The organism is Arthrobacter silviterrae (assembly GCF_011045165.1).
GTDB classification, from domain to species: Bacteria; Actinomycetota; Actinomycetes; order Actinomycetales; family Micrococcaceae; genus Specibacter; species Specibacter silviterrae.
On record NZ_JAAKZI010000021.1, the window covers coordinates 1 to 57,390 of the forward strand.

52 protein-coding genes and 1 tRNA gene (1 of these 53 only partly in view) are annotated in these 57,390 nt (G+C 65.3%); 19 read left to right on the forward strand and 34 right to left on the reverse strand.

Annotation, left to right across the window (positions count from 1 at the left end):
* Positions 1–59: 59 nt before the first annotated feature.
* From tuf to rpsL, 4 genes are all read right to left on the reverse strand, one after another.
* Entirely contained in the window at positions 60–1,250 is a 1,191-nt protein-coding gene (gene tuf / locus G6N77_RS12275) for an elongation factor Tu (protein ID WP_165182459.1), read from the reverse strand.
* A gap of 163 nt (positions 1,251–1,413) precedes the next feature.
* Positions 1,414–3,528 (reverse strand): elongation factor G, encoded by a 2,115-nt coding sequence (gene fusA, locus G6N77_RS12280; protein ID WP_165182460.1) that lies wholly within the window; start codon positions 3,526–3,528, stop codon positions 1,414–1,416.
* Between the two features lie 76 nt (positions 3,529–3,604).
* A complete protein-coding gene (gene rpsG / locus G6N77_RS12285; RefSeq protein ID WP_165182461.1) occupies positions 3,605–4,075 on the reverse strand; it encodes a 30S ribosomal protein S7 in 471 nt (156 codons plus the stop codon).
* A gap of 1 nt (position 4,076) precedes the next feature.
* Positions 4,077–4,451: a 30S ribosomal protein S12 gene (rpsL, locus tag G6N77_RS12290; RefSeq protein ID WP_038464715.1), complete on the reverse strand. Its 375-nt coding sequence runs from the start codon at positions 4,449–4,451 to the stop codon at positions 4,077–4,079.
* 412 nt (positions 4,452–4,863) lie between these two features.
* Between rpsL and G6N77_RS12295 the strand changes: the two genes are divergently transcribed.
* A complete protein-coding gene (locus tag G6N77_RS12295) occupies positions 4,864–5,856 on the forward strand; it encodes a patatin-like phospholipase family protein (RefSeq protein WP_165182462.1) in 993 nt (330 codons plus the stop codon).
* A 72-nt stretch (positions 5,857–5,928) separates the two neighbouring features.
* On the opposite strand, the gene G6N77_RS12300 is transcribed toward G6N77_RS12295, so the two are convergent.
* Positions 5,929–9,831, reverse strand: a complete 3,903-nt coding sequence (locus G6N77_RS12300) for a DNA-directed RNA polymerase subunit beta' (RefSeq protein ID WP_165182463.1) — start codon at positions 9,829–9,831, stop codon at positions 5,929–5,931.
* 106 nt (positions 9,832–9,937) lie between these two features.
* On the reverse strand, positions 9,938–13,456 hold the full coding sequence (rpoB, locus tag G6N77_RS12305) for a DNA-directed RNA polymerase subunit beta (RefSeq protein ID WP_165182464.1): 3,519 nt from the start codon (positions 13,454–13,456) through the stop codon (positions 9,938–9,940).
* Between the two features lie 451 nt (positions 13,457–13,907).
* Here rpoB and G6N77_RS12310 point away from each other — a divergent pair, with 451 nt between their 5' ends.
* Positions 13,908–15,107: an acetyl-CoA C-acetyltransferase gene (locus G6N77_RS12310; protein WP_165182465.1), complete on the forward strand. Its 1,200-nt coding sequence runs from the start codon at positions 13,908–13,910 to the stop codon at positions 15,105–15,107.
* The gene (locus tag G6N77_RS12315; RefSeq protein WP_165182466.1) at positions 15,104–15,583 is read left to right on the forward strand and encodes an aminoacyl-tRNA deacylase; all 480 of its coding nucleotides are present in this window, start codon (positions 15,104–15,106) and stop codon (positions 15,581–15,583) included. Before G6N77_RS12310 ends, G6N77_RS12315 begins: the two co-directional genes overlap by 4 nt.
* A gap of 300 nt (positions 15,584–15,883) precedes the next feature.
* Here G6N77_RS12315 and rplL read toward each other — a convergent pair whose 3' ends face one another.
* The 9 genes from rplL to G6N77_RS12360 form a co-directional block, all read right to left on the reverse strand.
* On the reverse strand, positions 15,884–16,261 hold the full coding sequence (gene rplL, locus G6N77_RS12320; protein WP_165182467.1) for a 50S ribosomal protein L7/L12: 378 nt from the start codon (positions 16,259–16,261) through the stop codon (positions 15,884–15,886).
* A 103-nt stretch (positions 16,262–16,364) separates the two neighbouring features.
* A complete protein-coding gene (rplJ, locus tag G6N77_RS12325) occupies positions 16,365–16,946 on the reverse strand; it encodes a 50S ribosomal protein L10 (RefSeq protein ID WP_165182468.1) in 582 nt (193 codons plus the stop codon).
* Between the two features lie 353 nt (positions 16,947–17,299).
* On the reverse strand, positions 17,300–18,373 hold the full coding sequence (locus G6N77_RS12330) for a GNAT family N-acetyltransferase (protein WP_165182469.1): 1,074 nt from the start codon (positions 18,371–18,373) through the stop codon (positions 17,300–17,302).
* A gap of 24 nt (positions 18,374–18,397) precedes the next feature.
* Entirely contained in the window at positions 18,398–18,943 is a 546-nt protein-coding gene (locus tag G6N77_RS12335; RefSeq protein WP_165182470.1) for a GNAT family N-acetyltransferase, read from the reverse strand.
* Between the two features lie 113 nt (positions 18,944–19,056).
* Positions 19,057–19,764 (reverse strand): 50S ribosomal protein L1, encoded by a 708-nt coding sequence (gene rplA, locus G6N77_RS12340; RefSeq protein ID WP_165182471.1) that lies wholly within the window; start codon positions 19,762–19,764, stop codon positions 19,057–19,059.
* Between the two features lie 165 nt (positions 19,765–19,929).
* Entirely contained in the window at positions 19,930–20,361 is a 432-nt protein-coding gene (rplK, locus tag G6N77_RS12345; protein WP_165182472.1) for a 50S ribosomal protein L11, read from the reverse strand.
* 127 nt (positions 20,362–20,488) lie between these two features.
* Positions 20,489–21,304 carry a transcription termination/antitermination protein NusG gene (gene nusG / locus G6N77_RS12350; RefSeq protein WP_165182473.1) on the reverse strand — a complete coding sequence of 272 codons (816 nt, stop codon included), beginning with the start codon at positions 21,302–21,304 and terminating at the stop codon, positions 20,489–20,491.
* Between the two features lie 89 nt (positions 21,305–21,393).
* A complete protein-coding gene (secE, locus tag G6N77_RS12355; protein WP_165182474.1) occupies positions 21,394–21,687 on the reverse strand; it encodes a preprotein translocase subunit SecE in 294 nt (97 codons plus the stop codon).
* 140 nt (positions 21,688–21,827) lie between these two features.
* Positions 21,828–21,900, reverse strand: a tRNA-Trp gene (locus G6N77_RS12360).
* A 254-nt stretch (positions 21,901–22,154) separates the two neighbouring features.
* Between G6N77_RS12360 and G6N77_RS12365 the strand changes: the two genes are divergently transcribed.
* Complete coding sequence (locus tag G6N77_RS12365) at positions 22,155–23,390, forward strand: pyridoxal phosphate-dependent aminotransferase (protein WP_165182475.1); 1,236 nt, start codon at positions 22,155–22,157, stop codon at positions 23,388–23,390.
* 19 nt (positions 23,391–23,409) lie between these two features.
* Here the strand turns inward: G6N77_RS12365 and G6N77_RS12370 are convergent, their stop codons facing one another.
* Together G6N77_RS12370 and G6N77_RS12375 are read right to left on the reverse strand one after the other, a co-directional pair.
* The gene (locus tag G6N77_RS12370) at positions 23,410–24,066 is read right to left on the reverse strand and encodes a LuxR C-terminal-related transcriptional regulator (protein ID WP_165182476.1); all 657 of its coding nucleotides are present in this window, start codon (positions 24,064–24,066) and stop codon (positions 23,410–23,412) included.
* Positions 24,063–25,406: an ATP-binding protein gene (locus G6N77_RS12375; RefSeq protein ID WP_165182477.1), complete on the reverse strand. Its 1,344-nt coding sequence runs from the start codon at positions 25,404–25,406 to the stop codon at positions 24,063–24,065. The genes G6N77_RS12370 and G6N77_RS12375 overlap by 4 nt, the downstream gene beginning before the upstream one ends.
* A gap of 114 nt (positions 25,407–25,520) precedes the next feature.
* On the opposite strand from G6N77_RS12375, the gene G6N77_RS12380 reads away from it, so the two are divergent.
* The 4 genes from G6N77_RS12380 to G6N77_RS12395 all read left to right on the forward strand — a co-directional run bounded on the left by G6N77_RS12380 (position 25,521) and on the right by G6N77_RS12395 (position 29,290).
* Positions 25,521–26,990: a PspC domain-containing protein gene (locus G6N77_RS12380; RefSeq protein WP_165182478.1), complete on the forward strand. Its 1,470-nt coding sequence runs from the start codon at positions 25,521–25,523 to the stop codon at positions 26,988–26,990.
* A 16-nt stretch (positions 26,991–27,006) separates the two neighbouring features.
* Positions 27,007–27,288 carry an LPXTG cell wall anchor domain-containing protein gene (locus G6N77_RS12385; RefSeq protein ID WP_165182479.1) on the forward strand — a complete coding sequence of 94 codons (282 nt, stop codon included), beginning with the start codon at positions 27,007–27,009 and terminating at the stop codon, positions 27,286–27,288.
* 139 nt (positions 27,289–27,427) lie between these two features.
* Positions 27,428–28,453: a 6-phosphofructokinase gene (locus G6N77_RS12390; protein WP_165182480.1), complete on the forward strand. Its 1,026-nt coding sequence runs from the start codon at positions 27,428–27,430 to the stop codon at positions 28,451–28,453.
* 63 nt (positions 28,454–28,516) lie between these two features.
* A complete protein-coding gene (locus tag G6N77_RS12395) occupies positions 28,517–29,290 on the forward strand; it encodes a GNAT family N-acetyltransferase (protein WP_165182481.1) in 774 nt (257 codons plus the stop codon).
* Here the strand turns inward: G6N77_RS12395 and G6N77_RS12400 are convergent.
* From G6N77_RS12400 to G6N77_RS12420, 5 genes are all read right to left on the reverse strand, one after another.
* The gene (locus G6N77_RS12400) at positions 29,238–30,734 is read right to left on the reverse strand and encodes a DHA2 family efflux MFS transporter permease subunit (RefSeq protein WP_165182482.1); all 1,497 of its coding nucleotides are present in this window, start codon (positions 30,732–30,734) and stop codon (positions 29,238–29,240) included. The genes G6N77_RS12395 and G6N77_RS12400 overlap by 53 nt on opposite strands.
* A gap of 9 nt (positions 30,735–30,743) precedes the next feature.
* Entirely contained in the window at positions 30,744–31,364 is a 621-nt protein-coding gene (locus G6N77_RS12405; RefSeq protein ID WP_165182483.1) for a PadR family transcriptional regulator, read from the reverse strand.
* A gap of 103 nt (positions 31,365–31,467) precedes the next feature.
* On the reverse strand, positions 31,468–32,565 hold the full coding sequence (gene ygfZ / locus G6N77_RS12410) for a CAF17-like 4Fe-4S cluster assembly/insertion protein YgfZ (protein WP_165182484.1): 1,098 nt from the start codon (positions 32,563–32,565) through the stop codon (positions 31,468–31,470).
* 103 nt (positions 32,566–32,668) lie between these two features.
* On the reverse strand, positions 32,669–33,268 hold the full coding sequence (locus G6N77_RS12415) for a nitrobindin family protein (protein WP_165182485.1): 600 nt from the start codon (positions 33,266–33,268) through the stop codon (positions 32,669–32,671).
* Positions 33,269–33,417: 149 nt separating this feature from the next.
* Positions 33,418–34,152 (reverse strand): permease, encoded by a 735-nt coding sequence (locus tag G6N77_RS12420; RefSeq protein ID WP_240902106.1) that lies wholly within the window; start codon positions 34,150–34,152, stop codon positions 33,418–33,420.
* Positions 34,153–34,311: 159 nt separating this feature from the next.
* Here G6N77_RS12420 and G6N77_RS12425 point away from each other — a divergent pair, with 159 nt between their 5' ends.
* From G6N77_RS12425 to asd, 10 genes are all read left to right on the forward strand, one after another.
* Positions 34,312–35,013: a winged helix-turn-helix transcriptional regulator gene (locus G6N77_RS12425; protein ID WP_165182486.1), complete on the forward strand. Its 702-nt coding sequence runs from the start codon at positions 34,312–34,314 to the stop codon at positions 35,011–35,013.
* Between the two features lie 232 nt (positions 35,014–35,245).
* On the forward strand, positions 35,246–36,229 hold the full coding sequence (gene mshD / locus G6N77_RS12430) for a mycothiol synthase (protein WP_165182487.1): 984 nt from the start codon (positions 35,246–35,248) through the stop codon (positions 36,227–36,229).
* Positions 36,230–36,337: 108 nt separating this feature from the next.
* Positions 36,338–38,581, forward strand: coding sequence for an RNA degradosome polyphosphate kinase (locus G6N77_RS12435; RefSeq protein WP_165182488.1), 2,244 nt, complete (start codon positions 36,338–36,340; stop codon positions 38,579–38,581).
* Positions 38,581–39,549, forward strand: coding sequence for an NUDIX hydrolase (locus tag G6N77_RS12440; protein ID WP_165182489.1), 969 nt, complete (start codon positions 38,581–38,583; stop codon positions 39,547–39,549). Before G6N77_RS12435 ends, G6N77_RS12440 begins: the two co-directional genes overlap by 1 nt.
* A gap of 65 nt (positions 39,550–39,614) precedes the next feature.
* On the forward strand, positions 39,615–41,282 hold the full coding sequence (locus G6N77_RS12445; RefSeq protein WP_165182490.1) for a hypothetical protein: 1,668 nt from the start codon (positions 39,615–39,617) through the stop codon (positions 41,280–41,282).
* Between the two features lie 6 nt (positions 41,283–41,288).
* Complete coding sequence (locus G6N77_RS12450; RefSeq protein WP_165182491.1) at positions 41,289–41,681, forward strand: GntR family transcriptional regulator; 393 nt, start codon at positions 41,289–41,291, stop codon at positions 41,679–41,681.
* A 10-nt stretch (positions 41,682–41,691) separates the two neighbouring features.
* Positions 41,692–42,510, forward strand: coding sequence for a thymidylate synthase (locus tag G6N77_RS12455; RefSeq protein WP_165182492.1), 819 nt, complete (start codon positions 41,692–41,694; stop codon positions 42,508–42,510).
* Positions 42,507–43,091 carry a dihydrofolate reductase gene (locus tag G6N77_RS12460; protein ID WP_165182493.1) on the forward strand — a complete coding sequence of 195 codons (585 nt, stop codon included), beginning with the start codon at positions 42,507–42,509 and terminating at the stop codon, positions 43,089–43,091. The genes G6N77_RS12455 and G6N77_RS12460 overlap by 4 nt, the downstream gene beginning before the upstream one ends.
* A gap of 15 nt (positions 43,092–43,106) precedes the next feature.
* Positions 43,107–43,484 carry a tripartite tricarboxylate transporter permease gene (locus tag G6N77_RS12465; RefSeq protein ID WP_165182494.1) on the forward strand — a complete coding sequence of 126 codons (378 nt, stop codon included), beginning with the start codon at positions 43,107–43,109 and terminating at the stop codon, positions 43,482–43,484.
* Between the two features lie 102 nt (positions 43,485–43,586).
* Positions 43,587–44,720, forward strand: coding sequence for an aspartate-semialdehyde dehydrogenase (asd, locus tag G6N77_RS12470; RefSeq protein WP_165182495.1), 1,134 nt, complete (start codon positions 43,587–43,589; stop codon positions 44,718–44,720).
* On the opposite strand, the gene G6N77_RS12475 is transcribed toward asd, so the two are convergent.
* The 7 genes from G6N77_RS12475 to G6N77_RS20145 all read right to left on the reverse strand — a co-directional run bounded on the left by G6N77_RS12475 (position 44,717) and on the right by G6N77_RS20145 (position 51,304).
* Positions 44,717–45,835, reverse strand: a complete 1,119-nt coding sequence (locus G6N77_RS12475) for a winged helix DNA-binding domain-containing protein (RefSeq protein WP_165182496.1) — start codon at positions 45,833–45,835, stop codon at positions 44,717–44,719. The two genes, asd and G6N77_RS12475, sit on opposite strands and share 4 nt — an antisense overlap.
* Before the next feature lie 26 nt (positions 45,836–45,861).
* Positions 45,862–46,986 carry a fatty acid desaturase family protein gene (locus G6N77_RS12480; protein ID WP_165182497.1) on the reverse strand — a complete coding sequence of 375 codons (1,125 nt, stop codon included), beginning with the start codon at positions 46,984–46,986 and terminating at the stop codon, positions 45,862–45,864.
* A gap of 233 nt (positions 46,987–47,219) precedes the next feature.
* A complete protein-coding gene (locus G6N77_RS12485) occupies positions 47,220–48,326 on the reverse strand; it encodes a UDP-N-acetylmuramate dehydrogenase (RefSeq protein ID WP_165182498.1) in 1,107 nt (368 codons plus the stop codon).
* The gene (locus tag G6N77_RS12490) at positions 48,323–49,714 is read right to left on the reverse strand and encodes an MFS transporter (RefSeq protein WP_165182499.1); all 1,392 of its coding nucleotides are present in this window, start codon (positions 49,712–49,714) and stop codon (positions 48,323–48,325) included. The genes G6N77_RS12485 and G6N77_RS12490 overlap by 4 nt, the downstream gene beginning before the upstream one ends.
* Entirely contained in the window at positions 49,711–50,136 is a 426-nt protein-coding gene (locus tag G6N77_RS12495; RefSeq protein ID WP_165182500.1) for a MaoC family dehydratase, read from the reverse strand. The genes G6N77_RS12490 and G6N77_RS12495 overlap by 4 nt, the downstream gene beginning before the upstream one ends.
* Positions 50,136–50,585 carry an FAS1-like dehydratase domain-containing protein gene (locus G6N77_RS12500; protein WP_165182501.1) on the reverse strand — a complete coding sequence of 150 codons (450 nt, stop codon included), beginning with the start codon at positions 50,583–50,585 and terminating at the stop codon, positions 50,136–50,138. The genes G6N77_RS12495 and G6N77_RS12500 overlap by 1 nt, the downstream gene beginning before the upstream one ends.
* A 152-nt stretch (positions 50,586–50,737) precedes the next feature.
* On the reverse strand, positions 50,738–51,304 hold the full coding sequence (locus tag G6N77_RS20145) for a TetR/AcrR family transcriptional regulator (protein ID WP_165182502.1): 567 nt from the start codon (positions 51,302–51,304) through the stop codon (positions 50,738–50,740).
* Positions 51,305–51,383: 79 nt separating this feature from the next.
* On the opposite strand from G6N77_RS20145, the gene G6N77_RS12510 reads away from it, so the two are divergent.
* Positions 51,384–52,925 (forward strand): MFS transporter, encoded by a 1,542-nt coding sequence (locus G6N77_RS12510; RefSeq protein ID WP_165182503.1) that lies wholly within the window; start codon positions 51,384–51,386, stop codon positions 52,923–52,925.
* Positions 52,926–53,001: 76 nt separating this feature from the next.
* Here the strand turns inward: G6N77_RS12510 and G6N77_RS12515 are convergent, their stop codons facing one another.
* The 5 genes from G6N77_RS12515 to G6N77_RS12535 all read right to left on the reverse strand — a co-directional run.
* A complete protein-coding gene (locus tag G6N77_RS12515) occupies positions 53,002–53,247 on the reverse strand; it encodes a DUF3188 domain-containing protein (protein ID WP_165182504.1) in 246 nt (81 codons plus the stop codon).
* A gap of 110 nt (positions 53,248–53,357) precedes the next feature.
* Entirely contained in the window at positions 53,358–54,281 is a 924-nt protein-coding gene (locus tag G6N77_RS12520; RefSeq protein WP_165182505.1) for a DUF2797 domain-containing protein, read from the reverse strand.
* A gap of 3 nt (positions 54,282–54,284) precedes the next feature.
* Positions 54,285–55,157, reverse strand: a complete 873-nt coding sequence (locus G6N77_RS12525; RefSeq protein WP_165182506.1) for an HpcH/HpaI aldolase/citrate lyase family protein — start codon at positions 55,155–55,157, stop codon at positions 54,285–54,287.
* Positions 55,158–55,161: 4 nt separating this feature from the next.
* Positions 55,162–56,184: a hypothetical protein gene (locus G6N77_RS12530; RefSeq protein WP_205678256.1), complete on the reverse strand. Its 1,023-nt coding sequence runs from the start codon at positions 56,182–56,184 to the stop codon at positions 55,162–55,164.
* 117 nt (positions 56,185–56,301) lie between these two features.
* A protein-coding gene (locus tag G6N77_RS12535; protein ID WP_165182507.1) for a Na+/H+ antiporter crosses the window boundary here: on the reverse strand, positions 56,302–57,390 show its 3' portion. 483 nt of this gene lie beyond the right edge of the window; only the last 1,089 of its 1,572 coding nucleotides appear in the window; its start codon lies off the right edge, out of view; it ends in the stop codon at positions 56,302–56,304.

Here is a 57,390-nt window from a genome sequence, read left to right on the forward strand (position 1 = left end):
AAGGAAGGCCCCCGGCCGAAGCCGGGGACCTTCCCTTGGTTGATCCCAGTAGTCAGATGCTACTTGATGATCTTGGTAACGCGACCTGAACCAACGGTGCGGCCACCTTCGCGGATGGCGAAGCCGAGGCCTTCTTCCATGGCGATGGGCTGGATCAGCTCAACGGTCATTTCGGTGTTGTCGCCAGGCATGACCATTTCCGTGCCCTCAGGCAGGGTGATAACGCCGGTAACATCCGTGGTGCGGAAGTAGAACTGCGGGCGGTAGTTGGAGTAGAACGGGTTGTGACGCCCACCCTCATCCTTGGCCAGGATGTAGACGTTGCCTTCGAAGTTCGTGTGCGGGGTGATGGAACCCGGCTTCACGATGACCTGGCCGCGCTCTACGTCTTCGCGCTTGATGCCGCGGAGCAGCAAGCCACAGTTCTCGCCGGCCCAAGCCTCGTCGAGCTGCTTGTGGAACATTTCGATACCGGTAACCGTGGTCTTCTGGACCGGACGGATGCCGACGATCTCAATTTCGGAGTTGATCTTGAGGGTTCCACGCTCGGCGCGGCCCGTAACAACGGTGCCACGGCCGGTGATCGTGAAGACATCTTCAACGGGCATCAGGAACGGCTTGTCCTTGTCGCGGATCGGGTCCGGAACGTGGTTGTCCACTGCGTCCATCAGGTCCTCAACGGACTTGACCCACTTGGGGTCGCCTTCCAGTGCCTTCAGCCCGGAGACGCGGACAACCGGAGCCTCATCGCCGTCGAAGCCCTGTGAGGAGAGGAGCTCGCGAACTTCCATTTCGACCAGGTCGAGGAGTTCTTCGTCGTCAACCATGTCGGACTTGTTGAGTGCAACCAGAAGGTAGGGAACGCCAACCTGGCGAGCAAGCAGAACGTGCTCGCGGGTCTGGGCCATGGGGCCGTCAGTCGCAGCAACCACCAGGATTGCGCCGTCCATCTGCGCAGCACCGGTGATCATGTTCTTGATGTAGTCAGCGTGTCCGGGGGCGTCTACGTGTGCGTAGTGGCGCTTCTCGGTCTGGTACTCAACGTGAGAGATGTTGATCGTGATGCCGCGCTGCTTCTCCTCGGGGGCCGAGTCGATGGAGCTGAAATCACGCTGCTCGTTGAGTGTGGGGTACTTGTCGTACAGTACCTTGGAAATGGCAGCCGTCAACGTGGTCTTACCATGGTCAACGTGACCGATGGTGCCGATGTTAACGTGCGGCTTAGTCCGCTCGAACTTTGCCTTCGCCACGGGTTCCTCCTAGAACGTTTTCAGTTGACATACTCTCAGCGGCGCTTTTCGCCGCCGAAATCGAAAGTAAGTCTACTGGGGGCTTTTGATATTTAAGAAATTACTGCCTGCGCGGGGTCCGTCTCAGCATAAAGTGCCGAACGGACCCCGTGCAAAAGTGCGGTTATTCGCCGCGGGCCTTCTGGATGATCTCGTCGGCTACAGCCTTCGGGACCTCAGAGTAGCTGTCGAACTTCATCGAGTACACGGCACGACCCTGGGTCTTGGACCGCAGGTCACCGATGTAACCGAACATGCCGGACAAGGGAACAAGGGCCTTGATGACCTTGACACCGCTTGCGTCCTCCATGGACTGCATCTGGCCGCGACGGGAGTTGATGTCACCGATAACTTCACCCATGTATTCCTCAGGGGTGCGGACTTCAACTTCCATCAACGGTTCGAGCAGAACCGGGTTGGCCAGGCGGGCGGCTTCCTTGAACGCCATGCGACCGGCGATCTTGAAGGCCATTTCCGAAGAGTCAACATCGTGGGACGCGCCGTCAAGCAGCGTGGCCTTGATGCCAACCATCGGGTAGCCGGCCAGCACGCCGTCAGGCAGTGCGGACTGGACGCCCTGGTCAACGCTGGGGATGTATTCACGGGGAACACGGCCACCGGTGACCTTGTTGACAAACTCGTACATTGCGCCTTCGGCAGTATCCAGGGGCTCAATGGCGATCTGGATCTTGGCGAACTGACCTGAACCACCGGTCTGCTTCTTGTGCGTGTAGTCATGCTTGGCAACGGCACGCTTGATGGTTTCGCGGTACGCGACCTGCGGCTTGCCAACGTTGGCTTCAACATTGAATTCGCGACGCATGCGGTCCACCAGAATATCCAGGTGGAGCTCACCCATGCCGCCAATTTCGGTCTGGCCGGTGTCCTCGTTGAGGTTGACGGTGAACGTCGGGTCCTCAGCGGAGAGCTTCTGGATGGCCGTGGACAGCTTCTCCTGGTCACCCTTGGTCTTCGGCTCGATGGCGACGAAGATCACGGGCTCGGGGAAGGTCATCGACTCGAGCACGATCGGGTTCGCCGGATCGCACAGGGTGTCACCGGTGGTGGTGTCCTTGAGGCCGATCACCGCGTAGATGTGACCTGCGTGGATCTCGTCAACCGGCATTTCCTTGTTGGCGTGCATCTGGAAGAGCTTGCCGATGCGCTCCTTCTTCTGCTTCGTGGAGTTCAGCAGCTGCGTACCGGAGGTTACCCGACCGGAGTACACGCGGATGAAGTTCAACTGGCCGAAGAACGGGTGCGTTGCGATCTTGAAGGCAAGAGCCGAGAACGGCTCCGTCTCGTTCGGTTCGCGCTTGATCTCGATGGACTCGTCGCGGGGGTCGTGACCGACCATGGCGCCAACGTCCAAGGGGTTCGGCAGGTAGTCGATGACAGCATCGAGCATCGGCTGAACACCGCGGTTCTTGAATGCAGAACCACAGAACACCGGGTAGATCTCGGAGTTGACGGTCAGGTGGCGGATGCCGGCCTTCAGTTCCTCAATGGAAGGCTCGATGCCCTCGAGGTACTTTTCCATCAGTTCTTCGGAGGACTCGGCTGCAGCCTCAACGAGGGCAGCGCGGTACTCTTCAGCCTTCTCCTGCAGATCCGCGGGGATCTCCTGGACTTCGTAGGCGGCACCCATGGTGACGTCGCCCTTGGAGTCGCCGGCCCAGACGAATGCCTTCATCGTCAGCAGGTCGACAACGCCAATGAACTCGCTCTCGACACCGATCGGCAGCTGCATGACCAAGGGCTTGGCACCCAAGCGGTTGATGATGGTGTCAACGGTGAAGTAGAAGTCGGCACCGAGCTTGTCCATCTTGTTGACGAAGCAGATGCGCGGAACGTTGTACTTGTCGGCCTGGCGCCAAACAGTCTCGGACTGCGGCTCCACGCCTTCCTTGCCGTCAAAGACAGCAACGGCGCCGTCGAGAACACGCAGGGAGCGCTCAACTTCCACCGTGAAGTCAACGTGGCCAGGGGTGTCAATGATGTTGATCTGGTTCTTGTTCCAGAAGCAGGTCACGGCGGCAGACGTGATGGTGATGCCGCGTTCCTTTTCCTGTTCCATCCAGTCGGTCGTCGAAGCACCGTCGTGGGTTTCGCCGATCTTGTGGTTCACACCCGTGTAAAACAGGATGCGCTCGGTCGTCGTCGTCTTGCCGGCATCAATGTGGGCCATGATGCCGATGTTGCGGACCTTGTTAAGGTCGGTAAGCACGTCCTGTGCCACGTTCTCTCCCTTTTCTAGAGATGAGCTAGCAGGTCTCCGGGCGGTTTGTAGCCGCCGGAAACCCCGAAGGCTCTAGTTACCAGCGGTAATGGGCGAAGGCCTTGTTGGACTCGGCCATCTTGTGGGTGTCTTCGCGACGCTTGACAGCAGCACCAAGGCCGTTGGAGGCATCCAGAACTTCGTTGCGCAGGCGCTCGGTCATGGTCTTTTCGCGGCGGGCCTTTGAGTAGCCAACCAGCCAGCGAAGGGCCAGGGCGGTCTGGCGGCCGGGCTTGACCTCAACCGGAACCTGGTAAGTGGCGCCACCAACACGGCGGGACTTGACCTCAAGGCTCGGCTTGATGTTCTCCATGGCCTTCTTCAAGGCAACCACGGGATCAGCACCGGTCTTCTCACGCACACCTTCGAGGGCACCGTAGACGATGCGCTCTGCAGTGGACTTCTTGCCGTCAATCAGGACCTTGTTGATCAGCTGGGTGACCAACGGGGAGCCGTATACGGGATCTACAACTAGCGGCCGCTTGGGGGCCGGACCCTTGCGAGGCATATTACTTCTTCTCCATCTTTGCACCGTAGCGGCTGCGGGCCTGCTTGCGGTTCTTGACGCCCTGGGTATCCAATGCGCCGCGGACGATCTTGTAACGAACACCGGGAAGGTCCTTGACACGGCCTCCGCGGACGAGCACGATGGAGTGCTCCTGAAGGTTGTGGCCTACACCGGGGATGTAGGCGGTAACTTCAACGCCGCCGTTGAGGCGCACGCGGGCAACCTTGCGCAGTGCCGAGTTCGGCTTCTTCGGGGTGGTGGTGTAAACGCGCGTGCAGACGCCGCGACGCATGGGGCTGCCCTTCAATGCGGGAGCCTTGGTCTTGGTGACCTTGGGTGTCCGGCCCTTTCGGACCAGCTGGTTAATCGTAGGCACTTTCGTGTTCTCCGTTGTTTTCTCGAGAGTCTTCTCGTGTTGCCTGTCCTGCCAAACGCAAAAACGCATTCACCGGGAAAAGCTGTTTACTGGTAGTCGCAGACTTGGCGACTTCACAGCGCCTAGGCATGCAAAAATGTGGCATTCGCTGTACAAGAACCGTACAACCCGGACCCGCGAACCGCATCCCCTGGACAACCATGGGAAACGGGCGCTCTTATCCACTGCCACACTAACAATTACCACTACGTTACCACGCCTTGGGCACGGCCCTGAAATCCGGGGATGCTGAAGCCTTGACAGGGCCGCCAGGTGCGCGCAATCTCAAAGGTACTCCACGCCGCACCTTGGCCGGTCTCCCACCTGCAGCACCCCCATGTGGAGCGGACAACAGGCGAATGGCAGGTGCGTCATGGCAGATGCAGATTTGGTTCTTGAGGGCGGCGGAGTCAAGGGGTCCGGGCTGGTGGGCGCGGTGTCGGCCCTGGCCGAACACACCGATCCCTACTCGATTCACCGGGTGGCCGGCACCTCCGCCGGCGCCATCGTGGCGGGCCTGTTGGCCTCCGGCATGTCCGTTGCCCAGGTCAAGGCAGTCATGGACGGCCTTGACTTTGCCCGCTTTGAGGACGAGTCGGGATTCCTGGCCCACCTGCCCGGCCTGGGCGAATCCGCCGGGCTGCTGTTCCACGAGGGGCTGTTCACCGGCGGCTTCCTGCACGACTGGATCTCGGAGACACTGGCCGGGCAGGGCGTCTATACCTGGGCCGACCTGAAGGAAGATGACCCCGGCAGCGCCCTTCCGCCGGCACACCGCTACAAGCTGGTGGTCATTGTCTCCGATGTTTCCCGCGGCCTCATGCTGCGCCTTCCGTGGGACTATGAGGAATTGCTGGGCCTTGACCCCGACAAGACTTCCGTGGCGGACGCCATCCGGGCCTCGGCCTCCATTCCGTTCTTCTTCCGGCCCTGGAAAATGCCGGCCAACACCTCCGTGACCGGGCACGACCACATAGTCTGTGCCGACGGCGGACTGCTCTCCAACTTCCCCATGGCCATCTTCGACAGGCATGACGGCCGCCCGTCCCGCTGGCCCACACTCGGCGTCAAGCTGTCCGGGCAGACAAGCATCCGCACCGAGGACTGGGCACCGGACAACAGCAACATCCAGCTGGCCAAGTCGCTGCTGAGCACCATGATGGGCGCCCACGACCGCGGCTACGTCAACGACCCGCAAGCGGTCGCCCGGACCATCTTCGTCGACACCACCAACTACCGGGCCACCGACTTCCACCTGACCCCGGCAGACAAGGAAGCCATGTTCACAACAGGGCTGGCCAGCGGACAAAAGTTCCTGTCTTCCTGGGACTGGGAGGCGTGGAAGGCAGGCAGCTACGCCCGGTAGCCCCCGGGCTTAAAGCACGACGGCGGTGACCCACCTTTCACAGGTGACTCACCGCCGTCGAACTTTCAGGTGTTAGCCGGAGAAGTTGGTGCCGAGATCGTAGTCATCCAACGGGATGGCGCGGAACTCCGCCCCAAGGTCTCCCACGCCGCCCACGTAGTCAAAGTCGCTGAACGCGCTCGGACCGGTGAACAGGTTGGCCTTGGCCTCTTCGGTCGGCTCCACCGTGACGTTGGTGTAGCGCGGCAGACCCGTACCAGCCGGGATCAGCTTACCGATGATGACGTTCTCCTTCAGGCCCAGCAGCGGGTCCGACTTGCCTTCCATGGCCGCCTGCGTCAGGACGCGGGTGGTTTCCTGGAAGGAAGCGGCAGAGAGCCAGGACTCGGTGGCGAGCGAGGCCTTGGTGATACCCATGAGCTCGTTGCGCCCCGATGCCGGCTTCTTGCCCTCGGACACGACGCGACGGTTTTCCGTCTCGAAGCGGCCGCGCTCGGCGAGCTCGCCGGGCAGCAGGTTGGAGTCGCCGGACTCGATGACCGTGACGCGGCGCAGCATCTGGCGGACGATGACTTCCACGTGCTTGTCGTGGATGCCCACGCCCTGGCTGCGGTACACGCCCTGGACTTCCTCCACGAGGTGCTTCTGGGCAGCTCGCGGGCCGAGGATGCGCAGCACCTGCTTCGGGTCGACAGCGCCGACGATCAGCTTCTGGCCAACCACCACGTGCTCGCCGTCTGCAACCAGCAGGCGGGCACGGCGCAGGACCGGGTAGGCGATCTCTTCGGTGCCGTCGTCCGGGGTCAGGATCAGTCGCATGGTGCGTTCGGACTCATCAATGTTGATGCGTCCGGCAGCCTCCGCGATCGGGGCCACACCCTTGGGGGTGCGGGCCTCGAAGAGCTCCTGGATACGGGGCAGGCCCTGGGTGATGTCCTCGCCACGGCTGGCCGAAACAGCACCACCGGTGTGGAAGGTACGCATGGTCAGCTGCGTGCCGGGCTCACCAATGGACTGTGCGGCGATGATGCCCACGGCCTCACCAATGTCGACCGTCTTGCCGGTGGCCAGCGAACGGCCGTAGCACAGTGCACAGGTTCCCACCGTGGACTCACACGTGAGCACGGAGCGGACCTTGATGTCGGCAATGCCCGCCGCGAACAGCTTCGCAATGAGGACGTCCCCGACGTCGTCGCCCGCCGTGGCCAGCACAGTGCCGCTCGCGTCAACGACGTCGGCAGCCAAGGTGCGCGCGTACACGCTGTTCTCGACTTCCTCGTGCAGCTTGATCTCGCCATCTTCGGTCACAACCGCGATGGGCAGGGTCAGGCCGCGCTCGGTGCCACAGTCGTCTTCACGAACAATGACATCCTGCGAAACGTCCACCAGGCGGCGGGTCAGGTAACCCGAGTTGGCCGTACGGAGGGCCGTATCGGCCAGACCCTTGCGGGCACCGTGCGTGGCGATGAAGTATTCCAAGACCGACAGGCCCTCACGGTAGGAGGACTTGATCGGGCGGGGGATAATTTCACCCTTCGGGTTTGCCACCAGGCCGCGGATACCGGCAATCTGGCGAACCTGCATCCAGTTACCACGGGCGCCGGAGGAAACCATCCGGTTAATGGTGTTGGACGCGGCGAAGGACGCACGCATTGCCTCGGCGATTTCGTTCGTTGCCTGGTTCCAGATGTCAATCAGGTCCTGGCGGCGTTCCTCATCGGCGATGAGGCCCTTGTCGAACTGGGCCTGCACCTTGGCAGCCTTGACTTCGTATCCTTCCAGGATGGCCGGCTTCGACTCGGGCACCTTGATGTCCGAGATGGCAACGGTGATCCCTGATCGGGTTGCCCAGTAGAAACCGGCATCCTTCAGGTTGTCCAGCGTTGCCGCCACGACCACCTTGGGGTAGCGCTCGGCGAGGTCGTTGACGATCTCGGAGAGCTGGCCCTTATCGGCAACCTTCTCAACCCACGGGTAGTCGGCAGGCAGGGTCTCGTTGAAGATGACCTGGCCCAGCGAGGTGGCAACGATGGCCGGCTGGCCGGGCTCCCATCCCTCCGGTGCTTCCCATTCCGCGTTTGGCACAAAGTTCGTCAGGCGGATCTTGACCTGCGAGTTCAAGTGCAGCTGGCCGGCGTCGTGCGCCATGATGGCCTCGGCGGGGGTCGAGAAGACCCTGCCTTCGCCCGCCGAACCCACACGCTTGGTGGTCAGGTGGTACAGGCCGATGATCATATCCTGCGAGGGCAGGGTGACCGGGCGGCCATCCGACGGCTTCAGGATGTTGTTGCTGGACAGCATCAGGATGCGTGCCTCAGCCTGGGCCTCGGGGCTCAGCGGCAGGTGCACTGCCATCTGGTCACCGTCGAAGTCAGCGTTGAAGGCGCCACAAACCAGCGGGTGAAGCTGGATGGCCTTGCCTTCAACAAGCTGCGGCTCGAACGCCTGGATGCCCAGGCGGTGCAGGGTTGGTGCACGGTTGAGCAGCACCGGGTGCTCGGTGATGATCTCTTCGAGCACATCCCACACCTGGGGGCGGAAACGCTCCACCATCCGCTTGGCGCTCTTGATGTTCTGCGCGTGGTTCAAGTCAACCAGGCGCTTCATCACGAAGGGCTTGAAGAGCTCCAGCGCCATCTGCTTGGGCAGACCACACTGGTGCAGCTTCAGCTGCGGGCCAACAACAATGACCGAACGGCCGGAGTAGTCAACGCGCTTGCCGAGGAGGTTCTGGCGGAAACGCCCCTGCTTGCCCTTGAGCATGTCGGAGAGCGACTTCAGCGGGCGGTTGCCGGGCCCGGTGACCGGACGGCCGCGGCGGCCGTTGTCGAACAGCGAGTCAACGGCTTCCTGAAGCATCCGCTTCTCGTTGTTGACAATGATCTCCGGGGCACCCAGGTCAAGCAGGCGCTTGAGACGGTTGTTGCGGTTGATCACGCGGCGGTACAGGTCGTTCAAGTCCGACGTCGCAAAGCGGCCGCCGTCGAGCTGCACCATGGGGCGCAGTTCCGGCGGGATCACCGGAACGGCATCCAGCACCATGCCCAGGGGGCTGTTGTTGGTGGTCAGGAACGCGTTGACAACCTTCAGGCGCTTGAGGGCACGCGTCTTGCGCTGGCCCTTGCCGTTCTGGATGATGTCGCGCAGGATCTCGGCTTCGCCGGCCATGTCAAAGGTCTCGAGGCGCTTCTTGATGGCCTCGGCACCCATGGAGCCTTCGAAGAACATGCCGTAGCGGTCACGCAGTTCGCGGTACAGCGCTTCGTCGCCTTCGAGGTCGGCAACCTTCAGGCCCTTGAAACGGTCCCAAACCTGCTCGAGGCGGTCGATGTCGGCATCCGCGCGCTTGCGCACATTGGCCATCTGGCGGTCCGCGGAGTCGCGGGCCTTCTTCTTCTCGGCAGCCTTGGCGCCTTCACCTTCCAGGCGCTGCAATTCGCTCTCAAGGTCGCGGGCGATCGTGGCAATGTCGGAGTCGCGCGTGTCGACCATGCGCTTCTTCTCCAGGTCATGCTCGGTCTGGAGGTTCGGCAATTCGGCGTGGCGTGCCTCGTCGTCGACGCTGGTGATCATGTAGGCGGCGAAGTAAATGACCTTTTCGAGGTCCTTCGGCGCCAGGTCCAGCAGGTAGCCCAGTCGTGACGGGACGCCCTTGAAGTACCAGATGTGCGTGACGGGGGCGGCCAGCTCAATGTGGCCCATGCGCTCGCGGCGCACCTTGGCGCGGGTGACTTCAACACCACAGCGCTCACAAATGATGCCCTTGAAGCGCACGCGCTTGTACTTGCCGCAGTAGCATTCCCAGTCGCGGGACGGGCCAAAGATCTTCTCGCAGAAGAGGCCGTCCTTCTCGGGCTTGAGCGTGCGGTAGTTGATGGTTTCCGGCTTCTTGACTTCGCCGTGCGACCAATCGCGGATGTCTTCCGCGGTGGCCAGGCCGATCTGCATGAGGCCGAAGGAGGATTCGCTGGACATATGGGTCCTGTTCTCTCTAATTCTCTAAAGTCTGAATGTCTGTGTCGGGTACGGGAGGAAGTGAAGGTTCGACGGCGGCGCAGCTCGCTGCCGCCGTCGAGCCTTACTAAACTTCTTCGACAGAGTTCGGCTCGGCCCGTGACAGGTCGATGCCCAGCTCCTCCGCGGCCCGGAAGACTTCTTCATCCGAGTCACGCATTTCAATCGTGGTGCCGTCGGTGGAAAGGACTTCCACGTTCAGGCACAGCGACTGCATTTCCTTGATGAGCACCTTGAAGGACTCCGGAATGCCCGGCTCCGGGATGTTCTCGCCCTTGACAATGGCCTCGTACACCTTGACGCGGCCGTGGATGTCATCAGACTTGATCGTGAGCAGTTCCTGCAGCGTGTACGCCGCGCCGTAGGCCTCCAAGGCCCACACTTCCATTTCACCGAAGCGCTGTCCGCCGAACTGCGCCTTACCGCCCAGGGGCTGCTGGGTGATCATGGAGTAGGGGCCGGTGGAACGGGCGTGGATCTTGTCGTCCACCAGGTGGTGGAGTTTCAGGATGTACATGTAGCCCACAGAAACCGGGTCCGGGAACGGCTCGCCGGAGCGGCCGTCAAACAGGAGGGTCTTGCCGGAGGCATCCACCAGGCGCACACCGTCGCGGGTGACGTTGGTGGAGTCCAGCAGGCCGGTGATCTCCGTGTCGCGGGCGCCGTCGAACACCGGGGTGGCAACCTTGGTCTGGCCGATCTCGCGCGGCAGGTTGGGCAGCTTCTGCACCCAGTCCGGCTCGCCTTCGATCTTCCAGCCGTTCTTGGCGGCCCAGCCCAGGTGGATCTCCAGGACCTGTCCGACGTTCATGCGGCCGGGAACACCCAGGGGGTTCAGGACGATGTCGACGGGCGTGCCGTCGGCAAGGAAGGGCATGTCCTCGATCGGCAGGATCTTGGAGATGACACCCTTGTTGCCGTGGCGGCCGGCAAGCTTGTCACCGTCGGTGATCTTGCGCTTGTTGGCCACGTAGACGCGGACCAGCTGGTTCACTCCGGGAGGCAGGTCGTCGTCGGAGTCGCGGTCAAAGACGCGCACCCCGATGACTGTGCCGGACTCGCCGTGGGGAACCTTCAGCGAGGTGTCGCGGACTTCGCGGCTCTTCTCGCCGAAGATGGCACGCAGCAGGCGCTCTTCCGGGGTCAGTTCGGTTTCGCCCTTCGGGGTGACCTTCCCAACCAGGATGTCGCCGGCTTCAACCTCGGCACCAATGTGGATGATGCCGCGCTCGTCCAGGCCGGCCAGGATTTCCTCGGAAACGTTCGGGATGTCCCGGGTGATTTCCTCGGCACCAAGCTTGGTGTCGCGGGCGTCGATCTCGTGCTCTTCAATGTGGATGGAGGAAAGCACGTCTTCGGCAACAATGCGCTGCGACAGGATGATGGCATCCTCGTAGTTGTGCCCTTCCCACGACATGAAGGCGACCAGGAGGTTCTTGCCCAGGGCGAGCTCGCCCATGTCCGTTGCGGGACCGTCGGCGATGATGCCGCCAACTTCCAGGCGCTGGCCCTCGGAGGCCAGGACTCGCTGGTTGTAGGCCGTGCCCTGGTTGGAGCGCTGGTACTTGGCGATCGGGTAGTTGGTTTCCGTGCCGTCGTCGTTCAACATCACAACGATGTCGGCGGAGACCTCGGAGACCACACCGGCCTTCTTGGCGATGACCACGTCACCGGCGTCAACTGCCGTGGCGCGCTCCATGCCGGTGCCCACGAAGGGGGCTTCGGACTGGACCAGCGGCACGGCCTGGCGCTGCATGTTCGCACCCATGAGGGCGCGGTTGGCGTCGTCGTGCTCCAGGAACGGGATCAGGGCCGTGGCCACCGACACCATCTGGCGCGGGGAGACGTCCATGTACTCGACCTCGTCGGCCGGGATCAGCACGGGCTCGCCGCCACCGCCACGCTGGCGGACCAGGACGGATTCCTCGGTGAAGTGGTTGTCGTCGTCCAGCGGCGCGTTGGCCTGGGCGATGACAACATCAACCTCGTCGTCGGCCGTCAGGTAGTCCACCTGGTCGGTGACGATGCCGTCCTTGACGCGGCGGTAGGGGGTTTCGATGAAACCGAAGGGGTTGATGCGCCCGTAGGAAGCCAGCGAACCGATCAAACCAATGTTCGGGCCTTCAGGGGTTTCAATGGGGCACATGCGGCCGTAGTGCGACGGGTGGACGTCACGGACTTCCATGCCGGCACGGTCGCGGGACAAACCGCCCGGGCCCAGCGCGGACAGGCGGCGCTTGTGCGTCAGGCCGGCCAGCGGGTTGTTCTGGTCCATGAACTGCGACAGCTGCGACGTTCCGAAGAACTCCTTGATCGCGGCGACAACCGGGCGGATGTTGATCAGCGTCTGGGGCGTGATGGCCTCAACATCCTGGGTGGTCATGCGCTCGCGCACCACGCGCTCCATGCGGGACAGGCCCGTGCGGACCTGGTTCTCGATGAGCTCGCCCACCGCGCGGATGCGGCGGTTGCCGAAGTGGTCGATGTCGTCGACGTCAACGCGCAGGTCAACTTCGGCGCCGTCGCGCTTGCCCTTGGTGGTCTTGCCGCCGGCGTGCAGGGTCACCAGGTACTTGATCATGGCGACGATGTCATCCACGCTCAGCACGGAGGCGTCCGGGCTGCTCAGGGGCAGGTCGATGCCGAGCTTGCGGTTGATCTTGTAACGGCCAACCTTGGCCAGGTCGTAGCGCTTGGCGTTGAAGTACAGGTTGTGCAGCAGTGCGTCTGCAGCGTCAACGGTGGGCGGCTCGCCCGGGCGCAGCTTGCGGTAGATGTCCAGGAGCGCGTCCTCGCGGCCGGTGGTGGCATCCTTTTCCAGCGTGGCACGGATGGAGTCGAACTCGCCGAACTCCTCCAGGATCTGGCCTTCGGTCCAGCCAAGAGCCTTCAGCAGCACGGTGACGGACTGCTTGCGCTTGCGGTCAAGGCGCACGCCGACCTGGTCGCGCTTGTCAATCTCCAGCTCAAACCAGGCACCACGTGAAGGGATGATCTTGGCGGTGAAGATTTCCTTGTCGCTGGTCTTGTCTGCGGTGCGCTCAAAGTATGCGCCCGGGGAACGGACCAGCTGGGACACAACAACACGCTCGGTGCCGTTGATGACGAAGGTGCCCTTGTCGGTCATGAGCGGGAAATCGCCCATGAACACGGTCTGCTGCTTGATTTCACCCGTGAGGTTGTTCATGAATTCAGCCTTGACATACAGGGGGGCGGCGTACGTGGCGTCGCGGTCCTTGCATTCGTCAACGGTGAACTTGGGGTCGGCGAACTCCGGTTCCGTGAAGGACAGGGACATGGTGCCCTGGAAGTCCTCAATCGGGGAGATCTCTTCGAAGATGTCAGCCAATCCGGAGGTTACGGCCACACTGTCATCGCCGGCATCAACGGCTGTCTGCATGCGGTCCTGCCAGCGCCCGTTGCCGACGAGCCAGTCAAAGCTCTCGGTCTGGAGTGCAAGCAGATTCGGCACGTCAAGCGGCTCGTGAATCTTTGCGAATGAGAGGCGACTCTTAGCACCGTCCGTGCTGTTTGAATCGATAGCGGTTGCAGCGTTATTTACATTAGAGGTGCTCGAGGCGACCAAGAGGGATCCTTCCACAGACCTGCAGGCTTGTTCTTGTGAACCCTCACCCGATTCGCCGCTTGGTCATCAAACCAAGGCGAACGCTGGTCAAGAAGTTGCAAAAACACCCATCATGGGAGTTGAATCTACCCAAGATGCGCGTTGTTCCAACTCTTGTCCTAAGCAAAGCCCACCGCTATATGAAGGCTGAAGGTTAAGAGGGATACGCAAAGAACTACACTACAGGCAAAGTGCCCCACGTGTCTACCCCACTGCGGGCAAATGCGCAACTATGAATGTTCCGCGGCCCACAGCGGGGACGCCCAACGCCAAATTATTGGGTCCCATATTTCGACCGCGCACCCCTGATGTCGCGGAATTTTCCCCGCCTCCCCTACTGTTAGATTCAATAGGGACCCGGTGAGCCGGTCGACGATGACCGACCCGGATGATGTGTAAGGAGCATCCTCGCATGACGACACAGGCAAATGACGTGGTAATTCTCGCAGGCGCGCGCACCCCGCAGGGGCGCCTCAACGGGCAGCTGGCGGGCTTCACCGCCGTCGAACTTGGTGCTAAGGCCATTGCCGCGGCAGTGGAGCGGTCCGGGCTCAGTCCGCAGGATGTCAACTATGTTGTCATGGGCCACGTGCTCCAGGCCGGGGCAGGCCAAAACCCGGCACGCCAGAGTGCAGTCGGCGCCGGAATCGGTTGGAACGTGCCGGCCGTGACCATCAACAAGGTGTGCCTCTCGGGGCTGACGGCCATCATCGACGGGGCCCGCATGATCCGCTCCGGCGATGCCGACGTGGTGGTGGCCGGCGGCCAGGAATCCATGACACGGGCCCCGCACATTCTTCCCGGTTCGCGCCAAGGCTGGAGCTACGGGGCCGTCCAGGCACTCGATGTGGCCGCGCACGACGGCCTTACGGACGCGTTCGACGGCGAATCCATGGGGCTCTCCACGGAACGCGGCAACATCAGGCTGAACATTACCCGCGCCGCGCAGGACGAGGTGGCCGCAGCGTCCCACCAACGCGCCGCGGCCGCACAGGAAGCCGGCGTATTCGATCGCGAAATTGTCCCGGTCACCGTGCCCCAGCGCAAGGGGGATCCGCTGGTCCTTACCCGCGACGAAGGCATCCGGGCAGCCACCACGGTGGAAACCCTCGCCCCGCTCCGGCCCGCATTCACGGCCGACGGCGCCATCACGGCGGGCAACTCCTCCCCCTTGTCCGACGGCGCCTGCGCGGTGGTCCTCTCCACCCGGGCCTACGCCGACGAACACGGACTTGAATGGCTCGCCGTGGTGGGGACACCCGGCCAGGTGGCGGGGCCGGACAACTCCCTGCACTCGCAGCCTTCGCACGCCATCCAGAGCGCCCTGGACAGGGCCGGCTGGACCACCGAGGACCTGGACTTCATTGAGGTCAATGAGGCATTTGCCTCCGTGGCCGTGCAGTCCCTCCGCGACCTCGACTTCCCGCTGGAGAAGTGCAACATCCACGGCGGAGCCATTGCGCTGGGCCACCCGATCGGCACCTCCGGCGCACGCCTGGCCCTGCACGCCGCGTTTGAGCTGGCCCGCCGCGGCTCCGGCAAGGCAGCCGTCTCCCTGTGCGGCGGCGGTGGCCAGGGAGAGGCACTCCTGCTGTTCCGGGACGCGGAGTGAGCGAAGTGCTTCAGGGCCATGCCCGCGTTTCGGCGGATGCCGCCGGGCGCGGGCTGGCCGTGGAAATCTTTGCCCGCCCGGCAGCAAATTCGCTGGCTGAAGCCGCCTCCCTGATGGGCGTCACGCCCGGGGACATAGTCAAGTCCTTGGTGGTCAAGCGCAGTGACAACACGTTCCTCTTTGCCCTGGTCCCCGGCGGCCGGTCCATTTCCTGGCCCAAGCTGCGCCATGCCGTGGGCGTGAACAAGCTGCAAATGCCCCCTGCAGACATTGCCCTGGCGGCCACAGGCTATGAGCGCGGCACCATCACGCCGCTTGGGAGCACCACCGCGTGGCCCGTGTTCGTCGATGAATCAGTGGTTGGACGCAGGGTGGCCATGGGGGCCGGCGAAAACGGCTACAGCATGTTCGTCGAAGCAGACGCCCTCATCGCAGCGTTCGGCGCCACCGTGGCGGACATCTCCGTCCCCGAATAGGACGCTCCCTCACCTTTCGCGGCCCTCTGCCCGACGCTTCCTCACCTTTCGCGGTGTTTCCGGCGGCGCTCCCTCCCGGTCGGTGTTTGCCCGCCGGTCGCCACGCAAGGCAGTGATGGAGCGTTTCGAAAAAACACCGCGAAAGGTGATCGAGCGTCGGGGAGATATGGCCATAAAGTGAGGGAGCATCGGGGGAAAGACCGCGAAAAGTGAGGGAGCGTCGCTTGGCGGGGGTGGGCGTACACGCGAAGGGGCCCCGCACCTTGTCGGTGCGGGGCCCCTTCGTGGAATGCGAGGTGATTACTTGAGGGTAACCGTGGCGCCGGCAGCTTCGAGGGCTTCCTTGGCCTTCTCGGCAGCTTCCTTGGTTGCACCTTCGAGGACAGCCTTCGGAGCGGAGTCAACGACGTCCTTGGCTTCCTTCAGTCCGAGGGACGTGAGGGCGCGAACTTCCTTGATCACTGCAATCTTCTTGTCGCCAGCGGCTTCAAGGATGACATCGAATTCGGTCTGCTCGTCTTCAGACTCAGCAGCGCCGCCACCGGCGGGGCCGGCAACTGCAACAGCGGCAGCGGTAACTTCAAAGGTCTCTTCGAAGAGCTTGACGAACTCGGAGAGCTCGATGATGGTCAGTTCCTTGAAAGCTGCAATGAGCTCGTCGTTGGTGAGCTTAGCCATGGGTGGCGCTCCTTCTGTGTACGTGGCCCGGAGGGCCGAATCTATAAACCTAAGTCCTCATGGATTTAGGGAAAAACTAGAGGGGACGAATCCCCCATGAGGACTAGGCCTCGGTGGTCTCGGCGGCCGGTGCCTCTTCGGCAGCGGCAGCTTCAGGGGCCGGAGCCTCTTCGACAGCGGCAGGCGCTTCCTCGACGGGGGCGCCTTCGGCCAGCTTGACACGCAGGGCCTCGATGGTGCGCGCGACGGCGGCCATCGGAGCCTTGAGGATGCCGGCGACCTTGGCCAGCTGCAGTTCGCGAGACTCAAGGGCGGCCAGTGCGGCTACCTCAGAAGCGTCGAGAGCCTTGCCTTCGAAGATGCCGGTCTTGATGATCAGCGCCTTGTTGGCTTTTGCAAAATCCGTCAGGCTCTTCGCTGCAGCTACAGCATCACCCTTGATGAAAGCAATGGCGGTGGGGCCGCTCAGCTGACCCTCGAAGGCGTCAACACCCGCTTCCTTGGCCGCGATGGCTGTCAGGGTGTTCTTGACGACCGAGAACTTGGTGTCCTGGCCGAGAGAAACGCGCAGCTCCTTGAGCTGGGCAACGGTGAGCCCACGGTATTCGGTTAGGACTGCTGCAGTGGAATCATTGAAATCTTGAGTGATTTCCTTGACCGCAGCCACCTTTGTTGGCGTTGCCATAACCCTCCTTCCGGGAATTGGTGCCGGTCCCTGCAGGTCCCGTCCCACGCTCCACGGGGAAGCTGGCGGGACAAACAAAACGCCCCGCACAGATGTACGGGGCGTTTCACGGCGGGTCAACCGGCATTCACCGGGGTCTACACCATTTAAGCTTTGTGCACCTGCGCTGGCCGTCCTGAACAGGACTTTCGGATGGAAACTTTCCCTGGTTCCGCGTTGCGCGGCACATGGTGCACCTGCATTGCGGGGGTGATTTCCATCGACCGACGGTCTTTGGTTCCTTAAGAATACAAGAGAGGTCCGGGTGACGCCAAATCGAAGCCGGGAACCCGCGGCCAGGCGGGGGCAGATTGCTACAGCGCTGCCGCGAAATCCTTCTGCCACTGCCCCGTAATGCCCGCCGCGGCAAATCCCAGCTTGGCGTTCACCGCCAGCATGTACGCATTGTCCGCAGCGTTCCACGTGTACACCGTGCGGGACTGCGGGAATTCACGCGCCAGCCGTTCCATGTTGGCCACCTTGATCCGCAGGCCCAACTCCTGCCCCCGGTGTTCCTCTGCCAGCACGGTGTCGTCCTGGAACACCACGTCCTCCCGGTACCCCAGCACCGAAATGGAGGTAAACCCCACCAGAGACCCGGTGGCCACGCACTCGGCGGCACTCACCAGGGTGTGCCGCCCCGTCTGAAGTGACAATTCCTCTGATTCCCGCAGCCGCGCCACATCCCAGGTGTTCCCGCCCTCCGGGTCCTGGCCACGCTCCAGCCGCACCACGTCGGCGGCCCACCGGTCCGGGCAGTGGTCCGTCCACCCATGGACGTCGTACTTGCCCGCTTGGGCGGCCTTCGCGCCATCGGAGAGCTCCTGTGCCCTGACCGGGTTCAGGGGCAGGGCGCAGCTGCTGAACTGCTCCACCTGCTCAAGCTGGTAGCCTGCGCTGAAGGCAAACCGCGCTTCCCTGCTGCTCAGGGGCAGCGAACCGGCGCCGTTTGCTGCGGGCACGGCGTCCTCGCCCCCGGCGGCAGCGTCCGCAGCCGAATGGTTGGTTTCCACAACCACAATGTGCCGGTTTTCCCCCTGCACAAACGTTTCGGCCGCCTCCAGCAGCTTCCTGCCAATGCCATGGCCTTGCGCCGATGGCAGCACATCCAGCGTGACATGGGCCAGTTCCGTGTCGTCGTCCAGGGGCATGGCGACGCCGGCCCTGCCCACGATCTCCCCGCCGAGGCGGGCCACCAACATCACATACCATTCGTACGGGTCGTGGCAGAGCGCCAGCATCTCCGCACCGGTATAGGCCAGGTCGTCATTGCCCCAGGTGTTTAGGCGGACCTGGCGGGAGACGTCCACGGCGCGCAGGAAGTCCGCGGCACCGTCACCGTCGAGCGTCTCGGGCACCCGCAGTTGTTCGATCTGGACATCGTTCATTTCCCTGTACTCCTGAGACTTGCGTTATGCGGGCCGGACCATGACAAAATCATGCTCCACCCTGTTCCCCAGCCGAAAGCTTCGCTCCCCGGCAACGGCAAAGCCGTGCTTTTCATAGAATTTCCTGGCCCGGGCATTCTCATCATTGACGCCGAGCCACACCTGTGCGGAACCCCGCGACCGCGCCCACCCAAGGCTTTCCGCCATGAGCTGCGCGGTGATGCCCGCTCCATGGACATCGGGGTGTGCATAGCATTTGCTCAGTTCCACCCCGGAAGGGCTGCCCACAACAGCCGCCACGTCCGCGTCCTGCGGCGGTGCATCCACCAGCATTGTGTACGCGAGCAACTGGGACCCTCCGCCAGGCTGCGCGTCCTCGGCCACAAAAACCACGCGTTGGGAGTCGGACAAGTAGCCGTCGAAGGAGTCCTCGCCCAGCTTGTCCACGATGAAGGCGGCAACGTCCTCCGCCCGGCTGTCGGGCGGGCAGGCCAACGGGAAAGTCACCGCAGCCAGGCCGGCCAGCGCCGCCGCATCCTCACGAGTGGCCTCCCTGATGGTGACGGTCATATGTCATGCTCCCAAGATTGCTTGTGCGTGCCTGCCTGTGACTTAACCATACAAAAAATGGGGGCCGGTGTAGCGAATAGCTAGACCGGCCCCCATGTTCCAAAGCCTGTGGCTTAGGCGTCGGTGAGTACCTTTGTTGCTGCGGGGTCGACCGAGATGCCGGGGCCGAACGTCGTGGTGACGGTGGCCTTCTGCAGGTAGCGGCCCTTGGAAGCGGACGGCTTCAGGCGAAGCACCTCTTCCAGAGCTGCCGCGTAGTTCTCCGCCAGCTTGACGGCGTCGAAGGACACCTTGCCGATGATGAAGTGAAGGTTGGAGTGCTTGTCGACGCGGAAGTCGATCTTGCCGCCCTTGATGTCATTGACAGCCTTGGCGACGTCGTTGGTCACCGTGCCGGTCTTCGGGTTCGGCATGAGGTTGCGGGGGCCAAGAATCTTGCCCAGGCGACCCACCTTGCCCATGAGGTCCGGGGTTGCCACTGCTGAGTCGAAGTCGGTCCAGCCGCCCTGGATCTTTTCGATCAGTTCGTCCGTGCCCACGAAGTCGGCGCCGGCTGCAATAGCAGCCTCGGCGCGCTCGCCCGTTGCGAAAACGAGGACGCGGGCCGTCTTGCCGGTGCCGTGGGGCAGGTTGACCGTGCCGCGGATCATCTGGTCGGCCTTGCGGGGGTCAACGCCCAGGCGGAACGCGACCTCAACGGTGGCGTCGAACTTGGAGGGGTTGGTCTCCTTGGCGAGCTTGATGGCCTCGAACGGTGCGTAAACCTTTTCCGCATCGATCTTGGCTTCGGCTGCCTTATATGCTTTGCTGCGCTTTGCCATGCTGCTTGTTTCTCCTTGTGCAGTTGTGGTCGTTTGGACCGCGCGGGCCCTGCCACGTACGTCCGCCTCCAGGCACCCAAGGGGAGACTGGCCGGCGTCGTTCTTTATGTTTTTGGTGATGCTGTGTGGCGGTCGCGACAAGCCCGACCACCGGATGCCGGGGCTTTAGGCCTCGACGGTGATGCCCATGGAGCGGGCGGTGCCGGCGATGATCTTCTCAGCGCCTTCGATGCTCGTGGCGTTGAGGTCAACCAGCTTCTGGGTGGCGATCTCGGTGACCTGTGCCTTGGTCAGCTGGGCAACCTTGACGGTGTGCGGAGTGGCTGAACCCTTGGCGACGCCTGCAGCCTTTTTGATGAGCTCTGCAGCCGGCGGGGTCTTGGTGACGAACGTGAAGGAACGGTCTTCGTAAACCGTGATTTCAACGGGGATGACGTTTCCGCGCTGGGATTCCGTGGCAGCGTTGTACGCCTTGCAGAATTCCATGATGTTGACACCGTGCTGGCCAAGCGCGGGACCGATTGGCGGGGCCGGGTTGGCGGCGCCTGCCTGGATCTGCAGCTTGATAAGGCCGGTGACCTTTTTCTTGGGAGCCAATGTAGGGTCCTTCTCTCAATATCTGTCCTGGACGACGGAGCGCGTCCAAGGTGGGTGGCCGGATGGCGTCCGGCCGAACGCCCCGCGGGAACTAAGCAAGCCCCCGCGAAGCGAAACTTAGGGGCAACTAGATCTTGGTGACCTGGTTGAAGGCGAGTGTGACGGGGGTCTCGCGCTCGAAGATGGATACCAGCACCACCAGCTGCTGGGATTCGGGCTTGATCTCCGAAATGGTGGCGGAGAGGGTCTCGAACGGGCCGTCCTTGACGATGACGGCCTCGCCGACCTCGAAGTCGATTTCGGCATCCAGCGGATCGTGGCGCAGCGGGACGCCGGTCACTTCGGCCTGCTGCTCCTCGAAGATCGGGGCCAGCATGGAGAAGACCTCGTCCAGGCGCAGCGGCACGGGGTTGTGGGCGTTGCCGACAAAGCCGGTGACGCCGGGGGTGTGGCGGACCACGCCCCAGGAGGCATCCGTCAAGTCCATGCGGACCAGCACGTAGCCGGGAATGCGAACGCGGTTCACAACCTTGCGCTGGGCGTTCTTGATCTCCACGACTTCTTCCATGGGGACCTGGACTTCGAAGATGAAATCTTCCATGTTCAGCGACAGGCTGCGGGATTCAAGGTTGACCTTGACGCGGTTTTCGTAGCCGGCGTAGGAGTGGATGACGTACCAGTCACCCTCCTGGCGGCGCAGCTTGGCCTTGAATTCCTCGGCCGGGTCCACCTCGGGCTCGGCAGGCACGACGGCGGCGTCAGCTTCCGCTGCTTCGTCGCCTTCCGCCGTGGCCGGCTCGGCGTCGACCACGGTGGCCGGCTCGGTTTCAACCGCTGCTGCGTCAGCCTCGGGGGCATCAAGGTCGGCACTGATTGCAGCATCAGCAACCACAGTGTCCTGCTCCGGCTCACTGTAGTTAGCCTCGGGCTCCTGCTCAGACACGAATTTCCTGCTTTCCTTGTGCGTTTCTTAAATGGCTCAAACCGACCCCTTGTCGAAAATCGCTTTCGGGGCCGGCCAAAGTCGAGCGTTTACTGCTCAGTGGATACGTGGCCGCCAAAGACCCAAAGCACGGCCTTGCCGAAGCCAAAGTCCAGGACGGTGACGATTCCCATCACAATGACCACGAATACCAGCACGACGGCGGTCATGTTGATCAACTCCTGGCGAGTGGGCGTGACGACCTTTTTCATCTCGCCAATGACCTGGCGAAGGAAGGTGGCTATGCGGCCAAAGAATCCTGGCCCACCTGACTTGCCGGTCTTCTTGGCAGGGCGGCCCTCGGAGCGGCTTGCCGCAGATTCGGTCACCAGTGCCTCACTCATCGTTTGTTGGAAAACACCCGGGTCCGGATCTCGGACCCCGTCTTGTGCAACTTATTCGCTAGACGGAGATGGGTTTGGCCCACGAATCCACAAGTAATTCACTTGCACTTCACAAGGACCAAACCCGCTGCGCCTAAACGCAGGGCAGACAGGACTCGAACCTGCAACCTGCGGTTTTGGAGACCGCTGCGCTACCAATTGCGCCACTACCCTTTGGAGCCCTGGGGGCCCCATGACGCCGAACGCCATGAATAACTTACCGTCTTGAACACCCGTTTTCCAAACCGGCACCGGTTGTTCCATCCGGTTCAAGGCGTGCACCATCATGGTGTTTTAGCACCAGTTCTCCATTCTACGCATTCTTCAGTGGCTACGTCGAACCGGGCACCCGATGCGCCTAAAGTAGAAGACGAAGTCGAAGTGACCCGAATGCACTGCAAGGCTCACCCTGAGAAGAAAGTACCCTGATGTCTGCCGAACTGACAGCTGACCATGGCGCCGGGCGCCGCATCTCCGCCCGCATCGCCGCCATTGCCGAATCCGCCACTCTGGCCGTCGACGCCAAGGCCAAGGCCCTGAAGGCGGCCGGGCGCCCCGTGATTGGATTTGGTGCCGGTGAGCCGGACTTCCCCACCCCCGACTACATAGTGGAGGCGGCAATTGCCGCAGCCCGACAGCCCAAGTACCACCGCTACTCCCCCGCAGCGGGCCTGCCGGAGCTCAAGGCCGCCATCGTGGCCAAGACGCTGCGGGATTCGGGCTACTCCGCCGAGCCCGCCCAGGTGGTGGTCACCAATGGCGGCAAGCAGGCCGTCTACGAGTCTTTCGCCACCTTGCTCGATCCGGGTGATGAGGTCATCATCCCCACCCCGTACTGGACCACCTATCCGGAGGCGATCCGGCTGGCCGGCGGCGTTCCCGTTGAGGTGTTTGCCGGACCGGAACAGGGCTACCTGGTGACCGTGGACCAGCTTGAAGCCGCGGTGACGCCCCGCAGCAAGGTGCTGCTGTTTGTGTCCCCGTCCAATCCGACCGGCGCCGTGTACTCCGCCGAGCAAACGCGGGAGATCGGGCTGTGGGCCGCGTCGAAGGGCCTGTGGGTCATCACGGACGAAATCTACGAGCACCTGACCTACGACGGCGTCCCCTTCACTTCGATTGCCACGGCCGCCCCGGAGCTGGGTGACAAGGTGGTGATCCTCAACGGCGTGGCCAAGACGTATGCCATGACCGGCTGGCGCGTGGGCTGGATGATCGCCCCGGCGGATGTGGCCAAGGCTGCCACGAACATGCAGTCCCACGCCACGTCCAACGTGGCCAACGTTTCCCAGATGGCCGCCCTGGCCGCCGTATCCGGGCCGCTGACGGCCGTGGAGGAAATGAAGGTGGCCTTCGATCGCCGCCGCAAGGCCATGGTGCAGGCGCTGAATGCGATCGACGGCGTGCAATGCCCCACGCCCCACGGCGCGTTTTATGCCTATGCCGATGTTCGGGGCCTGCTGGGACGCGAGATCGGCGGCATCCGCCCCGCCACGTCGGCGGAGCTGGCTGCCCTCATCCTGGACAAGGCCGAAGTGGCCGTGGTTCCGGGCGAGGCGTTCGGCCCCAGCGGCTACCTGCGCCTGTCCTACGCCCTCGGCGACGACGACCTCGCCACGGGCGTGGGCCGCCTGCAGGAGTTCCTGGGCACCGCAAAGGCCTGACGGGAGGACGCCGTACGCCTTACAGCAGCCTGCGGTCGGCGGCCCAGCGGGTGAGTTCGTGCCGGGAGGACAGTTGGAGTTTGCGCAGCACGGCTGAGACGTGCGTTTCCACGGTCTTGATGGAGATAAAGAGCGCCTTCGCCACCTCCTTGTAGGAGTAGCCGCGGGCAATGAGCCGCATGACCTCAAGCTCGCGGGCGGACAGCTTGTCGAGCTCATCCTCCACGGCCACCTCGGCCGTGCCAAAGGCGTCAAGCACGAAGCCGGCCAGCCGCGGGGAAAACACGGCGTCTCCCCCGGCAACCCGGCGGACGGCGTCGGATATTTCCGTGCCGGAGATCGATTTGGTGACATAGCCCCGGGCGCCGGCGCGGATCACGGAGACCACGTCCTCCGCGGCGTCCGAGACGCTCAGTGCCAGGAACTTCACCTGTCCCAGCATCCCGGCGCACCCCGAGATGACCTCGCGCCCGCCCTGGCCGCGTCCGCCAGGCAGGTGGACGTCAAGGAGCACCACATCCGGCGTGTGGGCGGCGACGGCGGCAATGGCTTCCTCCACCGTGGCGGCCTCCGCCAGCACGTGGATGTCCGGGGCAAGGTCCGCCTTGAGCCCGGAGCGGAAGATGGCGTGGTCGTCCACCACGACCACCCGGATGGGCTGCCCTGCAGCTGTCATTTCGCTTCCTCCGCGTCCGTGTTCCTGGCTGTGCCGGTGGCTGCCGCGGCCTGCGCCGGCCCGCCGGGCAGGTGGAGGCGCACCTCCGTGCCGTCAGGTGAACTAATGATCTCAGCCGAGCCGCCATTGCGTTGCATGCGCCCGACGACGGACTCCCGGACTCCCAGCCTGTCCGGCGGCACGGCGCCGGGATCGAACCCCGGCCCGCGGTCCTTGACGAAGACGTCAACTCCGGAGGGGGCCGCCTCAACGTACACGGACACGGGCGTCCCGCCATGGCGGACGCCGTTCAGCACGGCCTCACGCGTGGCCTGGACCAGGGCGCGCATGGGCTCGCCCAGCTCGGCATCCCCCACCGTCACCAGTTCCACCGGCAGGCCATGGAGATCCTCGACTTCGGCGCACACGGCCTTGATCCCGGCAACCAGCCGGCCCGTGTCCTGCCCGGCATCCTGGTAGATCCAGCTGCGCAGTTCGCGTTCCTGTGCGCGGGCCAGCCGGCTGACGTCCTGGGGCGAATCCGCCCGTTTTTGGATCAGCGCCAACGTTTGCAGCACGGAGTCGTGCAGGTGGGCCGCGATCTCCGCCCGCTGGGTTTCCCGGATGCGCCCGGCGCGCTCGGCCTGGAGATCGCGCCAAAACTTCAGTGCCCAGGGGGCCAGGACCAGCCCGACGCCGGCCAGCACGGCCACCGAGGCGACCACGGACGCCCAGACCAGCGCCCAGGAGCCGGAGCCGGTGACGATGATGAGCACCCCGGCCACCACCAGGATCAGGCCCGCCACAAACCTGGCCACCGACCAGGGGGTGTCCATCTTTGCCGCGTTAAGCAGGCCCACGCGCCTGGTGGCGTCAAGCTGCATCCATGCCAGCACGGCACCCGCGGCAATGACGCCCAAGGGAATGATGGTGCCCAGGTTGAGGTTCACCCCGGCCCTGGCGCTGAACAGCAGCACCGCTGCGACCACCAATGCCCCGCCCACCAGGATTTCCCTGGCCCCCACCGAAAAGCCCGGACGTGCGCGGTCACCCCGCGGCTGCGCGGGACCTCCGGCTCCAAGCTCCGCCGGGGCCGGCTCTGCCGGGGGTGCCGGGCGGAAGAGCCTGAGCCGGGGGCCGCCGTCGTCGGCCAGCTGGGGGGCACCCGAGGCGGCGTCATCCCCGGCGAGGGGCACCAGGATCCACAGCCAGGCGTAGAACACCACGCCCGCCCCGAACAGGAAGCAGGAGCCGGCCATGATGGCCCGAACAGTGCCGACGCGCAGGCCAAGGTGCTCCGCCAGGCCGGCGCACACGCCGGCAACCACACGGTCCGTGGACCTGTACATCTTTGCGCTCATGGTTCAATCCAAGCACGCCCGGAGAGCGGCGGCGCAGTTTCCAAGGGTCGCATCAGGGTTCTTTCAGGGTCACCCCCGATGGCGGCGCGGGCACCGCCGGGACACGATTGAACCATGAACGAAACCCATGACCCCCAACAGCCCGACCCAGGCGCCACGCCCCCCTCAAGCGGGCAGCCCCCGCAGCAGCCTTCCCAGCCGGAAAGCCCGGGCCAGGGCTACCCCGCGCCGCCACAGCCCGCAGCGCGGGACAGCGCACGCTTCTTCCGGTGGCTGCGCTCCCTGGGCGTGCAGCGCGGCAGCAGCCGCTGGGTGGGCGGCGTGTGCAGCGGGCTGGCGGACCGATGGGGAATCGACCCTGTGATTGTCCGCGGCCTCACCGTGGTCCTCACCCTGTTCTTCGGCATCGGCCTGCTGGCCTACGGGCTGGCCTGGGCCCTGCTGCCCGAACCGGACGGCCGCATCCACGTGGAGCAGGTGGCACGGGGGCACTGGTCCACCGGCATGACGGGCGCCGCGGTGGCCACCTTCCTGGGGCTGGCCGGACCGGGGCAGACCTTCGTCTGGGACGGCCACAACGGCTGGTTCCCCTGGCCCGTTATCTGGGTGGCGGCCATCGTTTGCTGCGTGGTCTGGGCCGTCAACCGGGGCAAGGGGCAGCCGCCGCGGCCGTCGGGAAACCCACCCTGGCAGCAGCACTCCAGTGCGGCAGCCACCGGTACACCTTACGGATCCGGATACGCGGCCCAGGGCCCCGGCTACGCGGCTGGAACTGAAACCGGGCCCGACCCCAGGCAGCTTGCCGCCGCAGGGCCCGCGGCGAAAGCCGGCGCCTGGACTGAGCACACCTTGGGCCCGAATGGCCCCCTCGGAGCGAACGGGCCGCTTGGCCCTAACGGGCCCCTCGGACGGAACGGACGGCCGGCCCTCAAGGCGCCACCCCGCCTGGGTGCTGCAGCAAGCCTGCTCTCGCTGGGACTGGCCGTCATGGTGGGCGCACTGGTGCTTATCCTCAATGCAGCCGGGATCATCAACCTCAACGGCTACCAGGTGGCGGCCGCCGCGGCCGCCGCAGCCATCACCGCGGGACTGGCCATCATCATCTCGGGGATACTCGGGCGCACGGCGGGCGGGGTGGGCACCTTTGCGATCATCGCACTGGTGGTTGCGGGCCTGCTGAGCGTGGTCCCGCTGCACGGTCCCTGGACGCCCCTGGCGAACCAGTCATGGACCCCCACCAGTGTCAGTGCGGCCGAACAAGGGCTCGATGTGATGGTGGGCAACGCCGCAATCGACCTGACCCACGTCTCCCAAGGCAGCTCCCTCACGGCTGACGTCCAGATCCCCCTCAACGTAGTTGCCGCCAAGGTGGTGGTGAAGGTGCCCACCGACATCCCCGTCACGGTCACCAGCGACCTCGCGGTGTCAAAACTCGACGTCCAGGGCGGTGCCGGCCAAGGCGGGGGCGCGGTGGTGCAGAACTCCTCCACGCAGCTCAACCCCGGGCTGAAAGGCAGCGGACTGGCCATCACCCTCAACGGCGCCGCAGCCACCATCGCCTTTGTCCCGACACCCGGCAACTAAGAACCTGGAGAATGCCATGAACACCCCAACAGAACCCATCAGCTTTCCCGGCGACGACAATGTCACGCGCCCAGACGCGGGCGCCGAAGCACAAACACAAACTGAGTCCACCCGGCACCCGGTGAGGGTCGGCACCCTGGTGTGGGGCGCCGTCGTGGTGGTTCTGGGCATCCTGGTCATCGCCTCCCGCCAGGCCGGCCTGCGGCTGGACACCGGCCAGACGGCCATGTGGCTGCTCTTCGGCGCGGGCCTGGCCATGGTGGCCGGCGGGGCCGTGAGCGTGCTGCGAAAGAAGTGACGGCGGCGGTGGCGGAATCCGTGTCCACCCCGCGGTCAAGAGTTGCCCCGGTCACATGACCGTCTAGAATGGCCTGTGAGGAGCTCAACGGTGCGCTCAAGACACATTGACTCCATCACACCGAAGGGCCCCAACACCCATGAAGATTGGCATTCTCACCAGCGGAGGCGACTGCCCCGGACTCAACGCCGTGATCCGCGGCATTGTTTTGAAGGGCATCAAGGTCTACGGACACGAATTTGTGGGCTTCAGGGACGGCTGGCGGGGCGTTGTTGAGGGCGACATCATGGACCTGCCCCGCCAGATGGTCCGCGGCATTTCGAAGCAGGGCGGCACCATCCTGGGCACATCGCGCACCAACCCGTTCGACGGCGACGGCGGCCCCGAGGTCATCAAGGCCCACCTGGAACGCCTCGGCATTGACGCCATGATCGCCATTGGCGGCGAGGGGACGCTGGCTGCGGCCCGCCGGCTCACGGATGCCGGGCTGAAAATTGTGGGCGTGCCGAAAACCGTGGACAACGACCTTGACGCCACCGACTACACCTTCGGCTTCGACACGGCCGTGCAAATTGCCACCGAGGCCATCGACCGGCTGCGGACCACCGGGGAGTCACACCACCGGTGCATGATCGCCGAGGTCATGGGCCGCCATGTGGGCTGGATTGCCCTGCACGCCGGCATGGCCACGGGCGCCCACGCCATCTTGATTCCGGAACAAAACACCAGCATGGACCAGATTGTGGAATGGGTCCAGGAAGCCCACGAACGCGGCCGCGCACCCCTGGTGGTGGTGGCAGAAGGGTTCGTCCCGGACCACCGGGACTCCGCCCATTCAGAACGCGGCATGGACACCTTCGGCCGCCCGCGGCTGGGCGGCATCGGCGAACAGCTGGCCCCGGAAATTGAGGCGCGCACGGGCATCGAAACCCGCGCCACCATCCTGGGCCACATCCAGCGCGGCGGCGTGCCCTCCAGCTTTGATCGGGTTCTGGCGACCCGCCTGGGCATGGCCGCCGTTGATTCCGTGGTGGAGGAACGCTGGGGCACCATGGTCTCCCTCAAGGGCACCGAGATTGAGCACGTGCCCTTTGAGGCAGCGCTCGGCAACTTGAAGGTGGTGCCTCAGCACCGCTACGATGAGGCCGCGATCCTTTTCGGCTGACACCGTCCGGCCAGCCCCCACGCCCCGCGCAGACCCCTGCAGCGGGGCGTTAAGGTTTAATCCATGACCTTTGACCTCAGCTCGGCCCCCATTGTCCGGCTCGCCTGGGAACGCGGGCTGGGCCTGCCGGAGGGTTCCCTTGTCATGGGACGGGATGGCAGCCGGATCACCCATGCCACCGACGACGGCCGGCTGACGTTCGTGCGGCTGTGGGAGCAATCGATCCTGACCGGCCCTCCGGCCGTGCTGGACGCCGCACGGGCCCACAGCGATGACGAGCTCAGCGACCATGCCGTGATGCTGCGCCTCACGCGCGGCTTTGGCGGGCGCGGCCGCGGCACCCAGGCCCTGTATTTTGCCGACGAGCTGGAGGTCCGGCAGCCGGCAGGGAGCATCATGGTCTCCCACGGGAACCCGGAGGCCGTGGCGCTTGAGGCGATGTGCCCGCCCGACGACGTGAACGACGTCGGCCTGGCCGCCATGCCCCACAAGTTCACCCTGATGGGGCTCCCCGGGCAAAGCCGGGATCCTGGCGCGGACTGGGACGGCGATCCGCAGGAGGCGGCGCATTCGGCCGGACCGGTTGCGTGCAGTGCCTACGCCGAGTTTCAGGGGTTATTGGCCCGGCTGGGCACCCTGGTGGCCCCCGCCCACCGGAAACAGGGGCTGGGGCTGCTGGCCACCTCGATTGCCGCGCACGAGGCGCTCGCCGCCGGGCTGATAGTCCAGTGGCGGGCGGACATCAACAACGTGCCCGCCCACGCACTGGCCATGGCAGCGGGACTTAGTGTGGCTGGTTTGCAGACGACCGTTGACCTTCATACTCCGCATAAATAGCTTCCACGGAGCGGGGCTTGGCGAAGAAGGCCGCGGTTGCTGCACCCAGCACCACCACTGCAGCGGGCAGGATGATGGACTGGCCCATCGCCGTCGCAAATCCGGCCTGCAGGAACGCCGGCAGCTGACCCGACACCCCGGAGGCGCCCTGCGAAGCGCCAGCGGGCATCTCGGCCGCCAGGCGGGCGGAGATCAGGGCGGCAATCGCTGCACTGCCCAGCACCGAACCGATTTGGCGCGTGGTGTTGTAAATTCCGGCACCGGCACCGGCCTCGCTGGGGCCCAGGTTGCGGGTGGCCGTGGTGGACAGCGGCGCCCAGATGCCGGAGCTGGCAATGCCCAGCAGCCCGCTGGGGAGCAGGAACAGCCAGATGGGCGTGTCGGGGCTCATCAGCGACGATGTCCACAAGAGGGAGACGGACATCAGCACGAAGCCGGTCAGCGCCACGTAGCGCGGGTTCACCAGGTCCACCAGCTTGCCGACAAACGGCGCCAGCACGCCGGAGAACAGCGCCATGGGGACCATCATGAGCGCCGATTGCGTAGGTGTCATGCCGCGCACCAGCTGGTAGTAGAAGAACAGCGGCAGGCTCATGGCCGTCACGCTGAAGCCCATGGTGGTGATGGCAATGTTGGCCAGGGAGAAGTTGCGGACCTTGAACAGGTGCAGCGGGACCAGGGCCTCGCCCTTCGTGGTGCCCTGCCAGATCCCGAACAGCACCAGGAACACCAAGCCGGCAATGATCAGCCCCCACACGGTGATGGGGCCTGAAATGGCTCCCCAGTTGTACTTTTCGCCTTCCTGGATCCCAAAGACCAGCATGAACAGCCCGATCGAGCTCAGGGCCACGCCCAGCAGGTCGAACTTGTGGTCGTGCGTCTTCAGGGCCGGCACCAGGCGGACGGCCATGACGAATGCCACGATGCCCACGGGCACGTTGACAAAGAAGATCCATTCCCAGCCCAGGCCGTCCACCAGCACGCCGCCCAGGATGGGGCCCACCAGCATGGCCACCCCGGCGGTGGCGCCCCACAGGCCCATGGCCGGGCCACGCTTGTCAGGGGCAAAGATGCGAGTAATGACGGCCATGGTCTGTGGCGTCATCATGGCCGCGCCGAGCCCCTGGACGGCACGGGCCAGGATCAGCATGCCGATGCTGCCGGACAGGCCGCACCACAGCGACGCCAGCGTGAACACGCTCAGGCCGATCAGGTACAGGTTCTTGGGCCCGTATTTGTCCCCCATGCGCCCGGTGACAAGCAGCGGGACGGCGTATGCCAGCAGGTAGGCGCTGGTCACCCAGATGACGGAGTTGATGTCGGTGTGCAGGCCCTCCATGATCTTCGGGTTGGCCACCGAGACGATGGTTGAGTCGACCAGGATCATGAAGAACCCCAGCACAAGCGCCCATAGCGCGGGCCAAGGTTTTGCCACGGTTTCCATGCTTGTTCCTTAAAGTTTGTTTCGAGCCGCTTGGTCGAAGAATTCGTCCGGCTGCCATGGCAGCGCGCCGGTGGTGATGTCTGAGTGCAGCTGCCGGATCCAGTCCAGCTCTGCCTTGGTGATGGCCTGTTGGTACAACACTTCCACCCAGAACCTTTGTTCCACGCCCCGGGATGTTGCGTTCCGCTGGTCTGCTTCCAGCTCCGCCGCGTGCGCTTCCAGTGCCGCAATCCGCTGCCCCAGCAGGCCAAGCACGACGCCGGCCGGCAGGTTGTGTGCCTCGGCCACGGCCTGCGGGAAGCTGGGGTATTCAACTGCCGGCTGCGCCAGCAGCTTCTTGAGTTCCGTTTCCAAGGCTTCGCGGCCGGCTTCGAGTATGGCGTAAGTGGTCCGCTCGGGCCTGTTTCCGTCCCGCTCGGTGCCCGCAGCCTTGACCAGGTCTGCCGCTGCCAGCCGGCCCACCGTGTGGTACAGCGTGCCCGGCCGGATCTTGACCAGGCGGTCTTCCCTGCGGTGCATGAGCACCTGGTACATCTCGTAGGGGTGCATGGGACGTTCCGCCAACAGGCCGAGTGCCGCGACAGCCAGGGGCGTGAGCCGCTTGTTCTGTGCCTCTTGTTGTTGCTCCATGACCCTGCCTTCCATCTAGCCCATAAGAATTATTCCACGTGGACTATTGGGGCACAATGGCGCGGATCACAGGAGTTGACGTTTTTTCCGGCTACTGCGGGGCTTAGTGCGGGGTGCGGAGGAAGCCCTTGGCGCGCCCCACCACCTGGCCGGCGTCGGTGGCCACAATCAGCTCCTGGGCCGCCACGTACTTTTCGCCGTCGTCGTCAATCATCAGGACCGCCTCCGGGTCCACGGTGCGCTTGATGACGGCCAGGCCGATGGGTCCCATCTCATAATGTTGGGCAACGCTGGTCAGGCGGCCCACCTGGCGCTCGCCGTCATAGACGGCACTGCCGGCGGCCGGAATGGTGTGCTGCGAGCCGTCCAGCTGCAGGAAAACCAGCCGGCGCGGCGGCCTGCCCAGGTTGTGGACGCGGGCAATGGTTTCCTGGCCCTTGTAGCAGCCCTTCGACAGGTGCACTGCGGTGCGCAGCAGGTCCAGTTCATGGGGAATGGTCTTTTCATCCGTCTCGGCTCCCCGGCGGGGGCGCCACGCGGCAATCCGGAGGGCCTCCGCAGCCCAGGCGCCGGCGAGGGGGCGCTGTCCGACGGTGGCCACCAGGTCCGCAGCCGGCACCAGGTATTCGTGCCACGGCCGTTCCAGGCCCGGGTGTTCGGATTCATCGACGGCGGCGTAGCTGTAGCCGCCGGCCCCGATGTGGGGCCAGGGGTCGGTCCATTGGAGCAGGGAGTCCCACTCGGGCACCTCGGCCACGGAGCCCAGCACGGCCCAGTCGGCGGAGACGTCGGCAATCTCAACGCGCAGCATGAACTTCATGGACGCCAGCCAGTCCGCCAGCGGGGCGGCCTCCGCGGTTTCCACAATCAGCCAGGTGGTGGTTCCGTCGTCAACCACGCGGGCATCGTAGTCAATGCGGCCCTGCAGGCTCAGCAGCAGCAGTTCGGTGCCCACGCGGGGTTCAAGTTTCGTGACGCCCTGGGAGGAAAGTGTGTTGAGCCAGCTCAGCCTGTCGGGGCCGGACACCGTGACCACGCCCCGGTGTGAGAGGTCCACCACGGCTGTGGGCGGCAGGCCGTTGTACCCCGCCAGCAGCCGCTGTTCCCGGTTCGGATCCCCGTAGTGCGAGGCAACGCCCGCATCAAGGCCTCCCGCAAGCACGGCTCCATGGCGGTTTAGCAAAGGACTCTTATAGCTCATAACGTGTGCAACGCCTTCCCTGAATGGCCTATTCCGGCCCGTGCCTGACCCGTCCGGACTATCATCACGCCGGCGGCCGGGCCCGGCAGCGGCACAGAGCCGCCTACGCGACCTTGTGGAGTGCTGCTGAGGCGTGGGCCTCGAGGGACTTGCCCTGTGCGGCCGCGTCCCAGCGCCAGTAGAGGTCGCCGTTGACCAGGCCAAAGATGCGGGTGGCCGCCTTGTAGTCCTTGGAGCCGGCGCCGCGCATGACGGCGTCGGTGGACAGCTGGATCTGCGGACCCTTGATGCTGCCGTAATACAGTTCGGAGATGCCGCCAGGGTGGACGATGGTGGCCATGATGTCAAAGCCGCCGTCGGCATTGCGGAGGACTTCGACGTCGTCGGCGGTGCGCAAGGCCGGCACAATGTCGGCCGGGACCAGTCCGGGGCCGCCGTCGGCGTCGTTGAGGGTGCGGTCCAGCTGCCAGAAGCCCGTCTCGACGGCGAGGGGGCGCAGCACCGTGCCATCCTCGTCGGTGAGCCAGGTTTCAGCGGTGTACTGGAGGTACGGGAGCCCGTTCGCGGCAAAGGTCGCGGTTTGGGTGAAATAGCCCGAATCCGCGTCTCCCTCGCCCAGCCGGCCGTGCCCGGTCCAGGTGCCCAGCAGCCAGGAAAGGGGGACCAGTTCGGGGGTCAGGCCCGTGGGGATCTCAATGGCCATGGAGGCTACTGCTGGCCCTTGAACAGGCGCCACACCACCAGACCGGCGAACCAGGCCATGGTGATGCCGGCCAGTACCAGCAGGCAGATGAAGAAAATTTCCAAGGCAAGTACGCTCATGGTGCCATCCTATCGTGATCTTTTGCGGAGCTACGTCAGAAGCAGTTTATCGACGAAATAAACCAGCGCCCCGAGCGAGAGGATGGGGGCCAGCGCAGCCGACACACCCCCGATGACGTTGCGGACCGGCCCGGAAAGCGTCCGCAGGCGGTGGAAGCCGGCGATTACGGCAGCCAGCAGCGCCCCCAGGACTGCCGCAGGAATGATGCGTACGTCCGAAAACAACAGCGCCGCCAGGGGTCCGGCCAGCGCGGCCAGGACGATGGCCAGCGGGGCGGAGACCCGGTCCGGAATGGCCAGCATGCCGATGCCCAGGGCGACGGCGGCACTAATGGCGGTGATCAGCGTCATGCCGGGTTCGCCCAGGAACCGGTAGGACGCCACCCAACCGCCGGCCAGCCCGGCAATGGCGACGCCGGCGCCCGCCCCCAGCGTGGATTCAAGCCGGTGTGCCTGGCCGGTGCCGCGGATCAGCTGCACCACCATGACGGCGCCAAAACCAACTGCAATGAAGATGGGCGTCCATGTGAGGTAGTTTGAATCCCGGGTCAGGCCTGCCGTGGCGGCTGAACCGGCACCCGTCAAGGCGATGACGGTGCCCAAGGTTTTTTTGGCCGGAATGCCCAGGTAATGCGGCCAGCCGAGCCCAAAGACCGCCGCCAGCACCACACCGAGGACCACGGTGTAGGCGAGCCCCAGCGCATGGCCGGCGACAATGGCAGCGAGCGCGGCAATTCCAACAAGTCCCGCAGTTGATGACTTCACACACCAATCCTGCCCTATTGTGGCGGTACACTGTGGAAAACCCCCGCAGCCGGTGCGTTGGGCCAGGTGCAGCCGAGCCGCACCCGAGCCGGATCCCGGCAGCAGGACATTCAGTGGTTCGTCGCTCAAAGATGCGCACCCCGCACTTTGGAGGAAGTCATGTCGCAGATACTCATGCTGACCAACAACCACGGAAGTTCCGTGGATGTTTTGCCTGCGCTGGAACTGCTCAGCCACTCCGTGCACATTCTCCCCGCCGTCCCCACCGCACTGCTGGATGCCAAGCCCTCAGACTTGATCATGGTCGATGCCCGCAAGGACCTGGCCGGTTCCCGCTCGCTGACGCAGCTGTTGCGGGCCACCGGCATCAGCGTCCCGCTGCTGCTTGTGCTGACTGAGGGCGGCATGGCTGCCGTGTCCGCGTCCTGGGCGGCCGACGACGTGGTGCTGGAATCCGCGGGCCCGGCCGAAGTTGAAGCCCGCATCCGGCTGGCACTGACCCGCGTGGCCGGTGCGGAGGACGCCGTCAGCCACGAAATCCAGGCGGCAGGGGTCATCATCGACGAGGACAGCTACACCGTCCGTGTCCACGGCAACGCACTCAACCTCACCTACAAGGAGTTTGAACTCCTGAAGTACCTGGCCCAGCATCCGGGACGGGTTTTCACCCGGGCGCAATTGCTGAACGAGGTGTGGGGCTACGACTATTACGGGGGAACGCGCACCGTGGACGTCCACGTGCGGCGGCTGCGGGCCAAGCTCGGTTCCGACCACGAGAGCCTGATCAGCACTGTCAGGAATGTGGGCTACCGCCTGACCATCAGCAAAACGTCCGACGACGACGAACTGGCGGATGCCTGACCCGGACCGGGTCCATGCAAAATGGCCCGCTTCCCGGAGGAAGGCGGGCCATTCTTTGGTGGAGGACATACGGGTCGAACGTATCGAGGACACCCCACTGGTGCATCCCCCCTGATGCTGCCCTCAAACTCTAGGCGAGCGGCACCGCTGCACGCAAACCGGCCGGCCGCCGGCCCCGAAAATCCGCCCGTGTGTCTCGCGTTGGGCCGCCCGCGCCCACTAGGCTGTGGACATGAGCCCAGCAAACAGCAGCACCTGGCCCGTCACGGTGATTGAGGGCACCCCCCAGCCCGAAGCCCTGCGCGACATCCTTGACCTGGTGGGGGCGGCCGAAGACGAGGACGGCAACCCGCCGTTCTCCGAGCAGTCGCTCGTGGAGCTCAAGGCGAAGGCAGGCGGCCCGCACACCGTCCTGACGCTGCTCACCCACGCACCGGAAGAGAAATCCCCCACCGAGGGCGAGGACCTGGCCGGAGTGGCCGTCGTCGTGCTTAATGGCAGTGAAGGCGTGCTGGAGATCGCGGTGCACCCCCACTACCGCAACGAAGGCGTCGGCACCATGCTGGTGGACAAACTCGTGGCGGTGCGCGGGCTGCTGGGCATCAAGGCCTGGTCGCACGGTGACCATGAGGCCGCCGCGGACCTAGCCGCAAGCTACGGCTACCGCGCCATCCGCGAACTGTGGCGCATGCGCCTGGTCCGCCACGCGCCGGCGGACACCCCTGCTGCACCAAGCAGCTTTCCCACGCCCGACGGCGTCCGCCTGCGCACCTTTGTGCCACACCAGGACGAGGGCCCGTGGCTGGCGGCCAACGCCGCTGCCTTTGCCCACCACCCCGAACAGGGCGCCATGACCCCCGCGGACCTGCAGGCCCGCATGGAGGAACCCTGGTTTGACCCGGCAGGGTTCTTCCTGGCCGTCAACGACGCCGGCGACATCCTGGGCTTCCACTGGACCAAGGTCCACCCGGCCCGCACCGGCCAAGCTGCCATGGGTGAGGTGTACGTGGTGGGCGTCACGCCCGCGGCCCAAGGCATGGGACTGGGGCGGACGTTGACCGCCCAGGGAATTGAATACCTGCAAAACCGCGGCCTGAGCGCCATCATGCTGTACGTGGACGCGGACAACGAGCCGGCCGTGGCCCTGTACCGAAAACTCGGATTCACCAAGTGGGACTCCGATGTGATGTACGGGCCGGTGTCGGCCACATCATGAGTGACCGTCCGCCGCACGGCATTTCCCGTTCCGGCACCGCCGCCTTGTAGTGTTGAAGCAGGGCACCACCGATTGTGAAGCAGCACCAACTTTTTTGAGGATTCATCCATGAAACGCGAATACACGCGGCCGGTGCAGACCGCAGCGTCATTTGGCCGGGAGCGCTTTGGCTCCGGCGAGGTCCAGGCGGCGCGGGCCACGCAGGACCGCATCGACATTCCGGAATTTGAGCCCAACCTGACCCCGTCCGGGGACATTAGCCCGGACCGGTTTTTGGACCGCGAGCTGAGCTGGCTTGCCTTCAACGCCCGCGTGCTGGAGCTTGCCGAGGACCCGGAGCTCCACCTGTTGGAACGCGTGAACTTTCTCTCCATTTTTGCCTCCAACCTGGATGAATTCTTCATGGTGCGCGTGGCCGGGCTGAAGCGCCGCATCGCCGCCGGGCTGGCCGTGCCGTCCCCGGCCGGCCTGAGCCCCATAGAGGTGCTGGAGCAGATCAGCGGCGCAGCCCACGAGTTGCAGGCACGGCACGCTCACGTGTTTGCCAGCCAAATCCGGCCCGCCCTGGCCTATGAGCACATCCACCTGGTGCATTGGGAAGAGCTAGACGACGCAGCCAAGGTCCAGCTGGGTGAGATGTTCGCGGAAAAGATGTTCCCGATCCTGACGCCGCTGGCTGTGGACCCTGCCCACCCCTTCCCGTATATCTCGGGCCTGTCGCTCAACCTGGCCGTGGTGGTCCGCAACCCGGTCAGCGAGAAGGAGCTCTTTGCCCGCCTGAAGGTCCCGGACCTGCTGCCCCGGCTGGTCTCCGTGGACGGCCCCCGCGCCGGCACTGTGCCCGGGCGCGTGGCCCGCTTCATTCCGCTGGAGGAAGTCATCGCCCAGCACCTGGACCAGCTGTTCCCGGGCATGGAAGTGCTGGAGCACCACACCTTCCGCGTCACGCGCAACGAGGACCTGGAAGTTGAGGAGGACGACGCCGAAAACCTGCTGCAGGCCCTTGAAAAGGAACTGCTGCGCCGCAAGTTCGGCCCGCCCGTGCGCCTTGAAGTGGCCACCGACATCAATCCGAACATACTGGCCTTGCTGGTGCGAGAGCTGGACATTGAGGACACCGAGGTCTACTCGCTGCCGGCCCCGCTGGACCTGCGCGGGCTCTCCATCATTGGCAACATTGACCGCAGCGACCTGCGCTATCCCAAACACCTGGGCCACACCTCGCGCCACCTCAACGAATCCGAGACGTCCAAGGCCGCCAACGTCTTCGCCGCGATGCGCCGCCGCGACATCCTCCTCCACCACCCCTACGATTCCTTTGCCACCTCGGTGCAGGCGTTCCTGGAGCAGGCCGCCTCGGACCCCAAGGTGCGCGCCATCAAGCAGACGCTGTACCGCACCTCCGGTGACTCCCCCATTGTTGATGCCCTGGTGGACGCGGCTGAGGCCGGCAAGCAGGTGCTGGCCCTGGTGGAGATCAAGGCCCGCTTCGACGAACAGGCCAACATCTCCTGGGCGCGGAAGCTGGAACAGGCCGGCGTGCACGTGGTGTACGGCATTGTGGGGCTGAAGACGCACTGCAAGCTGTCCCTGGTGGTCCGCCAGGAGCAGGACGGTCTGCGCCGCTACTGCCACATCGGCACCGGCAACTACCATCCCCGCACCGCCCGCTACTACGAGGACCTGGGCCTGCTCACGGCAGACAACCAGGTGGGCGAGGACCTCTCCAAGCTGTTCAACCAGCTGTCCGGCTACGCGCCCAAGTCCGAATTTGAACGGCTGCTGGTGGCGCCGCGCTCCGTCCGGTCCGGGCTGATTGAACGCATTGACGCCGAAATCGCCAACAAGGCCGCCGGACGGCCGGCCCAGGTGCGCTTCAAGGTCAATTCCATGGTGGACGAAGCCATCATCGATTCGCTGTACCGGGCGTCCCAGGCCGGCGTGGAGGTGGGCGTCATAGTGCGCGGCATCTGCTCGCTGCGCCCCGGCGTCCCCGGGTTGAGCGAAAATATTACGGTGCGCTCCCACCTGGGGCGCTTCCTGGAGCACTCCCGCGTGTTCACCTTTGCCAATGGCGGGGACCCCGTGGTGTACATCGGCTCGGCGGACATGATGCACCGCAACCTTGACCGCCGGGTGGAGGCCCTGGTCAGGATTTCCAACAAGGACGACATTGACGAAGTCAACGAACTCCTTGACCGCTACCTCGATGCCGGCACCTCTAGCTGGCACCTGAACAATGAAGGCGAATGGCAGCGACACCACCTGGACCCCGACGGCAGCCCCCTCACCGACATCCAGTCCTGGCTGATAGCCAGCCATTCCCGACAGCGTTCAACCCTTCGCCGGTAATGCGGACCACGGAGCATTTGGAAGAAGCAGCCGACGACGGCGGCACGGGAGTGTCCGTGTACGCCGCCGGGGCGCTGTGCTGGCGGGTGAAAAAGAAGAAACTTGAACTGCTGCTGATACACCGCCAGCGCTACGACGACTGGTCCTGGCCCAAGGGAAAGCTGGACGCCGGCGAAACCCTGGCCGAGTGCGCCGTGCGTGAGGTGTATGAGGAAGTGGGGCTGCCCATCACCCTGGGCATTCCGCTGCCCGCCATCCGCTACGCCGTCAAGCCCGGCCTGAAGGAAGTCCACTACTGGGCCGCCGCCGTCGACGACCTCCCGCCCATGCCCGACGGGAAGGAAGTGGACACCGCCGTCTGGTGCAGCCCCAACAAGGCGCGCGGGCTGCTGTCCAACCCCTCCGACGTCCAGCCGCTTGATGCCCTGCTCGCCGCCTTTGAGGCAGGAACACTGGCCACGTGGCCGCTGCTGGTGGTCCGCCACGCCAAGGCAAAGCCGCGTTCGGCGTGGACCCGCGCCGAGGGTGACCGCCCCCTCGCGGCCACCGGGAAACGGCAGGCGCTGTACCTGCAGCGGCTGCTGATGGCCTGGCACCCCGGCAAGATCCTCACCAGCGGCTGGATGCGCTGCATCGCCACCATTTCCCCGTACGCCCAGGCCACCAAGGCCAAGGTGAAGGTCATCCCCGCGCTCACTGAAGCGGACCACAAGCGCAACCCTGCCAAGTCGGCCGCCGTGGTGGAACGGCTGCTGGCCAAGTCCAGCCCTGTGGCCGTGTGCACCCACCGCCCCGTGCTGCCTTCCGTGCTGCGCACCTTGGCGGGGCACATGGACCCGTCCCTGGCCGCCGCGCTGCCCATCAAGGACCCGCACCTGGCCCCGGGCGAGATCCTGGTGGCCCATGTGTCGGTCAACAACCCCGGATGGATCGTGGCGGTGGAGCAGCACAAGCCGTACGAGGACTGAGCCTTCCCCTCCCGCAACTTTGTACCGTACGCTTGGTACAAAGATGGCTGGCGGAGGGGGAAACCGTGTTAGGCATCAACTGGGCGGAGGCGCTAATACTGGGCGCCGTTGGTGCAATCATCATCGCCTACCTGTACTTGCGGCTGGTCAAGTGGGGCCCGCGGCCTGAACGGGCACTGGACCACATCCGCAACCATGCGCTGTGGACCGGCATCATCGCCTGGGCGCTCAGCAGCGAGGCAGCAGCCAACAGGGCCGGCATCATGCCCGCGCCGCAATCGGCAGGTCCCTCCATTCCCCTTGATGCGGCCGTCCCCAACCCGTGGGACACGATCCCACTTGCGGCCCTCATCGGCCCCGTGGTGGCAGTTTTGGTGGTGCACCTGCTTGGCCAGCTTTCCTGGCCCGCCCCGAAATCCCCGAAGCGCGTGGCCGTCCTGGAATACCGCAGGGTGCGGGATTTTATTGAACCGGCCCTTGGATGGACTGTCCTTGGCGTTTTCCTCCTCTCGGCGGGCACCGTGGCGTACCTGGCCTTCGCGCCGGGGCACCCTGTCAGGCTGGCGGGCTCACCCACGGAGGGAACGTGGTATGGCCCGCTGGACGGGCGGGTGCCCGGCTGGATGCTGGGCACCGCGTTGGGTGCGTCGCTGGCCATCCTGGCGGCGGGGACCTTTGCCGTAATGGCGCTCATTGCCTCCCGGAGGTCCCTCGAAGCCCTGGACAGTGTCCAAAACAAGACGCTGCGAACTGTTGGCATGAACCGGCTGCTGCGGATTTCCGCCACCATGGCATCGGGATTCGCCGCCATTGCCGGAAACTACCTGGTGCAGCTTGCCCCGGGTTCCACCGCCACGTCCTCGGTGAATTGGCTGGCCCTGACCAATCTTGCGGTGCTGGCATCGATGCTTTTCTGGAAACCTCCTTTCATCGAGGACGTGGCGTCCCCGGCCGCCTCCGGGCCTCATGCCGGCCACGGCCCCGGCCGTGGCGCTTTGGCCAACACCGGGCTCGATGCGGCGCGCCTCGCGGATTCCACCATCGCCGCAGTAGTACCGGCGGCCGTGGTGGGCGGTTTCGCAGGCGCACTCCTCATGACCTGGCTGGGCTGGATGGGGCCGGCTGTCGTGGCAACCGTCTTCATCCTCCTGACATACGCGGGGCTGGAAGTGCTGCTACGGCGCAACTATGCGACGCCGGGATTGCCGCACAAACACCTGAGCAAGTCCATCCCCTGGCCGCTCTACGCTGCACTCATCATCGCCGCGGCGGGACTGGCCATCGCACTGAACCAAGTGTGGCGTGCCAGGACCGAGGGCCTTGGCACCAGTGCGGGATGGAACGGAACAGGCGGGCCCGCGACATTCTGCGATATTCCGCTTCTGTGCGCCTTGGTTGTCGCGGCCGCGGGCGCCCTGGCTGCCTGGCAGGTGTTGCGGCGCCCAGCGCTCGGAAAGGCCTGGCCCGCACTTGATGGTGCCCTGCGGCGGCGCGCATTGTTCAGGATTGGCCGGACAGTCGCCTCCGGCTGGTTCACTGTTCTCGGCGCCGTGGTGATGGTGCTGCCAAATGAGGCCGACTCCAACCCCCTGGCACCGCAGCCAAACCTGGCGGCGCTGGGTGCCGTCTGTATTGCCTTGGCGGCACTGATGCTGGTCTTTCCCGTCCGGGCTGTTTCTCCGGCGGACTTCCTGCCGGAGTCGGCTGAAACCTCCGCCGACCTGGACGGTTAGCCCGCCATGGAAGCCCGCATCACCATCGACCTGGAAACGGCCACTCCCCCCTTCGAACAGGTCCTCAGCCAGATCTCCGCCCTCGTCGCCGTGGGCGAACTGCCTCCCGGAACTCGGCTCCCCACTGTCCGCAGCCTGGCAGGCGATCTCGGCGTGGCCGCCGGGACCGTGGCCCGAGCCTACAGGGAACTTGAGGCGGCCGGCGTCGTCACCACCCACCGGCGCCAGGGCACGGTGGTGGCGGCCACCCGCCGGGGCCAGCCACCTGCCGGGGCAACCCGGCCGCCCGAGGTGCTGGCCGCCGTCGAACATCTGGTGGCGGAAGGCCGGCGGGCCGGGCTGGATGACGGAACTCTCTTGGCGCTGCTGCAGGGCCGGCTGCGGCAGCTGGGCAAGTAGACTGTTGCGCGTGACTATTGTGACCCCGTATGAGGACCTGTTGAGGGACGTGCTTGCAAACGGCACGGCGAAATCGGACCGCACCGGCACCGGCACGCGCAGTGTCTTTGGCTGCCAGCTGCGCTTTGACCTGGCCGATTCCTTCCCGCTCATCACCACCAAGCGGGTGCACTTCAAGTCGGTGGCCCTGGAACTGCTCTGGTTCCTCCGCGGCGATTCCAATGTGCGCTGGCTGCAGGAAAACGGCGTCAAGATTTGGAATGAATGGGCGGACGACGCCGGCGAGCTGGGTCCCGTCTACGGCGTCCAGTGGCGCTCGTGGCCCACGCCGGACGGGGAGCACATAGACCAGATTTCCGCCGTGATGGACTCCCTCCGGGAGAATCCGGATTCGCGCCGCCACATCGTTTCCGCCTGGAATGTGGGCGAGCTGAAGAACATGGCGCTGCCGCCGTGCCACGCCTTCTTCCAGTTCTACGTTGCCCCCACGGAGGACGGCCGCGGGAAGCTGAGCTGCCAGCTGTACCAGCGTTCGGCGGACATGTTCCTGGGCGTTCCGTTCAACATTGCCTCCTACGCCCTGCTCACCATGATGATGGCCCAGCAGCTGGACATGGAGCCTGGCGAGTTTGTCTGGACCGGCGGCGACGTGCATATTTACGACGACCACCTGGAGCAGGTGCGCGAGCAGCTTTCCCGCGAGCCGTACCCTTATCCGCAGCTGCGCTTCAACCGCACTCCGGAATCAATTTTTGACTACAAGTTTGACGACTTTGAGCTGGTGGACTACCGGCACCATCCCACGATTAAGGCACCGATCGCCGTATGAGCACCCCCGATTCCCCCGAGCTGTACCGGTTCACCCAGCCCATTGTCGGCATGATCTGGGCCCAGACCAACCAGGGAGTGATAGGGGCCGACGGCGGCATGCCCTGGCAGCTGCCCGAGGACATGGCGCAGTTCAAGCGGGTCACCATGGGGCACCCCGTGGTCATGGGCCGCAAGACGTGGGACTCCTTCCCGGCAAAGTTCCGGCCCCTGCCGGGGCGCACCAACATCGTGGTGACCCGCCAGGAGGGGTGGGGGTCGACACCCGGGGCGGCAGGCGCCGTCGTTCTTGATTCACTGGACCAGGCACTCGTGGAGGCGCAGCTGTCCCCCGGCGGCAATGAAGTGTGGGTGCTCGGCGGCGGGCAGGTCTTCGCCCAGGCCATGGATTCGTGCAACGTGGCCGCCATTACCGTTATTAACACAGACGTGCCAGGTGACACCCAGGCGCCTGCCCTGGGGCCGGAATGGTCGTTCCGCGGCGCATCCCCCGTGAAGGGGTGGCACACGTCAAGGAACGGCACCGAATACCGCTTCACCCTGTGGGCCAAGGGCGAGACGGAATTTGTGGCGCCGGAGTAGTCAGGGCGGGCGCCCATGACGCACCTAGCACCACAGCAGCCCGACGAACCATACGAACCGCACCACAACAACCTCGTCCGGGACCGCAAGCGGATGCTGAGCAACTACGGCCCGTACTCCTACGCCCGCGGCGTGTATGTCAACGGGGCCGAGACCCCGCTCAAGCCCCGCAACATCCGGATCCAGAGTTCCATCCCCATCGTGTTTGCAATTGGAACGATTATCGCGAGCATCTGGCTCTGGGCGAGTGGCGGCGACTTCTCCGGCGTGTTGCTGATGTTCGGCTTCGCTGCCGTGTGTTTGTTGATGAGCTGGATTGGCTTTCGCACCGCCCGCCTGCGCGAGAAGTGGGAAAGGGAATACCCCGACCTGGCCAAGAACATCAAATATTGACGGCCAGCCTCAGCCGCGCACGAAAGGCGGGAAACGCCGTCGAGCCTGTTCATGGGGTGAAACGAACTTCGGGCACAGTGCGGCGCCCACTAAACTGGCACCATGACCAATAACAGTGTTCCTTCCGTCGGCCTGGTTGGCTGGCGCGGCATGGTCGGTTCCGTCCTGATGCAGCGCATGCAGGACGAGGGCGACTTCGCAAGCATCAACCCCGTCTTCTTCTCCACCTCCAACGCCGGCGGCACGGCCCCCGCGATTTCAGGCGGCGACACCGGCACCCTCGAAGACGCCTTTGACATTGACACTTTGGCCAAGCTGCCCATCATCGTCACGGCCCAGGGCGGCGACTACACAAAACGGGTCCATACCGAGCTGCGCGGCCGCGGCTGGGACGGCCTGTGGCTCGACGCCGCCTCCACTCTGCGCATGAACCACGACTCGATCATCGTCCTGGATCCCATCAACCGCTCTGTGATCGACTCGGGCCTGGCGAACGGCACCCGTGACTTCATCGGCGGCAACTGCACGGTTTCCTGCATGCTCATGGGCCTGGGCGGGCTGTTCAAGAACGGCCTGGTCGAATGGGGCACGGCCATGACCTACCAGGCGGCCTCCGGCGGCGGCGCCCGCCACATGCGCGAGCTGCTGAACCAGTTCGGCACTCTTAACTCCGAGGTTTCCTCGGAACTTCTTGATCCGGCGTCCGCGATTCTGGACATCGACCGCAAGGTCCTGGCGCACCAGCGCGAGGGCATTGACTCCTCGCAATTTGGTGTGCCGCTGGCCGGCTCGCTGATTCCCTGGATCGATTCCGACCTGGGCAACGGCCAGTCCCGCGAGGAATGGAAGGCCGGGGTGGAAACGAACAAGATCCTGGGTACCTCCGCCGACAACCAGGTCATCATGGACGGGCTCTGCGTGCGGATCGGCGCCATGCGTTCCCACTCCCAGGCGCTGACCTTGAAGCTGCGCGAAGACCTGTCGGTGTCCGAAATCGAGTCGCTGCTGGCCAACGACAACGAGTGGGCCAAGGTGGTCCCCAACACCAAGGAAGCGTCCATGGCGGACCTCACCCCGGTGGCCGCCTCCGGCACATTGGACGTTCCCGTGGGCCGCATCCGCAAGATGGAAATGGGTCCGGAATATGTCAGCGCGTTCACCGTGGGCGACCAGCTCCTCTGGGGCGCGGCCGAGCCTCTGCGCCGCATGCTGGCCATCGCCGTCGGGAAGCTTTAGCCCAGGAAGCGCTTGTACCCGGCCGCAGCCTTTTCCAGTGCCTTGAGCTGGTTGGGGCCCAGCTCCGTGAAAAAGTCTGGAAGGACGACGCCGGCCACCTCCCTTTGCTTTTCGGCTGCGCCTTGCGCTTTGCGCCAGGTCCCGGCCACCTGGCCGCCCGCCACCACCGTTGCCTTGAACATGCCGTTGCCGCCTGGCACGGTCAGCGGCGCGTGGTGGGGTGCCAGGGCCGCGCTCCTGTCCGTGTAGCCGAGCAGGTATTCATCGAAGCCCGGCAGCAAAACGACCGAGCGCGCGCCGGGTGCGGTTCCGCCCAGCAGCCCGGCGGTTTCGGGGGCAAGCCAGTACGTTTCGCCGCCGCATTCCACCGTGTCCAGCCGATCCTTCGCCTGGTCCAGGCCCGCCTTGATGTCCGCGAGGGTCAGCTTTGACCACCATTGGAAGTCCTTGACGGTGGCCGGGCCGTGGCTGCGGAAGTAGCGCAGGGCCAGTTCGGTCAGCGCTTCCGTTCGGTCGAGGACCCGCGGATTCGCGATCCACGCCTCGGAGCTGACGTAGAACTGGCCGTTGCCAGTTCCGCGGCTGACGGGGCCCTGGACCAGGGTGCCCTCGAGGCAGAGCAGGAACAAGAGGTGGTAGCCGCGCTGGGCCTTGGTTCCCTGGCCGGCCCGTTCAAAGGCGGCAAAGAGCTCGTTGCGCGTGGCCCGGCCGCCCAACTGTTCCAGCAGCGCAAGGGCGAGGCCGCGCACCCGGTCCACGTCCGGCGTCGTAATTCCCAGCTGGCGGTGGCGCGTTGCCTGGCCCTGGCTCATGCGCCCGGCAGTAAGCGAGAGTATCCAGCCGACGTCCTCGGCGGCGGTGACATGCAGGGTGCCGCGCAGTGGGCATGAGCGGACGATTTCCCCGCGGTCGAAAGCTTCCTCGACGGCGGCGCGGCCGGTTCCCGAGCGCAGGCCGATGGACCACAGGGCGCCGGGGAAGTCCTGTCCCTGCAGGGCCGTCAGCCAACGCACCACGCCCGCCGGCCCCGTGCTGGGGCGGGCGGGCGTGGGCAGAATCCACTGGGCGGCGAGTCGGAGCCTGGCCAGGGTGGCGGGTGTGACGCTGGGGGTCATGCACCCAATCTAGTGCCAGATCGGCGTCAGCGGGCGGAGCGCAGCTGGGCGGTGATGGGGCATTCGAAGGGGTCTCGCTGGCCCAGGCCCACGCGGTTGAGGTAGCGCATCACGATCATGTACGACTGACCGAGCGTGGTTTCGGTGTACGTGATGTTCCGCTCGGCGCAATATTTGCGGACCATGGGCTGGACGGCCTTGAGGTTTTTGGAGGACATGGTGGGGAAGAGGTGGTGCTCAATCTGGTAGTTCAGCCCGCCCATGCCTGCATCCACCCACCAGCCGCCGGAGATGTTGCGGCTCATGAGGGTCTGGCGGCGCATGAAGTCGATCTTGACGTCCTTGGGAACCAGCGGCATTCCCTTGTGGTTCGGGGCGAAGGATCCGCCCATGTAGACGCCCAGCGCCATGACCTGCACGGCGATGAAGGCCAGGCCGATCGCCCATCCGAGGTAGAGGACGGTGAAGGCCGGGAGGATGACCAGGCGGACGGCCAGCATGGCGATCTCTGCCTTGCGCTCGGGAACAATCTGCTTGCGGTCCAGGACCCGGCCGACGGCGGAGATGTGCAGGTCCAGCGCTGCCAGTGTCAGCAGGGGGAAGAAAAACGCCCCTTGGCGGCGGGCGAACCACTTGGCAAAGCCGGTTCGCTTGGCGGCGTTCTCTGGGTCAAACACGAGGGCGCCAGGATCGATGTCGCCGTCCACACCAATCTTGTTCGGGTTCAGGTGGTGCTTGCCGTGCTTGTTCATCCACCAGCCATAGGACAGGCCCACAAACAGGTTGCCGGCAGTGCGGGCCAGCCACGCGTTTTTCTTGGCGGAGGCAAACACCTGGCGGTGGGCGGCGTCGTGGGAGAGGAAGGCGGTTTGCGTGCACAGGAACGCGAACAGCACGGCCGTGACCAGCTGCCACCAGCTTTGGCCGAGCGTGAGGAACAGTGCGAGCACTGCAAGGTAGCCCAGTCCCTGGCGGACCATGCGGCCCACATACCATTTGATGTCGCGCTCCATGAGGCCGGCATCGCGGACCTGCTCGCAGAGTTGGATGAAGTCGGTGACATGGCGGTCCCGTGCGGGGCGCTTCCTCACTGGTTTGGCGGCAGGCGCCTCTTCCAGCAGTTCGGTCGAGTCAAGCGTTGCGGATGACATTGTGCTCCTCAAAGTGCCTCACGGATGCCCAATCATCACGTAAACGAAAAAGTCTGAATCTAACTTCTACGTTATGTAAAAGGGCACCTTCGGCACATCACCCCGGGGAACCGTTCTGACCCCCTACCCGGGTAGGGGGCCGTCGCCGACGGTGAGGGAGCGTTCGTGAAAAATGCCCCAAATGTGCGGGAGGGTCGGTGAAAACAGCCCCGATTGCAACCGAGCGTCGGAGTTTAGAGGGAGCAGCCGACCAGGACCGGCTCGGGGTGCAGGGTGATGTTGAACTTGCGCTCGACGCCGTTGCGCACCTCTCGGGCCACGGCCAGGATGTCCTCTGCCGCGGCCCCGCCGCGATTGGTGACGGCCAGGGTGTGCTTGGTGGAAAGGGAGGCGTGCGGCGTCCCGGCGTGGTTGTTCCCCTCGGCGAGACCGCTGGCCGCGAGCTCACCCGCCAGGCCGTAGCCCTTGGCAAAGCCGGCGTGCTCAATGAGCCAGGCTGCGCTGAGCTTGACCAGGCCGCCATCCTCCCCGGCCGGCCAGCGCGGGGCATCCAGCGGCAATGCGTCAGCAACGTTTGCCGGGACAACGGGGTTGGTGAAGAAGGATCCGGTGGAGAAGGTGTCGCGGTCTGCGGGGTCCAGGACCATGCCCTTGGACGCGCGCAGGGCCAGGACTGTGCGGCGCAGCTCCAGGGAGTTGGCGCGCCTGCCCACCTCCACGTCCAGCCGGCGGGCCAGCTCGGCATACTTGACCGGGGCGCTCATCCGGCCCAGCAGCAGCTGGAATTCCACCGTCAGGACCACGTAGCGGGGGGATCCATTGACGGTGGTTGCCTTGATGATGGAGTCCCGGTAACCGAACTTCAGTTCATGGTTGGTGAAGGTGTGCACGGCGTTGTTTTCGCGGTCCCACACGCGCACGGCCGCAATCGTCTGGGACACGTCGGCACCATACGCACCCACATTCTGCACGGGCGTGGCTCCGGTGGACCCTGGAATGCCCGACAGCGCCTCGAGCCCGCTCCAGGCGTGCAGCACCGACTGGTGGACGAAGTCGTCCCAGTTGTGGCCGGCCTGGACCACCACGGCGGCACCGCCGCAGGAATCCTCCGCATTGACGGCATACCCCTGGCTGGCGATCTTGAGCACCGTGCCCTCAAATCCCTGGTCCGAAATCACCAGGTTGGAACCGCCCCCAACAATCAGCAGCGGCTCCCCGGCACTGTCCGCGGCACGGACAGCTGCGATGATGTCGGGCTCGGTGGCCGCCTCCACATAATTGCGTGCGGGCCCTCCCACGCCAAGGGTGGTCAGGGAACTCAGCAGCACAGTCTCACTCACCCTTCAACACTAGCCCTTTCCGGCACTGCCCCGGCGGGCTTGCGGACCACGGGGCTCAGCATGAAGGCAACCACCAGCATGACCAGCACGGCCAACAGGGAGTGGAGCACCCCGATGTGTTCGGCCAGCAGCCCCAGCAGCGGGGGCCCGCCCAGGAACGCACCGTAGCCGATCGTGGAGACCACCGACACGCGGGCAGCGGCGTGGTCGGGGTCGTCGGAGGCGGCGGACATGCCCACGGGGAAGCCAAGGGCGGAACCCAGGCCCCACAGCACCAGGGCAGCGAGGGCGATCTCCTGGTTGGGGGCAAAGACAAAGACGGCAAGCCCGACGACGGCCAGCGCGGCACTGGTCCGCAGTGCCGCCACCCGGCCGTAGCGGTCCAGGACCGTGGTCCCGGCAAAGCGGCCCACCGTCATGGCGGAGACAAAAATGCCGTAGCCCAGCGCGCCGGTGGCGTTGGACGAGCCATAGCCGTCTGCCAGCGCCAGGGCCACCCAGTCCCCCGCGGCACCTTCAGCCAAGGCAAGCCCCAGCACCAGCACGCCGATCAGCAGGGTGCGGGGGTCCCGCCAGGCGGCCGCAATCTTGGCCTTGCCGTCGAGCTTGGCCTGGGCCAACCTCCGGGACTCCGGCGCCAGCGCAGCCGCTGCGTCAGCAGCTGGATCGGCCGGCGGGCCCGCCCCCTTGGCCGGGGGACGCGCCGTCGTTCCCGGCCTGACAAGGGGGATGGGGCCGGTGCCCGGCACGGAATCAAGCTCGCCCAGCTGGACGGCTCCTTGCCCGCGGGCCTCCTGCGCGGAACGCGAGTCCGCCTGGTAGTGGCGGGTGGCGAACCAGATGGCGGTCCAGACAATGGCGGCCATGACCGAGACGTGGATGGCAACCGGAAGGTGCACGGAGGCGGCGAGGGCTCCAAGCCCGGCACCCACCACAGTGCCAATGCTGAAGGAGCCGTGCAGGCGCGGCATGATGTGCCTGCCCAGCGCCCGCTCCACGGCGGCGCCCTCAATGTTGGAGGCCGTGTTGAAGCTGGCGGTGCCCAGGCCCACCACCACCAGGCCGGCCCCCACAACCAGCGGGTTGACGAAAACGCTGGCGCCCAGCCCCATGATGACCATGCCCACGGCCTGGATGGTGGTGCAGACGCGCGTGGTCAGCTTTGAGCCGAGCCGCAGCACCACCAGTCCGGAGGCCGCCACCGAGGTAAAGGATCCCAGCGACATGCACAGCAGAATCAACCCCACGGTGCCGGGCGTCAGGCCCAGGTCGTCGCGAATGGCCGGAATGCGGGAGACCCAGGTGGAAAAGACCAGTCCGGAACCCGCATAGGCCGCGACCACGCCGTTGCGCCACGCCCCGACGGTTTTGGAATCGAGCCCGCTCACGCCATGCTGACCGTGGCTTGCGCCTTGACCAGCACCTTTTGCCCGTCCAGCGTCACGGCCAGGTCAATCCGGGCCGTTCCGGCCGACTCATCCAGTGCGCCGATGGTTCCGGTCACCTCGACGACGGCACCCGGCGCCCCGTCCAGGTCAGCCACCGGCACGGGCTTGGTGAACCGGGTGCCATAGGAGACGACGGCGGAGGGGTCACCGGCCCAGTCCGTCACCAGCTGCACTGCCGCGCCCATGGTGAACATGCCGTGGGCAATGACGCCGGGCAGTTCCACTTCGCGGGCGAAGCGCTCGTTCCAGTGGATGGGGTTGAAGTCCCCTGATGCCCCTGCATACCTGACCAGGTCCGCGCGGGTGATTTCAAGCGAGCGGGTGCCGATGACCTGGCCCACTGCGAGTTCTGAAAAGTTCATTACTGGCCCTCCCCGCGCACCAGGATGGCGGAAACTGTGGTGGCGACGGCATCCCCGGCCACGGTGGAAATTTCGGCCCGTGTGGTGATCATGGCCCCGCCGCCCATGGCCCGGACCGTGTCGACGTGGAGTTCGGCCACGAGCTCGTCACCGGCCACGATGGGGCGGTGGTGGGAGAACTTTTGCTCCGCGTGGACCACGCGGGAGAAGTCAATGCCGGAATCGGGATCGTTGATCAGCTGGGCGTCTGCGCGCTGCGCCACGATGATGGCGTAGGTGGGGGGTGCCACGAGGTCGGCGTGGCCGAGTTCCCGTGCGGCGGCGACGTCGAAGTGCGCCGGGTGGGTGGCCTTGACGGCGCGGGCAAACTCGCGGATCGACTCGCGTCCAACGCTGTAAACGTCGCCGGCAGGGTAGCTGCGTCCCTGCAATTCGGGGTTGGTGGTCATGGTGACAAGCTTACCGGGCGAGGGGCCCGCCGCGAGCTTGCGAGCGGTGGGAGCCCGGTGAGCGTTACCGGGCGAGGGGCCCGCCGCGAGCTTGCGAGCGGGGGGCCGCCGGGAGCAGCGAGGTTGTGGAGGCCGGTAAGCGTTACCCGGAGTCAGGCCCGGACACTGGAGCGTAGCTGCCGGACCACGGCGAGCAGCGACTGGACGTCGACGGCGTCCTGGGTGCCGCCGTCGTTCTTGGCATCGGTGGGCAGGCCGAACAAGGCGGCGTTGAAGTAGAGGCCGTCGCCAAGCAGCATGACTGCGCGCGCCACTGCAGGGTCCCCGATGTCTTCCAGGATGAGCCGGTACCAGGTGGCGTGCATGGCCAAAAATGCCGCCCGCACGGTGCTGTCCTCGCCCTGGGCCAGGCGCATGGCGGCGACCACGCAGCGGTCAAAAACCGTGCCGCCAAAAACGCTGGTCCGCACGTAATAACTGGCGCACCCTTCGGGATCATTGGCCATGAGTTCAAAGTCGACGGCGGCAAGCTCGGCCAGTTTTCCCAGCAGGCCTTCGGTCAGGGCTTCCTTGCTCTTGAAGTGGTACAGCAGCCCGCCCTTGGACACCCCGGCTGCGGCGGCAACGGCATCCAGGGTGGCTGCCCGGGGGCCGTCGTTGATCAGCAAGTCCTCATAGGCGGCAAGGACACGCTCGCGCGCCGAAGGTTGTGTAGTCATTGGACAAGACTACAAGAAGTGATGCAGTACACCGTCCAGACGGTTTACTGTACCGGCTGGACGGTATAGAGTTGATGGCATGGCACTGTCACTCAACACCCCCGCTTCCACCCTCGCCGCCGGCCCCGCCCGAGCAGGCACACGCGCCTGGATTGCCCTGGCCGTGCTGATGCTGCCGGTGCTGCTGATTTCGGTGGACAATACTGTGCTGAGTTTTGCCATCCCCTCCATCTCCCTGGCGCTGGTTCCTTCCGCAACCGAACTGCTGTGGATCATTGACATCTACCCGCTGGTGCTTGCCGCGCTGCTGGTGCCGATGGGCAGCCTGGCCGACCGCTTTGGCCGCCGGCGCCTGCTGCTGATTGGCAGCACCGGCTTTGCGCTGGTGTCGGCACTGGCGGCTTTCGCGCCGTCGGCCACCGCATTGATTGGCTACCGCGCCCTGCTTGGAATCTTCGGCGCCATGCTGATGCCGTCCACGCTTTCGCTGATCCGCAACCTGTTTGTGCACCACGACCAGCGCCGCACGGCCATCGCCATTTGGGCTGCCTGCTTCTCCGGCGGCGCGGCACTGGGCCCCATTGTGGGCGGGTTCCTGCTGGAGCACTTCTGGTGGGGCGCCGTGTTCCTGCTGTCCATCCCCGTCCTCATCCCCTTGCTGGTCCTGGCCCCGGTCTTCGTGCCGGCGTCCAAGGATCCGGCCCCGGGCCGCATCGATCCGCTGGGCATTGCGTTGTCACTGGGAGCCATGGTGCCGGCCATTTACGGCATCAAGGAAATTGCCCAGACCGGGCTGACATTTGTCAACGCGGCCTTTATTGTGGCGGGCATGGTCCTCGGGGTGGTGTTTGTGCGCCGCCAGCTGCGCCGTCCGGACCCCATGCTGGATGTCCGGCTGTTCCGCAACCCGGTGTTTTCCGGAGGGGTGCTGGCCAACCTGCTGAGCATTTTCTCCCTGGTGGGCTTCCTGTACTTCATCACCCAGCACCTGCAGCTGGTGGTGGGGCTCTCCCCCACGGCGGCCGCCTTTGTGCTGGTCCCCGGACTGGTCATTTCCATTGTGACGGGCCTGCTGGCCGCGTCCCTGGCCAAGTTCTTCCGGCCCTCACACCTGGTGGCCGGCGGCCTGCTGCTCAACGCCGCAGGATTCCTGATCGTGTGGCTCAATGCCGACGGATCCGTGGCGGGCACCATTGCGGCCTTTGCCGTGCTGGGCGCCGGGGTGGGAATTGCCGAAACCATCTCCAACGACCTCATCCTCAGTGCTGCGCCGCCGGCGAAGGCAGGGGCCGCGTCAGCCATCTCCGAGACTGCCTACGAGGTGGGTTCGGTTCTTGGCACTGCCATTCTGGGCAGCGTGCTCGCCGCCGCCTACCGCATGAATGTTGCCGTGCCGGCCGGACTGTCTGCCAGTGACAGCCACACGGCGGGGCAAACGCTGGGCGGCGCCATCGACGTTGCGGCCGGCCTGCCGGCGGCCCAGGGCCAGGCGCTGTTGGCCTCCGCCCGGCATGCCTTCGACTCCGGCTCGGGGCTGGTGGCGCTGGTGGGCGTGGTGCTGATGCTCGGCGCGGCCATCATGTGCCTGCGGGCGTTGCGCCCGTTGCCGGCGGACAAGTAATGGCCACGGCGTGCCAAACAGTCGGCGGCGTGCGAAATTTCACCCATCGCCGGCGGTTTGGCACGCCCCCAGCGGTTTAGGCCTTGTTCCGCTGTTCCGCTTCCCTGAGCGACTTGCGGACGGCGCGGGCGCGGAGGCCCAGGGACACCATGTGGGCCACGAGCCCGACGCCGACGAACGGCAACCCCACGAAGGTCAGCGCGGGCGTGGAGGACACTGCGCCCACTACGATGATGATGATGCCAATGGCGGTCAGGCCCATGCCGCCAAAGACCGCGTATTTGTAGGCGGGCGGGGCAGTTTCCCAAAAGTCGTTAAGCACACCCCCAGTGTAGAGGAGGGGGCTGGGCGCCCTTCCCGGACCCAGACGCCGGGTCTCGACGCCGGGTCTGACGCGCTCGCAGAGCTCGCTGCTCGAGCACGGAATGGAGCCTAGAAAAGCGATTCCTGGAGGGCCGGGACGTCGGTGGCGTAGTCGCCGAATAGGATCTTGTGCCCCTTCAGGGCCGTGAGGTCGGCAAGGAACGCTGTCCCGGATCCGTCCACGCCAACCAAGGCATAAGGACCCAGCAGCGAGTCCAGCCGGATGCCGTGGGTGCCCGCCTTGAGCTCCTGGGGGTAGGCAATGCGCTGGCTGGGCTCAGCCACACCAGCCGCAATGGCACTGCGTTCCCACTGCTCCGAAACCACCCCAAAGCCATCAAGGGCCTGCGTGCCCAGGAATTCCCTGACCACGGCGGCGGCAGCCCGGTTGACCTCCTCCACATCGGCGGCAGGGCGGGGCTGGAGGAGCGAGGCGAACTTGCCGGCACCCCGGACAAACTGCGTCAGGCCAAGATTCGCAGACACGGCGTCCTCAAGCACCCGCACCACGGAGCCGTCGCCGGCCTGTGCAACATACCGGGCCACGACGGCGCCCTGATCCGCCAGTCGGGACCACTTGCTGCGCTGGGAAGCCGTGCCCACCTTGGTGGTGCCATCGGCGAAGGTGGCCACATACAGCCAGTGCGGCTGCGCGAGGTAGGCCTTCAGACCGGGCGGGGCAATGCCGCTGCGGTGAAAGTCGTGCATGAAGCGGAAATCGTCGCGGGCAAAGCACGCGCCGCACTGGTAGCCGCGCTCGGCAGCTGCACCGCTGGGGCACGGAAAATGCTGCGACTCTTCCGGCCCCTGGACGCTGGAGTACCCCAGGCAGTACCGGGCCGGAATGCCGCTCCCCGCCAGGACGCTGAACCGCAGCCACTGGCCGGCTTGCAGCGGCACCCGGGCGCCGCCGTCGTCCGCGGTAAGGGACAGCGACGGCCCGGCAGGGGTCCACGAAACGCCGCGGACCAGTGCCGGGCCGGTCTCAGCCACGGTTCAGAGCGCGGGCTGGACGCCGTAGGCCACGGCCAGCTTCATGATCTTTTCGGCGCGGCCCAGTCGGGGCAGGTCCGAGCCGTCGCGGATGACGCCGCCGCGGGCCTTGAAGTCGTCCATGAAGTCCGTGGCCCAGGCAACGTCCGTGGGGGTGGGGCTGATGACCTCGTTGATGATGTTGGTCTGGTCAATGGCCAGGCACAGCTTGCCCGTCATGCCCATGGACACCGTGATGGCGGACTGCTCGCGCAGGATGGGGTGGTTCGTGCCAACCGTGGGGCCGTCGATGGGGCCGGGCAGGTTGCCGACGCGGCTGGCAACGACCAGTTTGGCGCGCGGGTAGGCCATGGCCTCACGGTCCGCGGCCATGCCGGTGTCGCGGCGGAAGTCGCCGGAGCCGAAGGCGAGGCGGAAGGCGCCTTCCGCGCGGGCGATGTTGTTGGCTTCCTCAATGCCCAGCGCCGACTCGACGAGCGCCAGGACGCGGGTTTTGCCGTCCAGGCGGTGGTAGGTTTCCTTGACCTGCTCGGCATTCTCGGTCTTGGCGAGCATGACGCCGAGGAGGCCGGGGATGTTGCGCAGGCCCGCCACGTCGTCGGCCCAGAAATCGGAGTGGACGTCATTGATGCGGACCCAGGCCTTGCCACCGTTGCGCAGCCAGTCGATGACGTCCTGGCGGGCGCCGTCCTTCTTCTTGGGGTCCACGGCGTCTTCAATGTCCAGTACGACGGCGTCGGCGCGTGAGCTGGCTGACTCGTCAAAGATCTCCGGGCGCGTGGCGGGCACCAGCAGCCATGAGCGGGCAATTTCGGCCGGAATGTTGCGGGTGCGGATGGGCTTGGATGAGGCTGTGTCGCCAACGGAACTAGACATACATCTACCGTATACGGGCCGCGCCGCACTTTCGACGCGGCGGGGCACAAACGAACCCGGGTTTTGCTGTGCCTATGCGCCAGCGATCCTGCGTGTGCAACCGGCGGTGAGGCGTCCCGTGCGGCACGTTGCCAGCGGCGGGCCGGTTGGGGACGTCGGCATCCCAGGTAAGGTCGGCGCCCTCCCCCAGCGCAAGCGCCTCGACTGCAGGGTCCTGCACCAGGGCTGCAATGAGCTCCCTGCTGCCAGCCACCACGGTGGAGTCAAAATCGATTTCCGACACCATGACCCAACTCCGGTCGGCGGGCCACAAAATGCTGGGCGATTGCGGCCATAGCGGCGAATGGTGCCACGGCACGCGGTTCACCCATTCGGGGTCGGTGTAGAACCGTGGCCCGGCAGAAAAAAGGTAGTAGCTGCGGTTCGGGAGTTCCAGTTTTTCGCCGTCGGCCACCGCCGCGGACAGCAGCCCGGAGCCGGGTTCCCGGGACAACGGGTTGTCCCACTGGCCGTCGTCAGACAGGCGCAGCTCGGCATAGCCGGCGGAGGTGGCCAGCCCGCCCCAGCCCTCCCAAATGGCACTTACGCCTTCGTCAGGCGTGCCGGTGTGGTTGCAGAGGTGGGTGGCAACCGCAGCCAGGACGTCCGTAGCAAGGTTCCCAATGTCCGGTTTCGAATAGCGCCAGCCTGCCTCGTCCAGGGGCCCGAGCATCGGTGTCACCGGTCCCATCAGGCGGTGGAGCTGGGCCAGCGGGTGCATGAGCGTGCCAAAGGCCCGGGCGACGGCGGCCCAGCCCACCCGCTGCTGTTCCAGCTCTCCCATGGCCGGCAGTTCATGGCCATGCCACGACCCTGTGTCCTGCGGACGGTCGCGCTCCAGAGGGTGGAAGATCCGGGCATAGGCTGGGAAGCCGCGCGGCACCACCGCGTGCATGTCGTGCCATTGTTCGTCGAGCAGGGGCTTGAGCCAGGCTCCGGCTGATGCGCCGGCAAGGGCTTGGGGAATCGAACCAGGCTGGGAGTCCATGGCCCCAGCCTAGGCCATGGCCGCATCGCGGGAGCGTTGGGCAAAAGACCGCAAATCGTGAGGGGGCGTTGGGGAAAACAGCCCGAAAAGTGAGGGAGCGTCGGGGTGGGGGCGGGGCTATTCCGGCATGATCATGGTGCGCAGGTCCAGCTGGCGGAGCACCTTGTCCGCCACTTCGGGGTCGGTCTCCGGCTCATTGCGGGCCGTCAGCACTTCCTGGCGGGCGGCGTCGAGCGCAATGGTCTGCACGGCTATGGCCAGCTCCCGTCCGCGGCGGCGCCGTTCGTCGGCATCGTCGGCGGGGAGGCCGCCGTCGAGCAGCTCGGCGTGCAGCTTCTTCATTTTGGCCTTCATCAGGGCCAGCTTTTCCGGCGGCAGGTTCCTGATGACCTCGTTGCCGCGCAGGGCCGCCACGGCAGCTTCCTGGGCGCGCAGGGCCATGAGCTTGGCCGCCTCACGCTCCTCGACGCCGTCGTCCGTTGCCTTCAGCACGCGCATGAGCCACGGCAGCGTCAGCCCCGGCAGGACCAGGGTGGCCAGGAGCACGGCACAGGCAATGACAATAATTTCGTGCCGGGCGGGGAAGGGGGCTCCCGACGGCAGCACGGCGGGCAGCGCAAGGGCCAGGGCCAGCGTGGCGAGCCCCCGCATGCCGCACCAACTGAGGATGACGACGTCCTTGAAGCTGGTGGGCGGCAGGTCCCCGCGGTCCTTGCGGGAAAGCAGCTGGAGCACCCAAAACCAGAGGAACCTGATGGCGATGACCAGCACGCTGATGCCAACCGCCAGGGGAACCATGCCCCAGATGGCGCCACCCTCGGCCTTGACGACCCCCCGGACTTCCAAGCCCACCAGGCCAAACGCCAGGCCCGTCGCGAGCAATTCCACCACGTCCCAGAAGGCGGCCCGGGTAATGCGTTCCGTGGCGTCCTCGGCGCGGGCGTGCCGCTTGATTTCCAGCGCGGTCACCACAACGGCAATGACGCCCGAGGCGTGGAATTCCTCGGCCAGGATGTACGCGGCAAACGGCACCACCAGGGTCACGGCGCTGCGGGCCACTGAGGAGGTGATGAGCCGGGTGATCAGGCCCGTCAGCCAGCCCATGAGCATGCCGGCGACGACGGCGAGCACGGCTCCCAGCACAAACTTGCCCACCACCCCGAGCCCGAAGGTCTCCCCGCCGACGGCGCTGGCCACTGCCGCTTG

What these genes read in the sequence shown, in the direction of transcription:
- rpsG (WP_165182461.1), bottom strand. Translation starts at nt 4,075, where the DNA reads ATGCCTCGCAAGGGTCCGGCCCCCAAGCGGCCGCTAGTTGTAGATCCC.
- G6N77_RS12295 (WP_165182462.1), top strand. Translation starts at nt 4,864, where the DNA reads ATGGCAGATGCAGATTTGGTTCTTGAGGGCGGCGGAGTCAAGGGGTCC.
- G6N77_RS12300 (WP_165182463.1), bottom strand. Translation starts at nt 9,831, where the DNA reads ATGTCCAGCGAATCCTCCTTCGGCCTCATGCAGATCGGCCTGGCCACC.
- G6N77_RS12310 (WP_165182465.1), top strand. Translation starts at nt 13,908, where the DNA reads ATGACGACACAGGCAAATGACGTGGTAATTCTCGCAGGCGCGCGCACC.
- rplL (WP_165182467.1), bottom strand. Translation starts at nt 16,261, where the DNA reads ATGGCTAAGCTCACCAACGACGAGCTCATTGCAGCTTTCAAGGAACTG.
- rplJ (WP_165182468.1), bottom strand. Translation starts at nt 16,946, where the DNA reads ATGGCAACGCCAACAAAGGTGGCTGCGGTCAAGGAAATCACTCAAGAT.
- G6N77_RS12330 (WP_165182469.1), bottom strand. Translation starts at nt 18,373, where the DNA reads ATGAACGATGTCCAGATCGAACAACTGCGGGTGCCCGAGACGCTCGAC.
- G6N77_RS12335 (WP_165182470.1), bottom strand. Translation starts at nt 18,943, where the DNA reads ATGACCGTCACCATCAGGGAGGCCACTCGTGAGGATGCGGCGGCGCTG.
- rplA (WP_165182471.1), bottom strand. Translation starts at nt 19,764, where the DNA reads ATGGCAAAGCGCAGCAAAGCATATAAGGCAGCCGAAGCCAAGATCGAT.
- secE (WP_165182474.1), bottom strand. Translation starts at nt 21,687, where the DNA reads ATGAGTGAGGCACTGGTGACCGAATCTGCGGCAAGCCGCTCCGAGGGC.
- G6N77_RS12365 (WP_165182475.1), top strand. Translation starts at nt 22,155, where the DNA reads ATGTCTGCCGAACTGACAGCTGACCATGGCGCCGGGCGCCGCATCTCC.
- G6N77_RS12370 (WP_165182476.1), bottom strand. Translation starts at nt 24,066, where the DNA reads ATGACAGCTGCAGGGCAGCCCATCCGGGTGGTCGTGGTGGACGACCAC.
- G6N77_RS12375 (WP_165182477.1), bottom strand. Translation starts at nt 25,406, where the DNA reads ATGAGCGCAAAGATGTACAGGTCCACGGACCGTGTGGTTGCCGGCGTG.
- G6N77_RS12380 (WP_165182478.1), top strand. Translation starts at nt 25,521, where the DNA reads ATGAACGAAACCCATGACCCCCAACAGCCCGACCCAGGCGCCACGCCC.
- G6N77_RS12385 (WP_165182479.1), top strand. Translation starts at nt 27,007, where the DNA reads ATGAACACCCCAACAGAACCCATCAGCTTTCCCGGCGACGACAATGTC.
- G6N77_RS12390 (WP_165182480.1), top strand. Translation starts at nt 27,428, where the DNA reads ATGAAGATTGGCATTCTCACCAGCGGAGGCGACTGCCCCGGACTCAAC.
- G6N77_RS12395 (WP_165182481.1), top strand. Translation starts at nt 28,517, where the DNA reads ATGACCTTTGACCTCAGCTCGGCCCCCATTGTCCGGCTCGCCTGGGAA.
- G6N77_RS12400 (WP_165182482.1), bottom strand. Translation starts at nt 30,734, where the DNA reads ATGGAAACCGTGGCAAAACCTTGGCCCGCGCTATGGGCGCTTGTGCTG.
- G6N77_RS12405 (WP_165182483.1), bottom strand. Translation starts at nt 31,364, where the DNA reads ATGGAGCAACAACAAGAGGCACAGAACAAGCGGCTCACGCCCCTGGCT.
- ygfZ (WP_165182484.1), bottom strand. Translation starts at nt 32,565, where the DNA reads ATGAGCTATAAGAGTCCTTTGCTAAACCGCCATGGAGCCGTGCTTGCG.
- G6N77_RS12415 (WP_165182485.1), bottom strand. Translation starts at nt 33,268, where the DNA reads ATGGCCATTGAGATCCCCACGGGCCTGACCCCCGAACTGGTCCCCCTT.
- G6N77_RS12425 (WP_165182486.1), top strand. Translation starts at nt 34,312, where the DNA reads ATGTCGCAGATACTCATGCTGACCAACAACCACGGAAGTTCCGTGGAT.
- mshD (WP_165182487.1), top strand. Translation starts at nt 35,246, where the DNA reads ATGAGCCCAGCAAACAGCAGCACCTGGCCCGTCACGGTGATTGAGGGC.
- G6N77_RS12435 (WP_165182488.1), top strand. Translation starts at nt 36,338, where the DNA reads ATGAAACGCGAATACACGCGGCCGGTGCAGACCGCAGCGTCATTTGGC.
- G6N77_RS12440 (WP_165182489.1), top strand. Translation starts at nt 38,581, where the DNA reads ATGCGGACCACGGAGCATTTGGAAGAAGCAGCCGACGACGGCGGCACG.
- G6N77_RS12450 (WP_165182491.1), top strand. Translation starts at nt 41,289, where the DNA reads ATGGAAGCCCGCATCACCATCGACCTGGAAACGGCCACTCCCCCCTTC.
- G6N77_RS12460 (WP_165182493.1), top strand. Translation starts at nt 42,507, where the DNA reads ATGAGCACCCCCGATTCCCCCGAGCTGTACCGGTTCACCCAGCCCATT.
- G6N77_RS12465 (WP_165182494.1), top strand. Translation starts at nt 43,107, where the DNA reads ATGACGCACCTAGCACCACAGCAGCCCGACGAACCATACGAACCGCAC.
- asd (WP_165182495.1), top strand. Translation starts at nt 43,587, where the DNA reads ATGACCAATAACAGTGTTCCTTCCGTCGGCCTGGTTGGCTGGCGCGGC.
- G6N77_RS12475 (WP_165182496.1), bottom strand. Translation starts at nt 45,835, where the DNA reads ATGACCCCCAGCGTCACACCCGCCACCCTGGCCAGGCTCCGACTCGCC.
- G6N77_RS12480 (WP_165182497.1), bottom strand. Translation starts at nt 46,986, where the DNA reads ATGTCATCCGCAACGCTTGACTCGACCGAACTGCTGGAAGAGGCGCCT.
- G6N77_RS12495 (WP_165182500.1), bottom strand. Translation starts at nt 50,136, where the DNA reads ATGAACTTTTCAGAACTCGCAGTGGGCCAGGTCATCGGCACCCGCTCG.
- G6N77_RS12500 (WP_165182501.1), bottom strand. Translation starts at nt 50,585, where the DNA reads ATGACCACCAACCCCGAATTGCAGGGACGCAGCTACCCTGCCGGCGAC.
- G6N77_RS20145 (WP_165182502.1), bottom strand. Translation starts at nt 51,304, where the DNA reads ATGACTACACAACCTTCGGCGCGCGAGCGTGTCCTTGCCGCCTATGAG.
- G6N77_RS12510 (WP_165182503.1), top strand. Translation starts at nt 51,384, where the DNA reads ATGGCACTGTCACTCAACACCCCCGCTTCCACCCTCGCCGCCGGCCCC.
- G6N77_RS12525 (WP_165182506.1), bottom strand. Translation starts at nt 55,157, where the DNA reads ATGTCTAGTTCCGTTGGCGACACAGCCTCATCCAAGCCCATCCGCACC.
- G6N77_RS12530 (WP_205678256.1), bottom strand. Translation starts at nt 56,184, where the DNA reads ATGGACTCCCAGCCTGGTTCGATTCCCCAAGCCCTTGCCGGCGCATCA.